53 protein-coding genes (2 of these 53 running past the window's edge) are annotated in these 57,059 nt (G+C 71.8%); 31 read left to right on the top strand and 22 right to left on the bottom strand.

Translation table 11 applies throughout. From position 1 onward, the window contains the following. The 6 genes from D7147_RS14720 to D7147_RS14695 form a co-directional block, all read left to right on the top strand. A protein-coding gene (locus D7147_RS14720; protein WP_120677766.1) for an ABC transporter ATP-binding protein crosses the window boundary here: on the top strand, window positions 1-575 show its 3' portion. 97 nt of this gene lie to the left of the window's left edge; only the last 575 of its 672 coding nucleotides appear in the window; its start codon lies beyond the left edge, outside the window; it ends in the stop codon at window positions 573-575. Further along, window positions 572-2,770, top strand: a complete 2,199-nt coding sequence (locus D7147_RS14715; protein ID WP_120677764.1) for an FtsX-like permease family protein — start codon at window positions 572-574, stop codon at window positions 2,768-2,770. Before D7147_RS14720 ends, D7147_RS14715 begins: the two co-directional genes overlap by 4 nt. 190 nt (window positions 2,771-2,960) lie before the next feature. Next, window positions 2,961-3,770 (top strand): hypothetical protein, encoded by an 810-nt coding sequence (locus D7147_RS14710; RefSeq protein ID WP_147437398.1) that lies wholly within the window; start codon window positions 2,961-2,963, stop codon window positions 3,768-3,770. Further along, window positions 3,767-7,972 (top strand): LamG-like jellyroll fold domain-containing protein, encoded by a 4,206-nt coding sequence (locus tag D7147_RS14705; protein WP_147437397.1) that lies wholly within the window; start codon window positions 3,767-3,769, stop codon window positions 7,970-7,972. The genes D7147_RS14710 and D7147_RS14705 overlap by 4 nt, the downstream gene beginning before the upstream one ends. 169 nt (window positions 7,973-8,141) lie before the next feature. Next, window positions 8,142-8,495 carry a type II toxin-antitoxin system RelE/ParE family toxin gene (locus D7147_RS14700; protein ID WP_120677758.1) on the top strand — a complete coding sequence of 118 codons (354 nt, stop codon included), beginning with the start codon at window positions 8,142-8,144 and terminating at the stop codon, window positions 8,493-8,495. Further along, the gene (locus D7147_RS14695; RefSeq protein ID WP_120677757.1) at window positions 8,492-8,791 is read left to right on the top strand and encodes a helix-turn-helix domain-containing protein; all 300 of its coding nucleotides are present in this window, start codon (window positions 8,492-8,494) and stop codon (window positions 8,789-8,791) included. The genes D7147_RS14700 and D7147_RS14695 overlap by 4 nt, the downstream gene beginning before the upstream one ends. A gap of 201 nt (window positions 8,792-8,992) precedes the next feature. Here D7147_RS14695 and D7147_RS14690 read toward each other — a convergent pair whose 3' ends face one another. Continuing rightward, entirely contained in the window at window positions 8,993-9,439 is a 447-nt protein-coding gene (locus D7147_RS14690; RefSeq protein WP_120677755.1) for a macro domain-containing protein, read from the bottom strand. A 193-nt stretch (window positions 9,440-9,632) separates the two neighbouring features. On the opposite strand from D7147_RS14690, the gene D7147_RS14685 reads away from it, so the two are divergent. Further along, on the top strand, window positions 9,633-10,439 hold the full coding sequence (locus D7147_RS14685; protein ID WP_233563140.1) for an SAM-dependent methyltransferase: 807 nt from the start codon (window positions 9,633-9,635) through the stop codon (window positions 10,437-10,439). A gap of 29 nt (window positions 10,440-10,468) precedes the next feature. On the opposite strand, the gene D7147_RS14680 is transcribed toward D7147_RS14685, so the two are convergent. From D7147_RS14680 to D7147_RS14670, 3 genes are all read right to left on the bottom strand, one after another. Then, window positions 10,469-13,543: a DUF3427 domain-containing protein gene (locus D7147_RS14680; protein WP_120677751.1), complete on the bottom strand. Its 3,075-nt coding sequence runs from the start codon at window positions 13,541-13,543 to the stop codon at window positions 10,469-10,471. Window positions 13,544-14,009: 466 nt separating this feature from the next. Next, window positions 14,010-14,522 carry a flavoprotein gene (locus D7147_RS14675; protein WP_233563139.1) on the bottom strand — a complete coding sequence of 171 codons (513 nt, stop codon included), beginning with the start codon at window positions 14,520-14,522 and terminating at the stop codon, window positions 14,010-14,012. 14 nt (window positions 14,523-14,536) lie between these two features. Then, window positions 14,537-15,787: a helix-turn-helix transcriptional regulator gene (locus D7147_RS14670; RefSeq protein WP_120677747.1), complete on the bottom strand. Its 1,251-nt coding sequence runs from the start codon at window positions 15,785-15,787 to the stop codon at window positions 14,537-14,539. Window positions 15,788-16,041: 254 nt separating this feature from the next. On the opposite strand from D7147_RS14670, the gene D7147_RS14665 reads away from it, so the two are divergent. From D7147_RS14665 to D7147_RS14655, 3 genes are read left to right on the top strand one after another with little or no spacing between them, the layout of a single operon-like run. Continuing rightward, window positions 16,042-16,296, top strand: a complete 255-nt coding sequence (locus D7147_RS14665; protein WP_120677745.1) for a hypothetical protein — start codon at window positions 16,042-16,044, stop codon at window positions 16,294-16,296. Continuing rightward, on the top strand, window positions 16,293-16,544 hold the full coding sequence (locus D7147_RS14660; RefSeq protein ID WP_120677743.1) for a DivIVA domain-containing protein: 252 nt from the start codon (window positions 16,293-16,295) through the stop codon (window positions 16,542-16,544). The genes D7147_RS14665 and D7147_RS14660 overlap by 4 nt, the downstream gene beginning before the upstream one ends. Then, on the top strand, window positions 16,541-16,846 hold the full coding sequence (locus D7147_RS14655; protein WP_120677887.1) for a hypothetical protein: 306 nt from the start codon (window positions 16,541-16,543) through the stop codon (window positions 16,844-16,846). Before D7147_RS14660 ends, D7147_RS14655 begins: the two co-directional genes overlap by 4 nt. A gap of 9 nt (window positions 16,847-16,855) precedes the next feature. Here the strand turns inward: D7147_RS14655 and D7147_RS14650 are convergent, their stop codons facing one another. Next, window positions 16,856-18,859 (bottom strand): FG-GAP-like repeat-containing protein, encoded by a 2,004-nt coding sequence (locus D7147_RS14650; RefSeq protein WP_120677741.1) that lies wholly within the window; start codon window positions 18,857-18,859, stop codon window positions 16,856-16,858. A gap of 171 nt (window positions 18,860-19,030) precedes the next feature. Here D7147_RS14650 and D7147_RS14645 point away from each other — a divergent pair, with 171 nt between their 5' ends. Next, on the top strand, window positions 19,031-19,426 hold the full coding sequence (locus D7147_RS14645; protein ID WP_120677739.1) for a GIY-YIG nuclease family protein: 396 nt from the start codon (window positions 19,031-19,033) through the stop codon (window positions 19,424-19,426). Between the two features lie 134 nt (window positions 19,427-19,560). Here the strand turns inward: D7147_RS14645 and D7147_RS14640 are convergent, their stop codons facing one another. Further along, window positions 19,561-20,391 carry an SDR family NAD(P)-dependent oxidoreductase gene (locus tag D7147_RS14640; RefSeq protein WP_120677737.1) on the bottom strand — a complete coding sequence of 277 codons (831 nt, stop codon included), beginning with the start codon at window positions 20,389-20,391 and terminating at the stop codon, window positions 19,561-19,563. 162 nt (window positions 20,392-20,553) lie between these two features. Beyond that, on the bottom strand, window positions 20,554-22,773 hold the full coding sequence (locus D7147_RS14635; RefSeq protein ID WP_120677735.1) for a M6 family metallopeptidase: 2,220 nt from the start codon (window positions 22,771-22,773) through the stop codon (window positions 20,554-20,556). Between the two features lie 242 nt (window positions 22,774-23,015). On the opposite strand from D7147_RS14635, the gene D7147_RS14630 reads away from it, so the two are divergent. The 4 genes from D7147_RS14630 to D7147_RS14615 all read left to right on the top strand — a co-directional run bounded on the left by D7147_RS14630 (window position 23,016) and on the right by D7147_RS14615 (window position 25,929). Then, entirely contained in the window at window positions 23,016-24,311 is a 1,296-nt protein-coding gene (locus D7147_RS14630; protein WP_120677733.1) for a phosphodiester glycosidase family protein, read from the top strand. Window positions 24,312-24,604: 293 nt separating this feature from the next. Continuing rightward, entirely contained in the window at window positions 24,605-25,252 is a 648-nt protein-coding gene (locus D7147_RS14625) for a hypothetical protein (protein ID WP_120677730.1), read from the top strand. An 18-nt stretch (window positions 25,253-25,270) separates the two neighbouring features. Next, window positions 25,271-25,531, top strand: a complete 261-nt coding sequence (locus D7147_RS14620; protein ID WP_120677728.1) for a hypothetical protein — start codon at window positions 25,271-25,273, stop codon at window positions 25,529-25,531. Next, entirely contained in the window at window positions 25,528-25,929 is a 402-nt protein-coding gene (locus D7147_RS14615; RefSeq protein ID WP_233563138.1) for a hypothetical protein, read from the top strand. Before D7147_RS14620 ends, D7147_RS14615 begins: the two co-directional genes overlap by 4 nt. 181 nt (window positions 25,930-26,110) lie before the next feature. On the opposite strand, the gene D7147_RS14610 is transcribed toward D7147_RS14615, so the two are convergent. After that, a complete protein-coding gene (locus D7147_RS14610) occupies window positions 26,111-26,431 on the bottom strand; it encodes a GYD domain-containing protein (RefSeq protein WP_120677726.1) in 321 nt (106 codons plus the stop codon). A gap of 86 nt (window positions 26,432-26,517) precedes the next feature. Beyond that, window positions 26,518-26,736: a hypothetical protein gene (locus D7147_RS14605; protein WP_120677724.1), complete on the bottom strand. Its 219-nt coding sequence runs from the start codon at window positions 26,734-26,736 to the stop codon at window positions 26,518-26,520. A gap of 141 nt (window positions 26,737-26,877) precedes the next feature. On the opposite strand from D7147_RS14605, the gene D7147_RS14600 reads away from it, so the two are divergent. Further along, window positions 26,878-28,203 carry an AAA domain-containing protein gene (locus tag D7147_RS14600; protein ID WP_233563137.1) on the top strand — a complete coding sequence of 442 codons (1,326 nt, stop codon included), beginning with the start codon at window positions 26,878-26,880 and terminating at the stop codon, window positions 28,201-28,203. A gap of 52 nt (window positions 28,204-28,255) precedes the next feature. Here D7147_RS14600 and D7147_RS14595 read toward each other — a convergent pair whose 3' ends face one another. Together D7147_RS14595 and D7147_RS14590 are read right to left on the bottom strand one after the other, a co-directional pair. After that, window positions 28,256-28,558: a hypothetical protein gene (locus D7147_RS14595; RefSeq protein ID WP_120677720.1), complete on the bottom strand. Its 303-nt coding sequence runs from the start codon at window positions 28,556-28,558 to the stop codon at window positions 28,256-28,258. A gap of 25 nt (window positions 28,559-28,583) precedes the next feature. Further along, on the bottom strand, window positions 28,584-29,318 hold the full coding sequence (locus D7147_RS14590; RefSeq protein WP_120677718.1) for an SDR family oxidoreductase: 735 nt from the start codon (window positions 29,316-29,318) through the stop codon (window positions 28,584-28,586). Between the two features lie 144 nt (window positions 29,319-29,462). Between D7147_RS14590 and D7147_RS14585 the strand changes: the two genes are divergently transcribed. Then, on the top strand, window positions 29,463-30,290 hold the full coding sequence (locus tag D7147_RS14585; RefSeq protein WP_120677716.1) for a helix-turn-helix domain-containing protein: 828 nt from the start codon (window positions 29,463-29,465) through the stop codon (window positions 30,288-30,290). A gap of 141 nt (window positions 30,291-30,431) precedes the next feature. Here D7147_RS14585 and D7147_RS14580 read toward each other — a convergent pair whose 3' ends face one another. Both D7147_RS14580 and D7147_RS14575 read right to left on the bottom strand, forming a co-directional pair. Then, window positions 30,432-31,691, bottom strand: coding sequence for a phosphodiester glycosidase family protein (locus D7147_RS14580; RefSeq protein ID WP_120677714.1), 1,260 nt, complete (start codon window positions 31,689-31,691; stop codon window positions 30,432-30,434). Between the two features lie 197 nt (window positions 31,692-31,888). After that, window positions 31,889-32,389, bottom strand: coding sequence for a DUF6194 family protein (locus tag D7147_RS14575; protein ID WP_233563136.1), 501 nt, complete (start codon window positions 32,387-32,389; stop codon window positions 31,889-31,891). Between the two features lie 101 nt (window positions 32,390-32,490). On the opposite strand from D7147_RS14575, the gene D7147_RS14570 reads away from it, so the two are divergent. Further along, on the top strand, window positions 32,491-33,213 hold the full coding sequence (locus D7147_RS14570; protein WP_325050653.1) for a TioE family transcriptional regulator: 723 nt from the start codon (window positions 32,491-32,493) through the stop codon (window positions 33,211-33,213). 45 nt (window positions 33,214-33,258) lie between these two features. On the opposite strand, the gene D7147_RS14565 is transcribed toward D7147_RS14570, so the two are convergent. After that, window positions 33,259-33,462, bottom strand: a complete 204-nt coding sequence (locus tag D7147_RS14565) for a hypothetical protein (RefSeq protein WP_120677710.1) — start codon at window positions 33,460-33,462, stop codon at window positions 33,259-33,261. Window positions 33,463-33,736: 274 nt separating this feature from the next. Here D7147_RS14565 and D7147_RS14560 point away from each other — a divergent pair, with 274 nt between their 5' ends. Next, complete coding sequence (locus D7147_RS14560) at window positions 33,737-37,399, top strand: ATP-binding protein (RefSeq protein ID WP_120677881.1); 3,663 nt, start codon at window positions 33,737-33,739, stop codon at window positions 37,397-37,399. A 351-nt stretch (window positions 37,400-37,750) separates the two neighbouring features. On the opposite strand, the gene D7147_RS14555 is transcribed toward D7147_RS14560, so the two are convergent. From D7147_RS14555 to D7147_RS14545, 3 genes are read right to left on the bottom strand one after another with little or no spacing between them, the layout of a single operon-like run. Next, window positions 37,751-38,605, bottom strand: a complete 855-nt coding sequence (locus D7147_RS14555; RefSeq protein ID WP_120677708.1) for an ABC transporter permease — start codon at window positions 38,603-38,605, stop codon at window positions 37,751-37,753. Continuing rightward, on the bottom strand, window positions 38,602-39,615 hold the full coding sequence (locus D7147_RS14550) for an ATP-binding cassette domain-containing protein (protein WP_120677706.1): 1,014 nt from the start codon (window positions 39,613-39,615) through the stop codon (window positions 38,602-38,604). The genes D7147_RS14555 and D7147_RS14550 overlap by 4 nt, the downstream gene beginning before the upstream one ends. Window positions 39,616-39,638: 23 nt before the next feature. Continuing rightward, window positions 39,639-40,193, bottom strand: a complete 555-nt coding sequence (locus tag D7147_RS14545) for an NADPH-dependent FMN reductase (protein ID WP_120677705.1) — start codon at window positions 40,191-40,193, stop codon at window positions 39,639-39,641. 165 nt (window positions 40,194-40,358) lie between these two features. Here D7147_RS14545 and D7147_RS14540 point away from each other — a divergent pair, with 165 nt between their 5' ends. The 4 genes from D7147_RS14540 (at window position 40,359) to D7147_RS14525 (ending at window position 44,071) form a co-directional block, all read left to right on the top strand. After that, entirely contained in the window at window positions 40,359-40,880 is a 522-nt protein-coding gene (locus tag D7147_RS14540) for a GNAT family N-acetyltransferase (protein WP_120677703.1), read from the top strand. 82 nt (window positions 40,881-40,962) lie between these two features. Then, the gene (locus tag D7147_RS14535; RefSeq protein ID WP_120677701.1) at window positions 40,963-41,703 is read left to right on the top strand and encodes a hypothetical protein; all 741 of its coding nucleotides are present in this window, start codon (window positions 40,963-40,965) and stop codon (window positions 41,701-41,703) included. Between the two features lie 141 nt (window positions 41,704-41,844). Then, a complete protein-coding gene (locus tag D7147_RS14530) occupies window positions 41,845-42,534 on the top strand; it encodes an ABC transporter ATP-binding protein (protein ID WP_120677699.1) in 690 nt (229 codons plus the stop codon). Between the two features lie 4 nt (window positions 42,535-42,538). Further along, entirely contained in the window at window positions 42,539-44,071 is a 1,533-nt protein-coding gene (locus D7147_RS14525; protein WP_120677697.1) for a DUF6297 family protein, read from the top strand. Window positions 44,072-44,178: 107 nt separating this feature from the next. On the opposite strand, the gene D7147_RS14520 is transcribed toward D7147_RS14525, so the two are convergent. Together D7147_RS14520 and D7147_RS14515 are read right to left on the bottom strand one after the other, a co-directional pair. Then, complete coding sequence (locus D7147_RS14520; RefSeq protein WP_120677695.1) at window positions 44,179-44,868, bottom strand: hypothetical protein; 690 nt, start codon at window positions 44,866-44,868, stop codon at window positions 44,179-44,181. Window positions 44,869-44,944: 76 nt separating this feature from the next. After that, entirely contained in the window at window positions 44,945-45,796 is an 852-nt protein-coding gene (locus D7147_RS14515) for an aldo/keto reductase (protein WP_120677693.1), read from the bottom strand. Window positions 45,797-46,114: 318 nt separating this feature from the next. Between D7147_RS14515 and D7147_RS14510 the strand changes: the two genes are divergently transcribed. Both D7147_RS14510 and D7147_RS14505 read left to right on the top strand, forming a co-directional pair. Then, window positions 46,115-47,050, top strand: a complete 936-nt coding sequence (locus D7147_RS14510) for a L,D-transpeptidase family protein (RefSeq protein ID WP_147434699.1) — start codon at window positions 46,115-46,117, stop codon at window positions 47,048-47,050. Between the two features lie 113 nt (window positions 47,051-47,163). Continuing rightward, window positions 47,164-47,640, top strand: a complete 477-nt coding sequence (locus D7147_RS14505) for a YkgB family protein (RefSeq protein WP_120677689.1) — start codon at window positions 47,164-47,166, stop codon at window positions 47,638-47,640. Between the two features lie 10 nt (window positions 47,641-47,650). Here the strand turns inward: D7147_RS14505 and D7147_RS14500 are convergent, their stop codons facing one another. After that, entirely contained in the window at window positions 47,651-48,610 is a 960-nt protein-coding gene (locus D7147_RS14500) for a LysR family transcriptional regulator (protein WP_120677880.1), read from the bottom strand. Window positions 48,611-48,698: 88 nt separating this feature from the next. Between D7147_RS14500 and D7147_RS14495 the strand changes: the two genes are divergently transcribed. The 4 genes from D7147_RS14495 (at window position 48,699) to D7147_RS14480 (ending at window position 52,872) form a co-directional block, all read left to right on the top strand. After that, window positions 48,699-49,604: a serine hydrolase gene (locus D7147_RS14495; protein ID WP_120677687.1), complete on the top strand. Its 906-nt coding sequence runs from the start codon at window positions 48,699-48,701 to the stop codon at window positions 49,602-49,604. 155 nt (window positions 49,605-49,759) lie between these two features. Then, a complete protein-coding gene (locus D7147_RS14490; protein ID WP_120677685.1) occupies window positions 49,760-50,743 on the top strand; it encodes an MBL fold metallo-hydrolase in 984 nt (327 codons plus the stop codon). Window positions 50,744-50,828: 85 nt separating this feature from the next. Continuing rightward, entirely contained in the window at window positions 50,829-51,338 is a 510-nt protein-coding gene (locus tag D7147_RS14485; RefSeq protein WP_120677683.1) for an ArsR/SmtB family transcription factor, read from the top strand. A 64-nt stretch (window positions 51,339-51,402) separates the two neighbouring features. Then, entirely contained in the window at window positions 51,403-52,872 is a 1,470-nt protein-coding gene (locus D7147_RS14480) for a serine hydrolase domain-containing protein (protein WP_120677681.1), read from the top strand. Window positions 52,873-52,882: 10 nt separating this feature from the next. Here the strand turns inward: D7147_RS14480 and D7147_RS14475 are convergent, their stop codons facing one another. Then, on the bottom strand, window positions 52,883-53,581 hold the full coding sequence (locus D7147_RS14475; protein ID WP_120677679.1) for a response regulator: 699 nt from the start codon (window positions 53,579-53,581) through the stop codon (window positions 52,883-52,885). After that, entirely contained in the window at window positions 53,578-54,738 is a 1,161-nt protein-coding gene (locus D7147_RS14470; protein WP_120677676.1) for a sensor histidine kinase, read from the bottom strand. Before D7147_RS14470 ends, D7147_RS14475 begins: the two co-directional genes overlap by 4 nt. Before the next feature lie 168 nt (window positions 54,739-54,906). On the opposite strand from D7147_RS14470, the gene D7147_RS14465 reads away from it, so the two are divergent. Then, window positions 54,907-55,650 carry an ABC transporter ATP-binding protein gene (locus D7147_RS14465; RefSeq protein ID WP_120677674.1) on the top strand — a complete coding sequence of 248 codons (744 nt, stop codon included), beginning with the start codon at window positions 54,907-54,909 and terminating at the stop codon, window positions 55,648-55,650. Next, window positions 55,644-57,059, top strand: the 5' portion of a protein-coding gene (locus D7147_RS14460; protein WP_120677672.1) for an FtsX-like permease family protein. Its footprint extends 1,011 nt past the window's final position; only the first 1,416 of its 2,427 coding nucleotides appear in the window; the start codon lies at window positions 55,644-55,646; the stop codon falls past the right edge of the window. The genes D7147_RS14465 and D7147_RS14460 overlap by 7 nt, the downstream gene beginning before the upstream one ends.

Genomic DNA, 57,059 nt, shown 5'->3' with positions numbered 1-57,059 from the left:
CCATCATGGGCCCGAGCGGCTCCGGGAAGTCGACCCTGCTGCACTGCCTGGCCGGGATCCTGGCGCCGGACGCCGGTGAGATCCACTTCGACGGCCGCCGGATCGACAACCTCACCGAGAACGAGCGCAGCGTCCTGCGTCGGCAGCAGTTCGGGTTCGTGTTCCAGTTCGGTCAACTCGTGCCGGAGCTGACCGCCGAGGAGAACGTGGCCCTGCCGCTGCTGCTCAACGGCGTGAAGCGGGCCGCCGCGCTCAAGCAGGCCCGACCCTGGTTCGCCCGGCTCGGTCTGGCCGGGCTGGAGCGGCGCCGCTCGGGTGAGCTCTCCGGCGGGCAGGCCCAACGCGTCGCGCTCGCCCGTGGCCTGGTCGCCCGGCCGGGGGCGCTCTTCGCCGACGAGCCGACCGGGGCGCTCGACTCGCTCACCGGCGAGCAGGTCATGGACCTCCTCGTCGCCTCGGCCCGGGAGCAGGGCACCACCGTCGTCCTCGTGACCCACGACGCCCGGGTCGCCGCGTACGCCGACCGGCAGGTCATCGTCCGCGACGGCAAGGTGAACGCGCTGGTGCGCTCGTGATCCGGTTCGCGCTACGACTGTCGCTCTCCGGCGGCCGGGAGGCCGCCGCCCGGCTCGTCGTCATCGCCACCGCGGTCGCGCTCGGCGTCGGCATGCTCCTCACGACCCTCGCCGGCATGAACGCGGTGGGCGCACAGAACCAGCGCTACGCCTGGCTCAACACCGCCGTCGCGTCCCCCTCCTCCGATCCGTCGGTCGATCCGGTGTGGTGGCTGATCCGGGAGGACTACCACCACGGCGACTCCATCGGCCGGGTCGACCTGGCCGCGACGGGCCCGGACGCGCCCGTCCCACCGGGCCTGCCGCGCCTACCCGGGCCGGGCGAGTACTACGTCTCACCCGCCCTCGACGAGCTGTTGCGGGCCACCCCCGCCGCGGAGCTCGCGGACCGCTTCCCCGGCCACGGCATCGGCACGATCGGCCAGGCGGCGCTGCCCTCCCCGGACTCGCTGCTGGTCGTCGTCGGCCGCACCCCGGCCGAGCTGGAGCAACTCGGCGGCCAGCAGGTCACCCAGATCATGGCGACCTCGCCGAGCAACTGCCCCAACGGCTGCTACCTCGGCTACAACCGCGATGCCATGACGCTCGTACTCTCCGTCGTCGCCGCCGCGCTGCTCTTCCCGGTGCTCATCTTCATCGGCACCGCCACCCGGCTGGCCGCGACCCGCCGCGAGCAGCGCTTCGCCGCGATGCGGCTGGTCGGCGCCACGCCACGGCAGATCTCCGTCATTTCGGCCGTGGAGTCCACCATCGCGGCCGCCGTGGGCACGGCCGTCGGGTTCGGCCTGTTCCTCGCCCTTCGGCCGGCCGTCGCGACGATCCCATTCACCGGCGATCGGTTCTTCGCCGCCGACCTGTCCCTCACCGCCGTCGACGTGCTGCTGGTCGCGCTCGGCATTCCACTCGGCGCGGTCGTGGCGTCCTGGCTGGCGCTGCGTCGGGTGCAGATCTCGCCGCTGGGCGTGAGCCGTCGCGTCACGCCGAAGCCGCCCCGCGCCTGGCGGCTCATCCCGCTGGTCGTCGGGCTCGCCGAGCTGGCGTACTTCATCGGTCGTCGCCCCGCCTCCACCAATGGCCAGCTCACCGCGTACCTCTCCGGGTTCCTGCTGATCCTGGTCGGCCTGGTGCTCGCCGGGCCGTGGCTGACCATGATGGGCGCCCGGGTGATGGCCGGGCGGGCGAGCCGGCCCGCAACGCTCATCGCGGGGCGGCGGCTCGCGGACAACCCGAAGGCCGGCTTCCGTTCGGTCAGCGGGCTGATCGTGGCGCTCTTCGTGACCAGTGTGGCCACCGGCACCATCACCACGTACGTCGCCAACCGCACCGCACCGAGCACCACCGAGGTGGCCGCCACGTCACTGTCGAAGGTGTTCTGGCCCGAGGACGGACCGGCGCCGACCGCCGACCAGGTCCCGGCCGGGCTCGCCACGATCTCCGGCGTGCGCAGTGTGACGTTGGTGCGGTACAATCCGGAACCGGACTGGTGGCAGGGGTTGGTCACCTGCGCCGAACTCGACCATCTGGCGGTGTTCGGCAGGTGCCCCGCCGGCGCCCAGGTCGCCGAGGTGCCCGTCGACCTGATCGGGCTCAGCGCCGATGACCTCGCCGACGGCGGCTACGTCTGGGACGCCGCCGACATCGCGCCGGGCGAGGTCGACCGGCAGCCGATCCTGTCGGTGGTCGTCAACACCACCAGCCCATCGGCGTTCGAGCAGGCCCGCACGATCCTGGGCAACGCGTTCCCGCTGGGGGGCTTCCCGGCCAGCGGCGCCGAATGGGAGGCGAACGGCGCCCGGCAACTCGTGCAGTTCCAGCAGCTGGCCAACGTGGTCATGCTCGCCAGCCTGCCCATCGCGGGGTGCAGCCTGGCGGTGAGTGTCGCCGGTGGGTTGAGCGACCGGAGACGGCCGTTCAGCATGCTGCGCCTCACCGGCGTACGGCTGCGCACCCTGCGTCGGGTGGTGGCGTTGGAGACGGTCGTGCCGCTGCTGGTCGTCTCCGTGGTGGCGATCGGGATGGGATTCCTGGCCGCGCACCTGTTCCTGCGGGCGCAGCTGGACTACCCGCTGCTGGCGCCGAAGCCGTCGTTCTGGCTGCTGGTGGCCGGCGGGCTGGTGGTGTCGCTGGGCATCGTCGCGTCGACGCTGCCGCTGCTGGGCCGCATCACCGGCCCGGAGACCGCCCGCAACGAGTGAGCCCGAACGGGGGAGGGGCTCGGCGGTCTCGCCGAGCCCCTCAGCCGTCGTGGCCATGACGTACGGCCCGCAGTCTTCGTGGTCCGGCAATCTCCGCGTCAACCCTCGCTCAGTTCTCCCGACCTCGCTCGTCACCTGCGGCCGGAACCATCACTGCGGTTTTGGCCGATCTCCGAGCGAATGAGGGTCCGTGGTGTCTGCCCTGGACGGTGCCGCGCGCCGTACCCGGCGATGGTCCTGGATGGTCCTGCCCCTCGCACTCGTCGGGGTGCTCGTCCCCGAACCCGCCTCCGCGCACCCGTTCGGTGCTCCACAACGGATCGACGTCGCCGGCGACGGCGACCACGGCGTACGGGTCCGCTGGATCGTCGGCGGAACCGACGACCTGACCATGCTCGGCATCGCCCTCGGCGTGCTCGGCGAGGACCGGGTGCTGCTCGACGGCGCCGTCACCTACGAGCCCGCCGACGCCCGGGCCCTCGGCGAGGCCCCCGAGTTCGCCACGTACCTGACCGACCGCATCGCGGTGACCCAGGACGGGCAACCCTGCACCGGCGCGGTCGACGTCGCCGACGACCTCGCGGCCGACGGGGCCGAGGTGCTCTTCACCTGCCCGGCGCCGGTGAGCACGGTGATCGTGACGTCCCGGATGCTCACCGACCTGCACGAGGCGTACCGGACCTTCGCCAGCGGCCCCGACGGGCAGAAGGCGGTCTACGACGGCGCGCACGAGTCGGCGCAGTGGCACCTGCCCGCGGGCACCGCCACCGGCCCCCGCGCCCCGTCGGCCCGGACCACCCCCGCCACGGCCACGGACCGCAGCGCCCGACAGCTCCTGCTCATCGGGGCCGTCCTGCTCGCCGCGGCCGCCGCCGTCACCGGCGCCTTCTGGTACCGCCGCCGCCGGCGGCTGCGCCGCGCCGCCGGCGACCGCACCTCAGCCACCACCAGTGCCGACCCGGCACAACGAGAAAACCCCCAACCGAAGGAGATGTCGTGACGACACGACTGGATCCGATAGCCCGGGGGTGGCGCCGCTTCGGCGTGACCGCCCTCGGGCTCGTACTCGCGGGCAGCACCCTGCTGCTGCCCGCCCGGGACGCGCTGACCGCACCCGTCAGCGTGGCGACCAACGCCGTCACGGTGCCCGCCGCCGACGTGCTCGACGTCGCCTTCACCGGCGGCGCCGCCACCGACCGCGCGCAGGGCCTCGCCGCCACCACCTGGGGCGCGCCCAGCTACACCACCGACGCGACCGTCGGTCACGACACCCTGAAGGTGGACGGCGTCGACGACGCGGTCTCCTTCGACCTCACCGACCAGTGGGGCAAGTTCTCCACCGGCTTCGCCATCGAGTGCGTCTTCCGGGTCGACACCACGATGCCGGTCAGCGGCGAGAAGGACCTCTGCTCCGACAAGGAGGGCGGCGGCTTCTCGATTTACGTGAACGCCGGCAACCTCGGCACGATGGCCCACATCGGCGGCGGCTACAAGTCGGTGCTGACCCCGATCACCGGTAACCGCTGGTACCACAGCGTCTCCGTCTGGGACGGTCAGACGCTGCGCCTCTACCTCAACGGCCAGCTCGCCGGCTCCACCGCCGCCACCGGCGCCCTCACCCTGCCGGCCGCGACCGCCCGCCGCTTCGTCATCGGCGCCGACGCCGCCCCCACCGGCATCGGCCAGGTCGCCCCGCCGTCCTCCTTCGCCGGCAGCAAGGTCTGGAGCCGGGCGCTGGACGCCGCCCAGGCCGCCGAGCTGGCCTCCGCGTACGGCCTGAAGCCGCCGGTGCCGGTCGCCGACGTCCTCGACGTCGACTTCGCCGACGGCACCCCGAAGGACGACGCGCAGAACCTCGCCGTCACCACCGTCGGCGAGCCGGTCATCGCCCAGGACCCGGCAGTGAAGGTGCCCGTCGCCTCCTTCGACGGCGCCAACGACGCCTACGCCTACGCGATGGGCGACACGCAGTGGTCGAAGATCCGCGACAAGGTCACCATCGAGTGCACCTTCAAGGACAACGGCACCCTGCCCAACTCCGGTGAGCACTCGGTCTGCTCCGAGAAGGAGACCGGCGGGTACTCGATCGTCGTGTACGGCGACAAGCTGACCTTCGCCGTCTACGCCAACGGCGCCTACCGCAACGCCCAGGTGCAGATCTCCTCCGGCCGCTGGTACCACGCCGTCGGCACCTGGGACGGCGCGACCGCCCGCCTGTACGTCGACGGCGCGCTCGCCGCCTCCGTCGCCGCGCCGGCCCCGCTCGGCCTGCCCGGCGGCGCCGCCCGCAACTCCTTCTACGTCGGCGCCGATTCGGTCAACCAGTTCTGGGCGCCCGTGACGGTGCGCAACGCCCGCATCTTCGCCCGAGTGCTCACCCTGGACGACGTGCAGGCCCTCAACGCCGCGGCGCTCGGCGACGTCCGGGACGCCGGCGTGGAGGTCACCTCGACCGTCCCCGCCGAGGGCGCCCACCTCAGCCGCCCGACCGAGCTGCAGGTGACCGTCAAGAACCAGGGCAACGCCACCGGCTGGAGCTACCTGCTCGACGGCGCGCCCGTCCAGGTCGGCCAGGAGATCGGCGCCGGCCTGAAGTCCGGCAACCACACCCTGACGATCTCGGCGACCGACGTCTTCGGCAAGGCCGTCACCAAGACCGTCCGGTTCACCTCCGACGCCATCCCCACCGGCGGCGGCACCGACGTCGGCCAGGGCAAGGGCCGGGTCACCCTCTCGGCGATCGCCAACAACCCCGACGGCGGGGAGGTGACCACCACCTTCAAGCAGGCCACCCCGAGCGTCCCGGCCGGCGGCTTCCAGGGCGTCGTCCCGGTCATGCCCGCCACGCTGGACTTCTCGTACACCGAGGGCGGCCAGATCGGCGCGGCCCCGCGCCCCGACGGCAACCTGGCGAAGAGCCCGTCAACCGGCAACATCCCGTTCCAGCGGTACGACGTGCAGGTGCCGGCCTCCGGCGCGGCGCGCCAGATCCTGTGGAGCGGCGTCGTCGACCCCGAGCGGGCCGTCACCCTCTTCGCGTGGAACCCGACCGCTCAGGCGTGGACCGAGCTGGCCACCGCGCGCGGCCAGGCCGAAGGCGACACCGCGCTGAAGGCCGCCGTCCGGCCCGAGCTGGTCGACAACGGCAATGTGCACGTCCTGGTGGTCGGTGAGGACCCGTTCGCCGACGACCTCGCCCCGCGCGACGGCTCCGCCAACGACCCGGCGAACCGGGACCACTTCGACGACCCGAAGTCGTACGACTTCTCGCTGGCCCACTTCACCGACACCCAGTACCTGGCCGAGGGTGCGGCCGGCGGCACGTACGACGACTTCGACGGCGTCGACGAGCCCACGGACAAGATGACCATGGAGGAGCGGGCGCTCTGGCAGAAGTCCTACCAGGACACCACGAAGTGGCTCGCCGACAACGCCGCCGGCAAGAAGATCGCGTACACCGCGCACACCGGTGACGTCATCGAGAACGACTACTCCGACCCGCTCGCCAAGGACTCCAGCGGCAACCTGCTCTACCCGGGCCTCGACGAGCAGGTGACCCGCGAGTTCGAGTTCACCTCCGAGGCGCAGCGGACCCTCGACGAGGCCGGCGTCGTCAACCAGGTGATCGCCGGTAACCACGACAACCAGGGCGGCAACGAGACCGGCCCGACGTCCCGCTTCAACAAGTACTACGGCCCCGAGCGGTACTACGAGGGCGCGAAGAAGTGGCCGACCGTGTCGAAGGCGTCGTACCACGCGTGGGACGAGACCGCCGACGCCGCGGGTAACACGGTCACCCCGGGCAAGGACAACCAGAACAACTACGTCCTCTTCTCCTCCGGCGGGCTCGACTTCGTGGCCGTGGGCCTCTCCTACGGCGTCACCCAGGCCGAGGCCGACTGGGCCAGCTCGATCTTCCAGCGGTACAGCGACCGCAACGGCATCCTGCTGACCCACGCCTACCTGGCGCCGTCGACGACGCCGGACGGCCGTGGGGCGAACTTCTCCACCGACGGCTCCCGGGCCTTCTCGACCATCGTCCAGTCCAACCCGAACGTGTTCCTGGTCCTCGCCGGCCACGAGCACGGCGTCGGCACCAACCTGAAGACCGGCGTCGGCGTGACCGTGTCGCACGACGTGGTCGAGCTGCTCGCGGACTACCAGTTCTACAAGATGACCGCGGGCGAGCTGTGGCCGGAGAAGGTCGACGCCAACGGCAACCTCGACCTCAACGGCGACGGCACCGTCGACCACAAGTCGACCGACCTGCTGCAGTTCGGCGCCAGCTTCCTGCGGCTGCTGCAGATCGACGTGGACCGGGCCGAGATGAGCATCGACACGTACTCGCCGATGCTCAACAACTTCGGCGCCACCGAGTACGACGACCGCAAGCGCTACAACGGCGCCGAGGACAACATGGTGCTGCCGATCGACCTGTCCAGCCGGACCACCAGCTTCGGCACGGACAGCCTGGTCGTGGTCACCCCGACCGACACGATCATCGGTTCGGCCACCGCCAAGTCGGGCTGGCCGGCCAGTGTCGAGTGGAAGGGCCTCACCGAGGGCGAGCTCTACGCCTGGACCAGCACCAGCCACACCGGCGACGGTGACCAGGTCGGCTCCGCCGACCAGTTCGGCGGGGTCTTCCTCGCCACCGCGGCCGGCACCGACGTCACAGCGCCGGTGCTCACCGTCCCCGCCTCGACCTCCGTCGAGCAGGACACGACCTTCGACCCGCTCGCCGGCGTCAAGGCCGTCGACAACACCGACGGCGACGTCACCGACCGGATCCAGGTCGTCGGCACCGTCGACACCAAGACCCCGGGCAGCTACCCGCTGACCTACCTGGTCGCCGACACCAACGGCAACCAGGCGGTCGCCAACCGCGTGGTCACCGTGACGAAGGCCCCGGTCGACACCCGGATCAAGACGACGGTACGCGCCGACGACGTGACGGCCACCTGGCGCAAGGACGTCAAGCTGACCGCCACCGTCAAGCCCAACTCGGCGACCGGCCCCGTGCAGTTCCTCATCGGTGAGGACGTGCTCTGCGAGGCCAAGCTGAAGAAGGGCGTCGCCACGTGTGAGGTCGACCGGCTGCCTCGGCCCGGCAAGCACACCGTCCGGGTGGTGTACGGCGGCGACAAGCAGCATGCCCCGTCGTACACCGAGTTCACCCTGAAGGTGGTCGAGCGCCGGTAACTGACCGAGCGTTCTAACCGCTGAGCGGGGCCGGTCCGAGAGGGCCGGCCCCGCTTCTCCTTCCCTCGTCAGATCGGCGGATACCGGGTGTTGTGGCCGCGCTGCCGATCCGACACGACACGCCGTGGATAGCGCGCATACTGATCGCGAAACTCATAGCATCGATGCTATGGGCTGGGGTAGGGTTGAGCTGGAACCTGAGGTCCGAGATTGGTTGGAGGGGTTGCCGGGCGAGCACTTCGCGCGGGCCGCCTTCTACATCGATCTGCTTGCCGGCCGCGGCGTCTTGCTCGACGAGCCGTACACCAAGCAGCTCGATGGGAAGCTGCGAGAACTGCGGTTCTACCTGGAGCGCGACCAGGTGCGTGTGACGTACTGGATAGCCTCCGACCGGAGGATCATCTTGCTGACGGTGTTCCGGGAAACCGGGGCTCGGGAGGACCGCGAGATCGAACGGGCTCGCCGGGCGTTGGAGCGGTGCATCGCCGAGCGGCATACCGTGATCGAGGGGGCAGAGCGATGAGTGACCGCGTTGACTGGAACGACCTGCGGGAACGTCGGATGGCCGAGCCGGGCGTCGCCGAGGCGTGCGAAGCGACACGCATCGCCTTTGAGCTCGGTCAGGAGGTGCGCCACCTGCGGGAGCACAACGGATGGAGTCAGAGCCAGTTGGCGCATGCCGCGGGCATGACACAGTCTGCGGTCGCCCGGTTCGAGGCCGGCGGCACCGTTCCCACCTTGGCTGTTCTCGAACGACTGGCTCGAGCGCTGGACCGGAAGTTGGATGTGCGGTTCTCGCCTCGCCCCGAGGCTGCCTGATCCGAGGGTAGGCGTCGCTGTTGGGTCGCGCCGGGGCGACGGACGGGATGTTGGCCGCCGAACAGCGGACCTATGTACGACACAGGTACCGAGCCACTGTCGAACGACACCGGGCTCCCGCTCCGCCTCGCCACGCCCTGAGCCACAGCACCGGTCACGAGCGACAAAAGCCTGTCGCGGTGGGTGCCGAGGACGAGCCGATCAGGTCGGCGGATACAGGTGTACTCGCACCTCGGGCAGGTCGGCGAGCGCGGCCTCGATGAGAGGTCGGACGTCGGCCCAGTCGAGGCTGCCGTTGCCGCAGCCCAGCGCCGGCACCGCCACCGAGGTGATGCGGTGCTCGCGGAGGACGCGTACCAGGTCGGCAAGGCCCGCGGTGACGTCGGCCAGCTGCGACCGTGAGCGCCAGTGGCGCTTCGTCGGGAAGTTGATGACGTATCGGTGCCGGCCGGGAACACCCGAGTCGTACACGAACACCTGCCCGAGGCGGACGGTGCCGGCGGCGCACGCGGCGCGGTAGACAGCGTAGTTCGCGGGATACGCCCGCTTGAACGCCAGCGCGATGCCCTTGCCCATCACACCGACGGTGTTGACAGCATTGACGAGAGCCTCAGCGTCCGCGTCGAGCAGGTTGCCATGGCGGATCATGATCACGGTCTCGTGGTATCAGCCGGGTCCGACATGCTCTTGCCTGCTCGGCACCGACGACGAACCGGTTCGCGGCAGCCGGGCCTCAGCTGGGCATCGCGGCGGATTGGGGACCACGGCGAGTACGTGGGTTGTGGGAGCATGGTCCGTCCGTCCGTTGTGCACGGTTTCGATCCCGCTGGGAGACAGTCTCGTGGCAGACACCGCCCCGCCCGCCGTCACCGACCAGATCTCGACGATCGACACCAGCGTGCCGCACTCCGCGCGCATCTGGAACTACTGGCTGGGCGGCAAGGACAACTTCGAAGCCGACCGGATGGCCGGCGACCAGGTCCGCGCCATCTTCCCGGCGATGGTCGAGACCGCCCGGCAGTCGCGGGCGTTCCTGACCCGCGCCGTACGCTTCCTCGCCGGCGAGGCCGGCATCCGGCAGTTCCTCGACCTCGGCACGGGCCTGCCCACCGCGGACAACACCCACCAGGTGGCCCAGCGGGTCCGACCGGACAGCCGCGTCGTCTACGTCGACAACGATCCGATGGTGCTCGCCCACGCCCGCGCGCTGCTCGTCGGCGCCCCCGAGGGCCTGACGAAGTACCTGCACGCCGACCTGCGCGACCCTGACGCGGTGCTGCGCCAGGCCGCCGAGCACCTCGACTTCACGCAGCCCGTCGCCGTGCTGCTGTTCGGGGTCATGGGCCACATCGGTGACGACGACCAGGTCGTCTCCATCATCCGTACGCTGCTCGCCGCGGTTCCCTCCGGCAGCTACCTCGCCCTGTCCGACGGCACCGACACCAGCGAGGCGGTCGTCGAGTCACACCGGCAGTACAACGAGAGCGGCGCGATGCCCTACCACCTGCGCAGCCCCGACCGGATCTCGCGATTCTTTGCGGGCCTGGAACTGGTAGAGCCCGGCCTGGTGCCGTTCACGCAGTGGCGGTCCGACGGTGAAGGCGCGCCCGCCGTGGACGGGTACGGAGCGGTCGCCCGCAAGCCTTAGGCGGCCGACCCTGCTCACAGCATGACGGCTCAGGCGGCGATCGCTCGGGCAGCGGCGTACATGTCGGCAGGTAGCGCGTGCTGCATCCGCCACAGAATGCGCATCGGGCGGTCGCCGATGTGCGACTCGTACGTCATCGGGCCGGCATACAGATATGGCGGCGCGCCCAGGTCACGGTCGGCGACTTTGGTCTCGCGCACGAACAGATGCACCGTCGATCCCAGCTTCTTGTGGTTGATGTACCGCTGGCCGGTCACCGAGTTGGTCGAGGTCGTGCTCTGCGACTCCCACTGAAAGAGCGTCTCGGTGATAGCTCGGTCGGCATACATGGTCGTGGGGGAGTAGTGCCCCTCGGACTTGACCAGGGTGACAAAGAAGAGATCGACCTGGGCGTCCGGCAGCCACTTCACCCCCTCACGCAGCGACCCCGGGTTCGGCATCCCGAACGCCGCGCACGCCTCGTTCCGGCTGTACCGGGCGTGCACCCGCAACGGCACCTCCTTGAGGCCCGCCGGCTCGGTGACCCGGTGGATTCGGTCCCGCAGCACCTCTGCCACTTGCTGCAGCTCGACGCAGCGCGCGGGGTCGGCCCAGAGCCGCGCTAGCCGGTCGTCCCGCGAGGTCAGCGGCGCGTTCGGCCCCCACAGGTCGAAGTGCAACAGATCCCAAAGCCGCCCCGCCTCGGGCCGCTCGCCGCCGGCGACCCGGGTTAGCAGGTCCAGCCGGTCGAGGTCGTCAAGGTGCAGCATCCGCCCAATGGCCCGGCTCAGCTCACGGTCGTCCGGCCCGGGCGTCGAGGTGTCCAGGCCAGCGAGCCGCCGCAGCCCGGTCCACCCGCCGACAGTCGCCGAACGGTAGACGTCCTCGATTTCCAGACCGCTCTCCCGTAGGTACGCGGCCAAGTTCACGTCGCCGAGTTGCCGTAGCTCCGCCACCAGGCCCGGCTTCGACGTAGGCATCGCCGATCGCAGGTTGGCGAGCACGATCTCCCTCGCCACCCGGTCCAGCTCGACGTGGCACCCGCTTGGCAGCGACGGGAAATCCTGCTCGACCGACTCCCGGATCGCCCGCCGGCTCACCCCGGTCAACGCGCGCCACCGTAGGTCGAAGCGGAAGTTCGCGTGCTGCCCGCCGATGAAGTCGAGCACGGTCAGGCAGGGCTTGTCGTCGTCCAGGCGCAGCCCGCGGCCGAGCTGCTGAAGAAAGATCGTCGCGCTTTCAGTAGGCCGCAACATCAGGATCGTGTCGACCATCGGTAGATCGACACCCTCGTTGAACAGGTCGACCGTGAAGAGGACGCTTAGCGCACCGGCCCTGAAGTCTCTGAGCAGGGTTTGTCGGCCGGCGAGGTCGACCCGCGAGGTCACCGCCGCCGACGGTACGCCGTGCCTGGTGAACCAGTCCGCCATGAATTCGGCGTGCCCGATGCTGACGCAGAAGCCCAACGCCCGCATCCGCGACACGTCGACCAAGTCCCGAGCCGCCCGCAGCACGGCCCGCGCCCGCGCGTCGTTACCGGTGTAGAGGTTGTCCAGCTCCGTCGGGTCGTACCCCTGCCCGCGCTTCCACCGCAGCTGCGAGAGGTCCACGTCGTCGTGCAGCCCGAAGTACTGGAACGGTGCCAGCAACTGCCGTTCGAGGGCTTCCCACAGATGCAGCTCCACAGAGGCGCGACCGTCGAACCACCGGCGCACGTCGCCCCCGTCAGCCCTGTCGGGGGTTGCAGTGAGTCCCAGCAGTACCCGCGGTCGCAACCGCTCCAACAACCGGGCGTACGTCGGCGCCTCGGCGTGGTGGAACTCGTCCACGATCACCATGTCGTACGCCTCGGGGTCCACCGCCCGCCGATGCAGCGACTGGATTGAGGCGAAGACGTGCTTCCACTGCTGCGGCTCCCGACCACCGATCAGCGTCTCGCCGAAGCTGCCGTCACCCATCACCTGCCGGAACGTCGACAGGCTCTGCCGAAGGATCTGCTCCTGATGTGCGACGAAGAGCAGCGAGTCGACCGAGCCCGCGCGGCGTAGCCGCCGGTAGTCCAGCGCCGCGACCACGGTCTTTCCGGTGCCGGTAGCCATGACGACGAGGTTCCGATGCCGGCCGTGGACCTGCCGCTCGGCATCTAGGTCGGCCAGAATCTCCGCCTGATAGCCGTACGGGCGGACGTCCAGGTTCGCAATCTCCGTTGGTGCCTCGGCGGGGCGTTCCCCGCTGAGGGCGTGCCGGAGCCGGTCAGCGTCTCTGGTCGGGTCGTACGCCTCGAACGCCGGGTCGTTCCAGTAATCCTCGAAGGTCGCCGCGAACGTGTCGATGACGTACGGCTGCTCCAGATTCGAAATGCGGACGTTCCACTCCACGCCGTCAACTAGAGCGGTCTTCGAAAGGTTCGACGAGCCGACGTACGCGGTGCTGGTGCCGTTGTTGCGGCGGAAAAGCCACGCCTTCGCGTGCAGCCGCGTCGTCCGGGTCTCGTAGGACACCTTGATGTCGGCGCCCAACTCGGCGAGCCGGTCGAGCGCCCGCTGATCGGTCGCGCCCATGTACGTCGTGGTGATGACACGCAGCCTTCCTCCGCGGGCGATCAGGTCGCGGATGGCCGGCTCGACGATTCGTAGACCGTGCCACTTGATGAACGCGCAGAGCAGGTCGACCTGGTCGGCGGAGGCCATTTCGTGGGTGACCTCGTGGCCGATGCGCGGCTGGTGACGGCCGTTGACCAGGAGCGCCCCGGTGGAGAGCGGGGTGGTGGGGCGTGGCGGAAAAGCGGGCTGGGCGGGTGGGATTGGCGGTGCTGCGATCGCGTGCAGGAGGTGGTTGGCGTCGGCAATCTGATCCTGAGGGGTGGCCGCTTGCGGGCCGAGCGCACTGATGGCCTCGGCGATTCGGTTGGCCAAATCGACCTGGCGGTTGAGCTTATCGTCGCCACCGGGAACGGCTTGCAGGACTCGGCGGGCCAGGGTGGTGATGTGGCGGGCCAGGGCCTCGTGGGCGTCGGCGGAATCGAGCTTGTCCCGCTGAACGAGGTCGGGGTCGACTCGCTCAAGCCGGTCGGCAACCTCACGGGTGATCAGGTGCTGATAGATGCCCTGTTCAAGATCCGTCACCAACGCAACCTAGCTGGCCTGGGCGTTCCGGCGCTGTCCCTCCGCAAGTGCCTATATCAGCTGTCGGCCTCGCGACAGAGAGCGCTCTTCATGGTTGCAGGGGCTTGCTCAGCTCAACCTCTTCGGAGTCCGGGCGCTGAATGCTGTGCCCCACCAGGGTCGGCGGTTGAACTGGAATGCTGTCCGATGTTCAGCGGGTTAGTTTGAAACCGGCACCAAATACGCGGTCTGGTGCTTCGCACTGCTTGGGTTCCCACTGGGCGCACCGGTGGGTGGAGTAGGACCCCGGCCAGGTGCGGATAGCCAGGCCGGCGGTTGGGCAGGGGCGGTGTTGCTGGACGGCCAACGGCGGGCCACCTTCCGCTTAGGGATGGTCCGGGCCAGCGCTGGACGCGCCTCGCCTCGGCGTGGTTTGCCATTCTTACCGCCAGCTCAACCTGCGCCAGGGACGGACCGTGTGAGCAAGCTAAGAGGCTTGAGCTCTCAAGGTGTTGATCGCCTGGGTAACACCGAGCCAAGGCAGGAGGCTGGTTGGGGTTGTTCGCCCGGCCTCCTCGCTCCGAAAGAGGCTCACGCCATTGGCATGGAGCAGTTCAGCACTCTCGGCGTGGGCAGGGTGGGCGGTTAGAGCTGGCTTCGCGTACGGCACTGCGAGGATGGGGAGACGTAGGCCGAGCGCCTCGTTGAGGATGCCGAGGGCGAGGTTGTCGCTGATACCGAGTGCCCACTTGTTGATTGTGTTGAAGGTGGCTGGGGCCACCACTACGGCGTCCGCCTCGGGTAGCACGTCCGGCTCGCCCGGCCGCCGCCACTCAGAGCGAACCGGGTAACCGGTCTGCTCGGCTAAGGCTTCTCGGTCGATCCAGGTCGCCGCCGTCGGCGTCGCGATCACGCAGACGGTCCAGCCGTCCGCCATCAGCAAGTCGATGAGTTCGCTGATCTGGAGTGCCGGTGGCGCGGCGCAGACGACGAGGTACACGACCCTTTGGTCGGTCATGTGAGAAGCCCGGCTCGTACCGCCATCGGTCGCAGGCCAGGTGTCGCGGATCGGCGTTCCTTGGACAGCAGGTCGAGCAGCAGCGATCGTGCTTGGACGTTGGCGCCGAGCACTTCAGGCGCTACGCGTTCCGCCTCCAGGAGGTGGAGAACGGCGAGTGAGCTGCCGTCGTTGCCGATCGCGGTTGCCTGCGCCAGGTCGAGGTGAACCTGTGCCCGTCGCCCGACCAGGGCAATCGGCAGCCGCGACGTGTCCAACCTGGCTCCGGTCTCGATGGCGCGTTCGGCGTTGCCGGCCGCAACTGCCGTAGACACCGTATGAATGGCGACGTTGGTCGGCCCGAACCCGGTCCATAGCCGGTTCTGGTCCGATCCGAGGTCCGCGGCGACCGTCTGCGCCTGTGCGAGGTGACGCGCGGCCTGCTTCACGTCACCTCGACGCGCCGTGATGATGGCGGCGAGGAGCAGGAGCGCGCCCCGCGCGGAGATCAGTTCTGGATGGGGCGATGGGCGCAGCCGTGTCAGGTGGTCGATGCTCGCTTCGGTAACGGCCTCGGCTTCGGCAAGGCGATCTGGTAGCCGGAGTAGCGCGCACGAGGCCTGGTATGCGGCGACCGCCGCCAACGACTGGTCGCCGGCGAGCAGCGCTGACGTCGCGGCCCGGTCGGCAGTGAGCAATGCCGTCTCGCCGTCACCGACTTTGCAGGCGATCTTCGACGCCGCGACGTATCCGGCGGCGAGCAGCTTGAAAGCGGTCGCCCGGTGGATGCCGGACCCGGACTGGGTCAGCTCGGTCGCGGCTCGGAGGACGTCAGGGATGTGACGGGAGGCGGGGACATAGCTGGCGCGCTGGTACAGCGTGTGTACCCGGGCAACGGCCCGCCGTACCTCCGGCAGGGAGGCGCGGACGCTTCCGGCGTTGTCGCTCGGCAGGTAGCGCGTGAGGAAGGCGCGCAGGCCGGCGAGTAGGTCGGTGCGGACTGCAGGCTGACTATTGCTGGCGTTGTCTCCCATGGTGCTTCCTCGGGGCGTCGCGACGGAGACATCATCAAGGATCTCCTGGAGCTGGTCCAGAGGTACCCGAAGGGTCTCGGCGATCCGGACCCGATGCCACGGCTGCGGGTCGTTCTCGGCCCGTTCCCACCGCACGACCGTGGAGCGTTCCACGCCAAGGATCTCGGCCAGTCGCTCCTGGCTGAACCCGAGCATCTTGCGCCGCTGCACCAGCCGGTACCGCTTGAGAGCCACGCATTTCTCCTCCCGGGATGACGCCACTCTAGTGACTCTGCGTCGCTCGCTGCATGACAGCCGGTGCCTCAGTTTTGCCTCACTTGAGCGCCACGAGCGCTGTGGTTCCCGCTCGCCGTCGGTCTCAAAGTGGGGACACAGGCCCGGGGCGGGTGCTGGGCTCCGCCCGGTACGGACGCGCGGTCGGATCGGACGACCCCGCCCGCCTCGGCGCCCTAAGCAGTGACGGAAGCCGTCGCCCGAGAAGGAGGGACATGGACTCGATCGAGGAGATCCTCGGAGAGCTACCCCTACCGCCCTACGTGACCGCCGAAGACGTCGGCTTCGCGATCAAAGCGGTCACCGTTCACGCCGCCGAGCAGTGGCCCGACGGCCAGCGATGTCGCAACGACCGCGCGGTACATCCGTGCCGGCTGTACCGCTGGGGCCGTCGAGTGTTGGACCAGCGTGGCCTCACCGACCGGCAGGTCCAGGTGCTGATCGCCGAGCAGGAGGCGCCACAGCCATGATTTACGTGACCAGGGAGCGTCTCCAGCCGCCGCACGTCAGGTTGGCGTCGTTCGACCGCCGCTGGCGAGGGCTCGACCCGGGCCAGGTGCATGACTACCTCGATCGGGTCGCCGACGAGCTGGAACGCCTGCACCGTGAGCTGACCACGGCGAACACCGAGGCCGAACGCATCCGCCAGGGGCTGCGCCAGTGGCAGTCGCGTCACGGAAGCTGCCACCACGCGCTCAACGGCAGGTGGCCACGATGACCGCGCCCCGCTGGGTCATTCACCTGCCGACCGCGCTGACCAGCCTCGACGGCGCGGCCATCCTTGCGACGGCTCTGCGCGACTCGCTCGGTCACGTCACGGCCATCGACTTCGGCGAAACCACGCTCAGCGAGGAGGACAGCCAGTTCCTGCGTACCCGAGTGTGGTGTGACGCCCGGCTCGACGGTGCCGGCCGCTGCCGGCGGCGCGACGGGCATGCCGGGCCGTGCCGCCCCGCCGACGACGAGCTGCCGGAGATAACAGCGACGGGTGGTGCCGAGGAGGCACCACCCGTCGTCTGACGGCTTCCGTTACGCGCCGGGGATCACCACGAGGCCGTTGTTGTAGTCGGCCAGCAGCACGTCCTTGTGGCCGTCGCCGTTGATGTCACCGACCGCGAGACCGCGGTGCTCGTAGTGGGAGGCGTAGTAGGCGTTGTAGCCCTGCTGCTCGCGGCCCAGGCGGCCGTCGGGGCGCTGCAGCAGGACGCCGACCTGGTACCAGCCGCCGTGGGCGACCACCACGTCCAGCCGCGAGTCGCCGTTCATGTCTTCGAGGGCGACCGGTTCGGGCATGTCGTACGCGACGTAGACCTGCCACTTGCTGAGCGCGCCGGTGGCGTCGTGCGTCAGCACGGAGATGCGCGGGTCGGGCATGTTGCCGGTGACGGTGACGACCACGTCGGCGCGGCCGTCGCCGGTGACGTCGCCGGCCGCGAGCGAGTGCGCGTCGATCTCCTGCCCCTCCGGCACGGGAACGCCGGCCGGTGCGGCGAACGTGCGGGCCGAGGTCTGCTCGACGACGATGACCTTCCGGCCGTCGAGGCGTACCAGGTCCAGGCCGGGACCGCCGGTCACGTCGGCGACTCCCAGGATCGGGCCGGAGAGCGGGGTGGTCACGGCGACCGGCGCGGCGAACTCGCCCGGGCCGGTGCCGTAGCGCACGAGCACCGACTCGTTGGTGGTCGTCACCAGGTCCAGCGTGTCGTCCTGGTCGAGGTCGATGACGCGTACGTCGCCGAGGGGCGCGCCGAACGGCAGGGCCACCGGCGCGGCGAGCCCGCCCGTGGACTGCCGGTACAGCTCCAGCCCGTCACCGGAGGCGACCAGCAGCTCGTTGCGGCCGTCGCCGTCGACGTCGGCGATGACCGGGACCATGCTGCCGCCGGTCGGCGCCGAGGTGCCGTAGCGGACGGGCGCGGCGAGCCGGTGCTCCGGCAGCTGCACGAAGAGGTAAGCGGAGTGGTTGAGGTCCCCGGCGTCGGCCTCGGTGCCGGTGGTGAGCACCACGTCGGTGAGCCCGTCGCCGGTGAGGTCACCGGCGGCGATCGCCGTCTCGGTCGAGCCCACCCGGGCCGCCTCGGACGGGCCGAAGGACACCTCGCCGTACGCCGGGTCGACCTCCAACGGCAGGTCAGCCGAGGAGCTGCCACCGTTGTTCGGGTTGCTGCCGTACCCCTCGAAGCGGGCGTAGTAGGTCACCGAGCCGGCCTTCGGGGTGATCACCGTCGCGGCGTACCCGTGCCAGAGGCTGGCCTGGCCGACGACCTCGCCGCCGGCGATGAAGAGCATCTTGCCCCACGGCTCGGACCCGTCGGCGGTGCGGACGCGCGCGGAGAGCGCCACCCACTGGCCCTGCTCGGAGCGGGTCGGGTCGACGGCGATCGTGGTGGTGGTCGCCAGGCCGGTGTACGCGGCGGCGGAGGCGAATGGGCCGGCCGCGCCGTTCGCGGCCAGGGCGCGCACCTTGTACTGGTAGTAGTAGCCGTCCGAGCGGCCGGTCTCCCGGAACGACGGCTCGGTGGTCGTGGTGATCAGGCTGTCCCCGTCGATCGGGTGGTGCCGGTACACCTCGTAGCGGGCCGCCCCGGGCACCGCCGCCCAGGTCAGCTCCATCGTCGACGGGGTGCCGGTGAGCCGCAGGCCGCTCGGCGCGGAGAGCACCGGCAGCGTGCTGGCGCTGGCCTGGAGCGACTGGCCGGAGAGCTTGTTCCGGTATTCGGCCTGCACCACGTAGTAGTAGGTGGTGGCCGGGGTGAGCCCGGAGTCGAGGAGCTCCAGGCTGGTGCTGCTGCCGACCTGGGTGTAGGGGCCGCTCGACCCGGTCGAGCGGGAGACCCGGTACGACGACGCCTGCGGGGCCGCCTGCCAGGTCACCCGGATCTGGGTGGACGAGACCGCCGTCGCGCTGGTCGCCGGCGGCGGTGTGACCGCCGGCCCGGCCTGGGCGGGTGTCGCGGTCAGTTGGGATACGGCGACGAGCGCCGCCACCAGGGCGATGCCGAGCGGTCGTAAGCGGGTGGGTGTGTGCGCCATCGGGCGTCCTCCGGTCCCCGTGTTGATCATTCCGTGAGTACGGCGCTTCGCCGTCGTGCCGCGTCACATAGCTCCGCCGTGCGGATCGAACTTTCGGGGTGACGTCCGGGTCGGCGGCGGCGCGACCAGCACGATGGCCCGTGCGGGGTCGCGGGGTAGTAGCCTCCGAGGGTGCCCGCCGCCTTGATCGATGACCTGCTGGCCGGTTTCACGCCCGCCGAGCCGTACACCGCCGACTCCGCTGCCAGCGCCCCGCCGGCGCGCGGCGTGCACGTGGTGCTGGACGGGGGCACAGTCGTCTACGTCGGCTGGACCGGCAACCTGCGTCGGCGGCTGCGGCAGCACCTGACCGGCAGTCGTGACTCGTCGGTGCTGCACGAGCAGGTCGGCCAGCTCCTCGACACCCCGACCCGGGCGGCGACCGCCGAGGACATCGCCGACTGGCTGGGTCGGCGTGAGGTCCGCTGGCAGGAGACCGAGAATCCGGAGGGTACGAAGGACGCGCTGGTCCTGGCCCTCATGCCGGTCTTCAACCGGCAGGTGCCCAAGCCTCGCCGAACCACCTGACGGGTCGAGCGGCCGCCGAACCGACCCGCACGTAAAACGGCCCGCCGGGAAGCGGCCGCCGGGACTGCCATACGCAGTCGGCCCACCCGGACGCGAAAGCCGAACCACCGTGGCGCGCCGCCGGCCCGACCTCGTTACGGCGCCCGGAGGCCGAGCAGCTCGGCTGTGCGGTCCCAGAGGCCGGCCGCGAGCTGGTCGTCCTTGGCCTGCGGGTGCACCGGCCCGTTGGGTTTCAGGCAGTGGTAGTAGTCGCCGTTGGCCGTCTCCGGCTCAGCCATGGTGGCGAGGTGCACCAACGGGGCGGCCCCCTCCGCGACGGTGGCCGGCCGGCCCAGCAGGCGGTACCGGGACAGCGCCCCGATCAGTGGGCTGTCCCGGTTGATCTCGGTGCCGGGAACCACGCCGGGGTGGAACGCCGTCGCGGTTAGTCCGGTGCCTTGCGTACGGCGGGCCAGCTCGCGGGTGAAGAGGATGTTCTGCAGCTTCGTCATCCCGTACCGGAGCATCTCGGATCGCGTGCGCGCGCCGTCGAGGTCGTCGAGGTCGACCCGGGCGGAGCGGTTGGCCTTGCTGGAGGTGGAGATGACCCGGGCCGGGCCAGCGGTGGTGAGCCGGTCGAGCAGCAGGTTGGTGAGCAGGAACGGGGCCAGGTAGTTGACCTGGAACATCGTGTCGTGGCCGTCTTCGGTGCGGCTGCGCCTGGTCAGCACGACCCCGGCGTTGTTGGCGAGGACGTCAATGCGCGGGTAGCGGTCCAGCAGGGCGTCGGCGAGCGCGCGTACGTCGGTCAGCCGGGCGAAGTCGGCGACCAGGGGTTCGGCGCCGACCTCGCGGGCGACGGCGGCGGTCTTCTCCGGTGACCGGCCGACCACCGCCACGGTCGCGCCCAGCTGGGCGAGGCGGCGGGCCGCCTCGGCGCCGAGGCCCGTGCTGGCCCCGGTGATCACGACGGTTCTACCTGCCATGGGCCGATCGTTCACGGTATCCATCCTCGCGAATGAGAAGACGGCTCATGGTAGGAGATCAACCGGGGTGCCGGCCATCGACGTGACGGGCACTTGAGATTCACAGAAACGAGAGGGCGCCTGCCACCGGATCGGTGACAGGCGCCCTGGGAACAGCTCAGGTCAGTTGGTGCCGCCCGGCTGGACGACCCCGTTGACCTTCAGGGTGTACGGCGCGTACTGGGTGACCTGCTCGGTCGGCTCGTCGTAGGCGACCACGGCGACGACCTTCGGGAAGATGCTCAGCAGGGCCAGCTGCAGCCGGTTGAGGGTGAGGCTGGACTTGCCGTCGAACTCGAACTGCCAGGCGAGCGAGTGCTTCTCGTCGAGGCCGATCAGGCGCAGGTTCCAGTTGTCGACGGCGACCGGCTTGATCTCCGTGGGGGAGTCGAACGGGGTGAGGCTGCTGCCGTCACTGACGGTGCTGCCGCCGACGGTGATGTCGTCGATCAGCCAGCCGCCCTCGTTGACGCCACCGTCGCTGAGGTAGCGGAAGCCGAGCAGGACGGACTTGCCCGCGTACGCGGAGAGGTCGTAGCTGTGCGCCTCGAACCCGTTGGTGGTGCCGTTGACGCCCGGGCCGAGCGGACCGTCGACAGTCTTGTCACCGGGGATGACGGTGTAGGTGGCGCCGCCGTCGGTGGAGACGGTCACGTAGCCGTAGTCGAAGCCGAACTCCGCGCCGTACTTGGCGACGAAGCGCAGCGTCGGGTCGGCCGTCGGCACGGTGACCTTGGTGACGGCATTCGCGTCGGTGTTGTTGCCGTTGCCGGAGAAGAGCACCGGGTTGCCCGCGCGGTCCGGGTCGTTGTTCACCACGGTCCAGGCCAGCGGCTGCGCGGGCAGGGTCTTGGCGCCCTGGAACGACAGCGACCGCAGGTCGATACCGCGGAGCAGCTGACCGTTGGCCTTCTGCAGCGGCACGTAGTCGGCGCCGTTCGGTGCCGCGCCCGGGGTGGCGTTCGCGGTCGGGTTCGCCAGGTTGACCGTGGAGCGCAGGCTCTTCGTGGTCACCCGGCTCTTCGACACACCCAGCATGACCCCGAGGCGGGAATCCCCGACGATCTTGTCGACCAGCGTCATCGTCTGGTAGTCGTGGATCACCTGGTACATGTCCTTGGCGCCCTCGGCCTGCAGCGCCGCCTGCAGGCTCGCCAGACCCTGCAGGTCACCGTCGTTGTGCAGGCGGTGGACGATGTCGTTGCCGTACCGGTCGTAGAGGAACTGGATGAACGCGTAGGCGTTGCCGTAGTCGGCCAGCACCGCGTTCGCGTTGGGGCTCTCGTCCCACAGGTTCAGCGAGTTCTCCGGGCCGCCGCAGTCACGCGGGTTCGCGTTGTACGGCGTCTGCACGGTGCCGAAGCCCTGCTGGCAGAAGAGGTGACTGTCGGCGCCCGCGTCGAAGACGGTCGCCTTGGTGTCGACGTACCCGGTGAGCGTCTGGGCGAAGTCGGAGAGCCCCTCGTTGAGCCAGACGCCCTCGAACGGGTCGGTGTAGTACTGCGCCAGGTGCTGCCACTCGTGGGCGAAGGTGCCCTCGTAGCTGAACGGGCGGGCCGGGCGGCTGGTGCACAGGTCGTCGGTCGGCTCGTTCGGCGGGTTCGCGCCGGTGCGGTGCAGCCAGTCGAACGCGTCGATGGTCATCACGTTGCGGTCGAAGAGCTCGTTGAGCTGCGCCGAGAAGAAGCCGGCGACGTAGGTCGGCGCGGCCGGGAACTGGTAGTAGTTGTCGTCCCGGACGTTGTCGACCAGGGTGACGGTCTTGTTGCCCGCCCCGGTGTAGACGCCGCCGTTGCCGTCGGCGTCCGGCCCGACCTGGGCGTTCGCGCCGTCGCGGTCCGGCGGCCGGCTGAACGCCACCGTCTCCTTCGGGTACATGTTGGTGTCGAACTCGTGGACGAAGTTCTGCACCTGCTCGTCGCTGATCTGCGTCGACGAGGCGACCTGGTTCCGGCAGTCGTTCGCCGGGAACGCGATGTCGTTGGCGACCCACACCTCGACGTTGTCGCCGACTCCCCGCAGCGTGTAGTCCTTGCGGTAGTAGGTGCCGTCGATGTCGTCGAGCCCGAGCCACTGCCGGACGGTGCCGACCGCCGGCGTCTGTGCTGCGGCCTTCGCCCCCGAGCGCGCCTGGGCGCGCGGCTGGTAGCGGGTCGGGGTCTTGACCTCGTGGCCGTCGACCTTGAAGTTTTTGCGCGCGAGTTCGCGGGTGTCGTCGCTGGGCCGGTCGTTCTTCGCCGCCGGCTGGGCGGGCGCGGCCGACGCGGCAGAGGCGGGAAGGACGCTCAGAAACGGTACGACGAGTGCGATGGCTGCGGCACCGGCTATCCGGCTGCGTGCCATGAGCCCCCCTTGGGTGTGCTGAGTCCGGTGGACGACGCTCCGTTGCAGGCCACCGGGATGTCATCCACGTTCGTACGCCGCTTGGTTGCCCTTGGCAATGATTTCCGCCCATGATCCACAGCACCGTCCACAGAGGTGAAACGAATTCACGAGCTGCCGGGTAAGCCCGCCTTACTCCATAGTTCGCCGAAGTGTCAGATGCTGTCGGGTAGATCGTTCCGTCTTGTCGGGAGGGTCAGGGCATGACTGCTTCCACTTCTGGGCTGACCGGCCTGCGCCGGGCCGGCGCGCTCGCCGCCGCCGCGCTCGCCGCGATCAGCCTCGGCGTCGCGCCGGGCGCCCGCGCCGAGGCCGCCACCGGCACGCTCCCGCTCGGCGACGCGGACCTGACCGAGGTCACCTCCAGCAGCACCCTGGCCAAGGGCGTCACCCTGACCCGCATCGTGCGCGGCACCGACCCGGCGCCCGCCGACCAGATCAACACCACCACGCGCGGCCCGTGGGTCGTCAACGTCCTCACCATCGACCCGCGCAAGGCGCGCGGCCACCTGAAGGCCACCTACGGCCCGGACCTCGCCAAGGTCGAGAAGACCACCGACCTGGTACGCACCTCGGGCGCGCTGGCCGGCGTCAACGCCTCCTTCTTCACCTTCACCGCCAGCCAGCTCTACCCGGGCGACCCGGTGGGGCTGGGGCTCTTCGGCGGGAAGCTGCTCAGCGAGCCGGTCACCGACCCGGCCGAGGCCAACTTCATCGTCGACGCGAACAACAACAAGGCGATCACCGGCAAGCTGAGCTGGTCGGGCAGCGTCCGGAACAAGAAGACCGGTGCCAACCTGCCGCTGGAGTTCATCAACCACCCGCCGGTGGTTCCCGCCGGCTGCGCCACCCTCGTCGACCAGACGCAGTGCGCCCTGCCCGGTGACGTCGTGCAGTTCACCCCCGAGTTCGCCGCCGCCACCCCGGCCGGCGCCGGCGTGGAGGTCGTGCTCGACAAGCGCGGCTGCGTGGTGCGTACCGCCACCACCCGGGGCACCGCCCTCGCCGCCGGCCAGACGTCGCTGCAGGCGACCGGTCAGGAGAGCGCCGCCCTGCTCGCCCTCGCGGTGAAGGGCTGCGTCGAGCAGAAGTCGACGCTGACCGACCAGAACGGCAAGAAGCTCGCGCTGCGGCCCGGGCTCTTCGGCGTCACCGGGCGTTACCAGCTGACGAAGGGCGGCCAGATCGTCGTGCCCGACGGCGCCCCCGGTGACAGCTTCTTCGGCCGCAACCCCCGCACCATCGCCGGCACCACCCAGGACGGAAAGATCGTGCTCGCCACCATCGACGGCCGGCAGACCACCAGCGTCGGCACCACCATGGACGAGACGGCGGCCGTCGCCCAGGCGCTCGGCCTGACCGACGCGATCAACCTCGACGGCGGCGGCTCCACCTCGATGGCCGTCGCCGGCTCCCTGGTCAACCACCCGGGCGGCTCCGAGCGGGCCGTCGGTGACGCGCTCGTCTACGTGGACGGCCGGTACCACAGCGGAAGCTGACACCTCGGCACCAGCGTGCGGGTGCGGCCGGCCATCGCGCCGGCCGCGCCCGCCGTTGCGGGACGTGACCGTCGGAGACGAGGCCGAGGCGCAGGCGACCGGCCCGCGGCGGTGCGGCGGGTCTGACGGGAACACGATGCGCGTCGGACGCGAACGCGACAGGCAGCAGAATGAGGAGATTCACGCCGCCGTTGATCCCTGACATTCATGTCGGGCTGCCGATAGAACGGCGATTTCTTCGATCACTCTCCGTCGATAGCGTGGCGCGCAAAGGCCGTCACGAAAGGCGGACGATGAACTACCGAATCCCTGCACTGTCCCGGCGACGCGTCCTCGTGGGCGCCGCCGCGGCCTCGGCGGCAACGGCCGCCGGGGCGAGCACGGCACACGCCGCGCCACCCACCACCCGCCCAGCACAACCCCAGGTCAGCCGGGGTCGCATCGCGGGCGCTCGGCTCACCGGCGGACCCGTCCGCGTCGAGGCGGACTTCGCCGACCGGCTCGACGACTGGCTGGCGTTCTGGTCGGCAAACTCACCCCGCCGGTGGAGCAGCCCGGTCGAGGTGGACGGCGAGGCCGGCGCCACCGGCGCGGCGTTCACGCTGCGCGCCATCCGGGTCGTCCGCGATGACCAACCGATCGAGGTGTTCACGGCGGGCCGGGTGGACGCCGCGCACCTGGCCACCCTCGCCAGCCTCCACCACCACTTCCCGCTGGTCGGCGTCGTGGCCGGCGGCGGGCTGCGGGTGACCGACGGGCCGGCCGGCTTCACCGACAGCCCAGAGCAGGTGGCGTTCGCGGTCACCGCCTGCCGCGAACTGTGGGGTCTGCGTACGGCCGGTCCCACCGCCTGGCGCGACCAGGTCGGCGGACGGCGAGCCGACGCGTGGGCGGCGTTCACCAGGGAGAGTCTGCGGCGCGGGCTGCGGACCGAAGCGTAACGACCATCGGAGGTAGACATGGCACGCAGCGAGTTCCGGTTCGTGGTCGACGGCGTCGAGCTGACCACCGAACAGCAGAGCCTCATCGCCGGTGAGATCCAGAAGGCGGGGCTGAAAGCCCTCGCAGTCGCCGGCACGAAACTGACCAACCCGCTCTCCGTCGGGCACGCCAACCTGAAGCTGCGCCCCGAGTGGTACGGGCTCTGGGTCCTCGACGGCCCGTTCGCCGACGAGCTCGGCAAGAAGATCAACGACATCGGGTTCTGGGTGCAGCGGTGACCGACCCGGTCCACCGGCCGGACCCGCCGGAGCGGATGTGCCCGAGTACGCCCGCGGCCAACGCCACGGTCTTCCTCGGCATGATCACTCCGGCGGGTCAGGTCGCCTACGTCACGCCACAGCTGCCCGCCGACGTCGCCCTCGCCACGGCCGACCCGGACCGGCCGGTGGAGTCCCAACTCCGCCTCGCCGGCCCCTGCGTCACCACCTCGTGCGGCTTCTGGACCGGCGCCCACTGCGGTCTCGGCGAACGCCTCGCCGCCTCGTACCAGGAGACCACCGGCGAGACCGAGGCCGAGCTGCCGCGCTGCGCCATCCGGCGCAGTTGCCGCTGGTACGCCGAGCAGGGCCGCTCCGCCTGCGCCGCCTGCTCCTACGTCGTCACCGACGCCCGCTGACCTGCCCGTCCTGCTTCGGAGCGAGGGTTAGCACCCGAATCCTTTCGAGCTGAATCGTTTACGACATCGGTGTCGGACGCTGGTGAACACGGCCCTGATGCGTTCGCGACATCAGCTCTGAAGGCGACGAGGTGCACGTCCCAGTCGCGGCGACCGGAACCGCCGATAGGCGATCAGCGGCTCACGCGCCCGGCGACTGATACTTGAGCTGCTGGCGGGTGGCCTCGTCGACCTCCTCCGGCGTCAGCAGTGGTGTGACGCGGGTGTCGACGCCACCGGCCGCCCGGATGGCGATGGCCAGCGCCGCCGCCGTCTTGTGGTCGGGCAGTTCGCACACCACGTACGTGTCGTGCTCCCCGAGACCGAAGCTGAGCGACTCCACCCGCCCGCCGAGCCCTTCGATCGCCTTCGTGGCGGCCGCGGCCCGTTTGCTGCCGCCGTCCTTCATCAGGCCCTTGATCCCGTCAAGGGTGTAGGTCGACTTGAGCAGGAACTTCGCCATCTCGACGTCACCTCTCACGCATCGGGCCGCCACGCGCGGGCGCGACTGCCGGCTCCGGACCGCCGTGCGCCGTACCACGATCGTGGTCAGCTGCCCTGGCGCTGCACCCGTCCGCTGCCCTCGACCTTGGCCCGCCCCTGATTCCGTTCGGAGCCGGAGGTGCCGGTCGCGGCCCGCAGGTGCCGCCGCTCCGGCGAACGCTCCACCTCCGAGCCCTGCCGGCCCCGGGCACCGCTGCCCGAATGTCGCCGGCCGCGCGCCGACTCGCCGCCAGGATCATGCTTGTTCGGCTTCTGGCTACCCATGGCCGGCGCGTACCCGGTCCGTCGTCGGCTACTCCTGCGCGCCGGGGCGGTCGAACGCTGTCAACGTCGATGTGCCGCTCGGCTGGCCGTCGCCGTCCGACCGGTAGGGTTCCGGCCAGCGGTGAGTGGGAGGTGAGGGTCGTGCTGGCTGGGCTGGAGCTGCCGCCCGCGGTGGAGGCGGAACGGGTCATCGGGGCGGTCCTGGCCGACCTGCGCTCCGGTGACCACCGCGGCGTGGTCGTCGACTCGCCGCCCGGCGCCGGCAAGTCGACACTGGTCGTCCGGGCCGCCGCCGAACTGGCCGAGGCCGGTGAGCCGCTGATCATCGTGGCGCAGACCAACGAGCAGGTCGACGACCTCATCGACCGCCTCGCCCGCAAGGCCCCCGAGCTGCGCATCGGCCGCCTCTCCGCCGCCGACTACCAGCCCTCCGAGCGGGTGCGGGACCAGGCGACGGTGCGGGTGGCCGCGAAGGTCGCGGACCTCGGCGGCCCGGCCGTCATCATCGGTACGGCCGCCAAGTGGGCCACCGTCACCGAGGGCTGCTGGCCGTGGGCGATCGTCGACGAGGCATACCAGATGCGCTCGGATGCGCTGCTGCGGGTGGCCGGCAGGTTCGAGCGGGCGCTCTTCGTGGGCGACCCCGGGCAGCTCGACCCCTTCTCCACTGTGGACACCGCACGCTGGACGGGCCTGAGCTGGGATCCGATGCAGTCGGCGGTGGCCGTGCTGCTGCGGCACAACCCGGAGCTGCCCGTGCACCGACTGCCGGTGTCGTGGCGGCTGCCCTCGTCGGCCGCCCCGGTGGTCGCCCGCGCTTTCTACCCCTTCACCGGCTTCCGGGCCGGCACCGGCCCCGACGACCGGGCGTTGTCGTTGACCGAGGGCGGGCCGGGGGACGCGGTCGACGGCGCGATCGAGGTGGCCGTCGCCTCCGGCTGGGGGCTCTACGAGCTGCCCGAGCGGCAGACTCTGCGTACCGATGAGGAGGCCGCCGCGGCCTGCGCGGCGCTCGCGGTGCGGCTGCTGGAGCGCGGCGCGGTCGCCGTCTCCGAGCACCACCCGGCCGGCGCACCGGTGACCGCCGACCGGATCGCCGTCGGAGCGGCCCACCGCGATCAGGCGGCGGCGATCCGCGCGCAGCTCGGCGCGGCCGGCGAGGGCATCACCGTCGACACCGCCAACCGGCTCCAGGGCCGGGAGTACGACGTGACGATCGTGCTGCACCCGCTCTCCGGTCGGCGCGACGCCACGGCGTTCCACCTGGAGTCGGGGCGGCTCTGCGTGCTGGCGTCCCGGCACCGGCACGCCTGCATCGTGGTGGCCCGCGACGGGATCGCCGACCTGCTCGACGCCCACCCGTCGACCGAGCCGATGCACCTCGACGTTCCGGTCAAGTTCCCGGACGGCTGGGAGGCGAACCACTCGATGATCAATTACCTCAAGGCGTACGGCCTGCGCCGTTGAGCCCCACCCGCCGCTCCGGCCGGTGACGGGAGACCGGAGGGCGGGCGGGAGGTCAGGTCGTTTGTTGCAGGACCGGGGCGATGCGGAACTCGACCGTGTCCTGGTCGATCGTGTCGTGCACCGGTGAGTCGGCCATCTCTGTCAGGATGCCGGAGGCGCTGCGCCGGCCGTCGGCGGCGGATTCCCACGCGATGACATCGATGATCGTGCCGTCGCTGGTCATGGTGATACGTCGCCAGCGGAAGCCGCGCTGGCGGAGCAGGTAGGCGTTGATGTCCTCGTTCGCCGCCACGAAGTCCGCGCCGGTGAGGCCGGGTGCGAGGCGGAACGTGGTGACTTCGAGCGCTTCGCTCATCGTCGTACTCCTGTCTTCCCGGTGGTCAGTTCTGCGCGGTGGGGCGGACGACGAGCTCGTTGACGTCGACGTTGCGGGGCTGCGCGATCGCGTAGCCGATGCCGTCGGCCACCGCGGCGGCCGGAATCGCGAGCTGCTCGGCGGCGGCTCGGACGGCGGCCCGCACCTGCGGGTCCCCGCCGTGGTCGGCGAGTTCGGACTGGGTGTAGCCGGGGCTGACGACGGTGATCCGGACGTCCTGGTTCTCCTGCCGCAGCCCTTCGGAGAGAGCCCGGACGGCGTACTTGGTGGCGCAGTAGACCGCCGCAGTCGGGTCGACCCGGTACGCAGCCGTCGAGGCGATGTTGACGATGTGGCCCTCGCGCCGGGCCCGCATCAGGGGCAGCACGGCGGCGACGCCGTGCAGCGTGCCGCGCAGGTTCACGTCGATCATCTGGTTCCACTCGTCGATCCGCAGCGCGTCGACCGTCGACAGGGGCATCACGCCCGCGTTGTTGACGAGTACGTCCACCCGGCCGTGGCGGGCGTGGGCGGCCTCGACGAAGCCCCGCACGCTGTCGACGTCGGTCACGTCGAGTTCCTGGTACTCGGCCGAATGGCCGGCGGCCTGAAGCTCGGCCACCAGGGCGGCGAGCCGGTCGACGCGGCGGGCGCCGAGGACGACGTGGTGGCCGTCGGCGGCGAGCCGGCGGGCGGTCGCCTGGCCGATACCACTACTCGCCCCGGTGATCAGGACGATCTTGGAAAAACTGCTGTTCATGGCAACTCCTGGCGGAAGAATGTGATCACGGCCGTCGGGCCGGTCGGTCCAGATTCCGCCGGTCCTGCCGGCCGGAGAAGGCTGCGACTTCCTGGGTGCACGGCACCCTGGCAGCCCACCTGGCCTCGAAATACGCTGGTAGACGTGTCCAAGGCCGCCACCAGCAAGCTCGGGGAGTTCCTGCGCGCTCACCGCGCCCGCGTCGATCCGACCGACGTCGGGTTGCGCGGCGGCGGGGACCGGCGGGTCGCCGGACTGCGGCGGGAAGAGGTCGCCGTGCTGGCCGGAGTGAGCGTCGACTACTACGCCCGGCTGGAACAGGGCCGCGAACGCAGCCCGTCCCCGCAGGTCCTCGACGCGATCGGCCGGGCCCTCCGGCTCGACCTCGACGCGCGCGGGCACGCCTTCCGGCTCGCCGGGCTGAACCCCGCGCTCGCCCCCGACCACGCTCGGGACCGCGTCCACCCGGCGCTGCTGCGGCTGCTGGACGCGTTCCCCACCTCGGCGGCCTACGTGCTCAGCCCCGCCTTCGACGTGCTGGCCACCAACGGCGTCGCCGCGGCGCTGCTCGCCCCCTTCGACGGCATGACCAACATGGCGCGGGTGCTGTTCCTGCACCCGCAGGCACGCGAGATCTTCGTGGAGTGGCCGACGCTCAGCGGCAACGTCGTGCACGCGCTGCGCCTCAACGCCGGCCAGCACCCGGACGATCCGCGGATCCGGTCACTCGTGGCCGAACTACGTGACGCGTCACCCGAGTTCCGGTCCCTCTGGGCCGATCAGACCGTTCGTGGCCTCACCCGCCAGTTCAAGATCTTCGACCACCCGGTGGTGGGCCGGATCGAACTGACCTATCAGACGTTCGACGTCCGGGACGCGCCCGGCCAGCAGCTGCTCGTCGGCACCCCGGACGCCGGTAGCCGGAGCGCGGAAGCCCTCGCCTATCTGGGGGCCATGCACGCTCCGGCCTGATCGGCGGCATCGACGGGAAGATCCGTGTCGACGGCCGGTGTACGCCGTCCCGGGGCGGAACGGTGCCTCGACCGGCGCTGACCGGCCGAGGCACCTCCCGATATTGATCGGCCCGGTCAGTTCCGAGCGCGATCCGTTCCCTCAGTGGCGGCCGATGAAGATGCCGATGCCGTTGGCGACCGCCCGCTCCGTACCGTCGGAGGGGTTGTTGCGGGCGGTGGCCGCCGACTGGCCCGGCTCCTTCACGGCGACCGTGGTGGAGCCGCCGCCGTCGAGGTTCACGGCCGCGTCCGCGCCGAGCGTGCGCATCAGGTCGGCCAGCTCGGCGATGGTGAAGCCGGCGCTGGCGGGCGCGCGGCCGGCCAGCGCGACCAGGTACACCGTCCGGCCGTCGGCGCTGACCCCCGCCGAGCTGCGCACGGCGGCGGTCTTGACGTCCAGGCCGGCGAGGGGCTGCCCGTCGCGCAGGATCGGGGCGCCGCCGACCGCGAAGGTCAGCTTCGGCTTGCCGGCGGAGACGAGCTTCTCGTCCACCTTCACCCGGTCGCCGACGACCAGGTCGTCGAGCGCGTCCGCGCCGGCCTCGCGGCCCACCAGCACCTGGGTGTCCTCGGCGATCGGGCCCGTGCCGGGCGTGCTGCTCACCGAGGTCACCACCCCGTCGCGGACGACCACCTCGTAGGTGTGGGTGCTGCACGGGTCGAGGCGGCTGGTGTCGCTGCCGCAGGTCGACCGGACCCGGTTGGCGCTGCCCCAGTCGGAGGTGAAGACACCGACACCGCCGACCGGGAGCGCGTACTGGTTGAGGCCGGCGAGGGTGATGGTGCCCTTCTTGCTGCGTACCTCACCGGCGAGGCTCAGGGTGTCGACGCGCGCCTTGCCGTTCACGCCGACGCCGAAGACGTCGCGGGTCGAGGTGCCGGGGGCGAGCCCCGGGCCGAAGCGCTGCGCATTCGGTACGGCGAACTTCAGGTCCTCGCCGTCGGCGATCTCCGGACCGGACGCCGAACCGGTCGGCGCGACCCCGGCGTGCGTCTCGCTGATGTTGAAGAAGTCGCCGTTCACTCCGGCGACGGCGCCCTGGTTGTTGGTCATCGCCGAGACGACCTGGCGCTGCGCCACGGCGTCGGGGTGCAGCAGGTCCAGGGAGACCTTGTTCTTTCGCAGGTCGGCGGTGAGCAGGTAGCCGACGGTGACGCCGCGCGGCGTGGCCACCTGGAACGAGCCGTACGTGACGCCCGGGGCGAGCTCCTCGGTCGAGGTGAAGGTGATCGGGGCGTCCACCGGGGACGTGGTCGCGGGCGCGGCCTCGGCCTGGGCGGCGCCGGGCGCCACGAGCGTGCTCAGCCCTGCGGCGAGCAGCAGCGCCAGACCGGGGCGTACGAGGGTCGATGACCTCATCGCCGCTCCTCTCTTTCTCGGGATCCGGGTCGGTGCCCGGCGGGTCGAGCCGGCCCGGCCGAGGGCCGGACCAGCGGAGACGTCCCGATGAGCCGATCACGTACGGGTGAACGGGCGAGATGATCAAGCTGAACCGCGGGTGCCGTCTGGTGCGGCGACGGTGCCGACCGAGGCCGGGCCTGCGGCGACGACCCCGGTCAGGGCGTGTGAGCCGTCCGGCGGTGGCGTTCGTGTGCCCGGCCGTGCGCGTACCCGATCAACCGTTCGACCTCGGCCAGGCTGCGCGGGCCCGGGTTGAGCACGCACCCCCATGCGGCCGTGCCGTAGACCGGGTGGGGCAGCACCTCGTCGAGGGCGCTGACGTCGACCGAGGCTTTGCGCTCGTCCGCCTCCGCCGGCGGGTAGCCGAAGAGGCGGTGGAACTCGCGCCGGCCGAGCTCCAGGTTGAGCCGGAAGACGCCCGGCCGGTCGAGCCGGGACTCCTCGTCGAAGCCCGCCATGTCGCGTTCGCCGATGGTGGCGAACGGCCGGCGGCGGTCCGGGCCCACGTAGAAGAAGCGCCAGCCCCACGCCACCTCGGGGGCGCCCGACTCCTCGGTGGCCACGAGCAGTTCGACGTCGGGCAGGGCGAGGATCCGCGCGGTGATCTCGTCGGCGGTGATCCCGTCGGTTTCGGGGGAGTGCGGTTCGGCAGCCATGACCTAAACCGTATCGTTGAACTAGCGTATGAGACTTTCGTCGAGCATCGAGCAGGAGACCTGCGTTGAACCCTCGAACCGCAGGACCCAGCTACCGGCCAGTGGATCTCGCCCGCGAGCACGGCATCTCCACCCAGGCCGTCCGCAACTACGAGCGCGACGGCGTCCTGCCCGCCGCCCGGCGCACCCCCAGCGGCTACCGCACCTACACCCCGCTGCACGCCGCCGCACTCCGCGCCTACCTGGCGCTGGTCCCCGCGTACGGCTACGGGGTCGGCGTCGAGATCATGCGGGCCGCGACCCGCGGCGACGTCGACGCCGCGCTGCGCGCCGTGGACCACGGTCACGCCCAGCTGCTGCGCGACCGGGAGACCCTCGACGCCGTAGAGGTGACCGTGGGCGTGCTCACCGCCGCGCCGGCCGGGGACCGGCCCGATCGGCCGCTGACCGTCGGCGCGCTCGCCCACCGGCTCGGCGTGACCCCGGCGACGCTGCGCAAGTGGGAGCGGGCCGGCATCCTGACCCCGGTCCGTGACCGCGCCACCCGGCAGCGCCTCTACGGGCCGGACGACGTACGCGACGCCGAGCTGGCCCACCTGCTGCGCCGCGGCGGCTACCTGCTCGACCACATCGCGACAGTCATCCGGCAGGTACGCGCGGCCGACGGACCCGGGCCGCTCGCCGCGTCCCTCGACGGGTGGCGGCAGCGACTCGCCACCCGGGGCCGGGCGATGCTGGTCGCCGCCGCCCGCCTCGACGACTACCTCGCGGCGGTCGAGCAGCGTGCCGACGCAGAGCCGGAGCGGACCCCGCAACGCAGGTGAGCCGGGCCGGGGTGAACCGTGCCGGGTCTGGCCGAGCCGCACCCCTCAGGGCTGTGCCAGGATCCGACGGGCCACGGCCTCGTCGGTCGCGGCCACCAGCACATGGACACCCTGCAGCTGGAGCTGAGGCTCCTGCCCACCGGCATCGTCCGCGGACACCCCCACCTTCAACCCGTGACTGCGCAGCAGACCGGCGATCAGGTCCGCTTCGGTGCGGCTGTTGACCACCGCCACGGAGACCACGTCCATTCCCGCCACCCCTCTCCGTCCGGCAACCGCCAGCTGGCCGGTGCCACCATGAGCGTCGCACTCCGGCCGGCACCATCGCCCCAGTCGAACACCCTGGCCACCACACCCTGGCCGACTACCCCGACGCTCCCCGACCGGCCGCCCGCCTCCGCCGGTGATCATGAAGTTATCGCCCAGCCGACGACCGATATGTCGGCAATAACTTCATGATCACCAGCGGGCGGGAGCTCCGAGGTGCCGGCGGTGTCGGAGGTTTCCGCTACGGTCGGTGGTCATGGACGCGCGGCACGGCGAAGCCCTCATCGGGCGCGACCACCCGGCCGGCGTGCTGCGCGCCGAAATGGACCGGGCGATCACCAGCCACGGCGGCCTCGTCCTGGTCACCGGCGAGCCGGGCATCGGCAAGACGACGCTGGTCACGGCGGCGGCCCGGGAGGCCCGCGGGCGCGGCGCGCTCGTGCTCGGCGCAGCCTGCTGGGATTCGGAGAGCGCCCCCGGCTACTGGCCATGGGTGCAGGTGCTGCGTGGCCTGCGCCGCCACACCGACGACTGGGCGGTCGCACGGCCCAGCGCCGAGCCGGCGCTCACCACCCTGCTCGGCGAGGCCGCCGGCGAGCCCCACGGCGTCGGGACGACCGCCGGCCGGGGCGACGGCCCTACCCGGTTGAGTCCGTCCGGCCCGGCGGCCGGCGGCGGGGGCGACGACGCGGACCGGGAAACCTTCGCGCTCTACGACGCGGTGACCGCCGCGCTGGTCGCGGTCTCGCAGCGTCGGCCCGTCGTACTGATCCTCGACGACCTGCACTGGGCCGACCCGGCCTCGCTGCGGCTGCTCGGGTTCGCCGCCCAGCACACCTGGTTCGAACGGCTGCTGCTGGTCGGCACCTACCGCGACGCCGAGGTCGAGTCCGGTGAACACCCGCTGCGCCCGCTGCTCATGCCGCTACTGGCGAAGGCGACCACGCTCACCCTCACCGGGCTCTCCCGCGACGAGGTCGGCGCGCTGATGACGCGCACCGCCGGGCGGGAGGCCGAGCCGCAACTCGTCGACGAGGTGCACCGGCGCACCGGCGGCAACCCGTTCTTCGTCGAGCAGACCGCCCGGCTGTGGCGGGCCGGCGGCGCGACCGGCACCATCGCCCCCGGCGTACGCGAGGCGGTCCGCCGCCGCCTCGGCCAGCTTCCCGGCCCGGTGGTCGAGGCGCTCACCGTCGCCGCCGTGCTGGGACGCGGATTCCACCGGCAGGTCCTCGCCGCCTGCGCCGGGAGCCCGGTGGCGCAGGTCGACCGGCTCCTCGACCACGCGTCGACGGCCCGTCTCGTGGTGGCCCGAGGCGGCGGCCGGTTCTCGTTCGCGCACGACCTCGTCCGGGAGACCCTCTACGACAGCCTCGCCGACGACGAGCGGCGAGCCCGGCACGCCACCGTCGTGCGGGCCGTGGACGTCTCGCGTGAGCTCGCCGAACGGCTGGTCCCCGCCGACCTGGCCCGGCACGCCTACCTGGCCGGGCCGGAGCTCGAGCCGTCCCGGAGCACCGAGCTGCTGCTCGCCGCCGCCCGCGACGCCGCCGGCCGGCTCGCCGTGGACGAGTCGCTGACCCACTTCCGCCGCGCGCTGGAGGTCGTCCGGGACGAGGCGCAACGCGTCCGGATCCTGATCGAGTTCGGTGAACTGCTCTACCACTGCGGCACCAGCGTGGAGGCCGACCGGCACCTCACCGAGGCCGCCACGCTGGCGCGCTCGCTGGACGATCCGGCGTTGCTCACCCGGGCCGTGCTCACCGTCCACCGGCATCGGGAGAACAGCACCGCCGGCCGCTCCGGCTCCACGGAGGAGCTGCTCCGGGAGGCGTACCGGCGGTTGATCGGCGAGCCGGACGACGGCCTCCCGGTCGCCATGCTCGTCACCGACCTGATCACGGCGACCGAGACGCTGGCCCGCCGTGGCCGCGACGACGAGGCGCTCACCTTCAGCCTCTGGGCCCGCCACGACACCACCTGGGGCCTCGGCACCGCGGCCGACCGGGCGGCGATCACCGCGGAGATCCGGGAGGTGGCCCGCCGCACCGGCGACCGGGACACCGAGCTCTGGGCGACGTCGCTGCGGTGGGTGGCGCTGCTCGAGCTCGGTGACCCGGGCTACCTCGACGAGCTGACCGCCTTCGTGGACGGGGCCGGCACCAGCGAGGTGGCCCGACACCGGATGTCGGCGGCGGTCGACGGGGGCATCATCGCCGGCTTCCGGGGTGACTTCGCCGAGGCGGACCGGCACTTCGCCGCCCTGGACGAACTCGGCGAGCAGGCCCCCACCGACTTCGCGTTCATGGTCCACCACCTGCGCTGGGCGCGGCTGCTGCCGCAGGGCCGGTACGACGAGATCGACGCGCTCCTCGACGGGCTCGACCCGACCGACTACCCCTACCTCCAGCTCGCCCGCGCCATCACGGCCGTCGAGCGTGGCGACCACGAGACGGCCGTACGGATCACCGCCGGCATCGAGGCCGCCGGTGCCACGTACGCCCGACCGGTGTCACCGCTGTGGCTGCGAGCGCAGGCGCAGGTCGCGGCGGCGGCGCGCGATCCGCAGCGCTGCGACGAGGCGCGGGCGGTCCTGACCCCGTACCGGGGACAGTGGACGGTGGCCCTCTTCGGCTGTGACGTGGGCGGTCCGGTCGACCACTGGCTGGCGCTGCTCGACGCCGCCCAGGAACGCTGGGACGAGGCGACAACCGGGTTCCGGGCGGCCGCTGCCGCCGCCGATCGGATGGCGGCCCGGCCCTGGTCGGTGCTGGCCCGCGCCGCCCTCGCCGAGACGCTGGCCCGGCGCGGCCGCCCCGACGACGTCGCCGAGGCGGCCGCGCTGCGCGCCGACGCCGAGCGGGAGGCGGCCGCCCTGGGTATGCGGCAGGTGCTCGACCGGTTCGCCGCCGAACGCCCGCCGGGCGACGCAGCCGCCACGCTCCCCGGCGCTACCGAGCTCGGCCCGGCACTCGACCCCGGCCCGGCATCCGACCTCGGCCCGGGATCCGACCTCGGCCCGGCATCCGACCTCGGCCCGGCATCCGACCTCGGCCCGGCATCCGACCCCGGCCCGGCGCTCGCGAGCAGTGGGCTCGATGGCGCGGGCGCCGCCGCGGTCGTCGTCACCGGTGGGCCGGGTGCGGCAGCCGCTCGCCGGGTCGGGTCCGGCGGCGTGCCCGGCGCTGCCGGTGGCGCTCGGATCTCCTCGACCGTCGGACCGCAGCCGGTCGGCGTCGCCGAGAAGGTCGGCGTCGGCGTCGACCCCGCAGGTGGGCCGCCCCTGGCCGGGACCATCGGGCGCTCCACCGGATCCGCCGGGGCCGGGCTGGGGAAGCGACCGGACGACCTGAACGTCGCGCCGTCGACGACCGGCTACGAGTTCCGCCGAGACGGCGTGGTCTGGCGGCTCGCCTACAAAGGCGCTGTCGTCCACCTGCCCGACGCCAAGGGGCTGCACGACCTGCATCTGCTGCTCCGCCGGCCGGGGGTCGACGTACCGGCCGTCGAGCTGCTCGACCCGGCCGCCGGGCCGGAGCTCGTGGCCGCCCGGCGCCTCGGTGGGGATCCGGTGCTGGACGACGAGGCGAAGGCCCGCTACCGACGTCACCTGGAGCGCCTCGACGAGGAGATCGATCGGGCCGCCGTCCGCGACGACACGGGGAAGGTGGCGGCGCTGGAGGCGGAGCGGGAAGCGCTCCTCGACGAGTTGCGCACGGCGGCCGGGCTGGCCGGGCGCACCCGCCGCCTCGGTGACGAGGCCGAACGCGCCCGCAAGGCGGTGACCGCCCGGATCCGGGACACCCTGCGCAAGCTCGACGCCCGCCATCCGGCGCTCGCTGCCCACCTGCGCGACACCGTCGCCACGGGCGGCACCTGCCGTTACCTGCCGCCCGAGCCGCTGCCCTGGCGGCTCTGACCGGGTCCCCAACCACGGGATCGCGCCTGGCCTACCGCGCCCGGCCCGCCGCGCCTGGCCTACCGCGCCCGGCCCGCCGCGCCTGGCCCGCCGCGCGTCTGCGGCGGTGCTTGATCCACTCGGGATCATTGAAGTCGGGGCATAAGAACGGGTCGGACCCCGCGACATCAATGAAGCCGAGTCGATCAAGCCGCAGCGCGTCGCCCGGCCCACGGGCATGTCAGGCGAGACGGCGCGCTGCCCGGATGGGAGCGGCGGACGGTCGGGAGCGGCGGACGGTCGGGAGCGACGGATGGGAACAGCGACGGGCGGGCGCCGCGACCGTGGTCGCGGCGCCCGCCCGGTACCGGGTCAACGGCGGTTGTAGCGGTACATGGTGAGCGTGCCGAAGACCACCACGAAGCCGGCGCTCCACAGCAGCAGCCACATCGTGTTCGTGGCATCCGACTCGCCGGCCATCGCCGCGCGGACCGCCGCCACCAGGTGCGTTATCGGGTTGGCCTTCACGAACGCCTGCAGCCAGCCCGGCATGGTGCTCGGCTCGACGAAGACGTTGCTGAGGAAGGTCAGCGGGAAGAGCACCATCATGCTCACCCCCATCACCGACTTCTCGCTGCGCAGGACCAGCCCGAAGAAGGTCCAGACCCAGGAGAAGGCGAACGAGAAGATCACCAGCAGGCCGATCCCGGCGGCCACACCCATCAACCCGCCGTCGGGGCGGAAGCCGAGCACCAGCCCGACGCCGAGGATCACCACGGCCGCCAGTACGTACCGCAGCACGTCGCCGAAGATCATGCCGACCAGCGCGGCCGGCCGCCAGACCGGCAGCGTACGGAAGCGGTCGAAGATGCCCTTCTCGATGTCGGTGTTGAGCCCGATCCCGGTGTACATCGTGATCATGACGACGCTGGTCACCATGATGCCGGGCAGGAAGAACTGGAGGTAGTCACGCGGGCTGTCGGCGAGCGCCCCGCCGAACAGGTACGTGAACATCAGCACCATGATGATCGGGAACGCCGTCACGTCGAAGAGCTGCTCCGGCACGTGCTTGATCTTCAGCAGCGCGCGCCAGCCGAAGGTCAGCGACGCGCCGAGCGCGCTCGGTCTCGCCGGCCGCTCCCCGGGGGCGAGGACTGTCGCCAGCGCCTCGGCGGACGGTACGTAGACGGACGGCGCGCGGCCGGTCGTGGTCGCGGCGTTACTCATCGTGCTGCCTCCAGCTCTTCGTCCCGCTCGTCGGCCGGGACGGCGGGGTGGTCGGTCAGGGCCAGGAAGACCTCGTCCAGGCTGGGCTGGCCGAGGGAGAAGTCGTCGACGACGATGCCGGCGCGACTCAGGTCCGCCAGCGCGCGGGCGGCCTGCTCAGTGGCGGCCAGGTCGTTGCCCTCGCCACCCACTCGGGCGGTGAGCGCGAGCGGGTCGGCTTCGAGCTGCACCGGTACGCCGAGCGCCGCCTGGAGCACCTTCTCGGCGTCGGATCGCTGCGCCGCGTCCCGCAGTCGCAGGTGGACGGTGCCGGAGCCGACCGACGACTTCAGCTCGCCCGGGGTGCCCTCCGCGATCACCCGGCCGTGGTCCACCACTGCGATCCGCCCGGCCAGCTGGTCGGCCTCGTCCAGGTACTGCGTGGTCAGCAGCACGGTCGTGCCGTGCGACACCACCGCCCGGACGATCTCCCACACCTGGTTGCGGCTGCGCGGGTCCAGGCCCGTCGTCGGCTCGTCGAGGAAGAGCAGGTCCGGGGTGTTCAGGATGCTCGCCGCGATGTCGATGCGCCGCCGCATGCCGCCGGAGTACTTCTTCACCTGCCGGTCGCCCGCCTCGGTCAGCCCGAACGCGGCGAGCAACTGCTCGGCCCGCTCCCGGGCGGCGGGTTTGCGCAGCCCGAGCAGCCGGGCGAGCAGCACCAGGTTCTCGACGCCGGTCAGGTCCTCGTCGATCGAGGCGTACTGGCCGGTCAGGCTGACCCGGGCCCGGACCTTGTCGGCCTCGGCGACCACGTCGTGCCCGAACACCCGGGCCCGACCACCGTCCGGGCGCAGCAACGTGGCCAGCACCCGTACCGCCGTGGTCTTGCCGGCCCCGTTCGGGCCGAGCAGGCCGTAGACGGTGCCGGCGGGCACCTGGAGATCCATCCCGGCCAGCGCCCGGGTCTTCCCGAACGAGCGGGTCAGGCCCTCGGCCTCGATGGCCGGGCCGGTTGTGCGCTTGTTCATCGTCCGTACCTTCCTCTGTGCTTTCACGAGACGTAGGGCCGCGCCGCGCGGGCGTCGCGCAACGCGAGACCCCACCAGGTGAGCTGGTCGAGCAGGACGCGGGCGTCCTGGCAGAGCTGGTCGGCGCACTCCGGCGACGGCTCGCCGCGGAGCAGGTCGACGCCGACGACGTCGCGCACCGTCGTCGCGTGCAGCGCGGTGAAGACCGTGCGGAGCTGGTCCACCGCGTGCAGACCTGTCGAACGGCAGCCGTACGCCACGAAGCCGACCGGCTTGGCCTGCCACTCGTCGTACGCGTAGTCGATCGCCTGTTTCAACGAGGCCGGGAAGCTGTGGTTGTACTCGGGGGTGACCACCGCGAACGCGTCCGCCAGCCCGACCTCCCGCACGAACGACCGGATCGCGTCGGTCGGCTCCGCGGTGTAACGGGCGGGCAGGTCGTAGTCGGCGAGGTCGACCAGGTTCACGGTCATGTCGTCCCGGCCGGCGGCCTGCGCGACGAACCAGCGGGCGATCTCCTCGCCCGCCCGTCCCTCGCGGGTGCTGCCGATGATCACGGCGAGCCGCACGGGTCCCATACGCGCACCCCTTCCGGTCTCTCGAGTGCCACACCCTTCTGGCGCGAGACGGCGTCCAGCGGCCGCCAGACGCGATCTAGCGGAAGTCCGACCGAATCGTCGAACCGTGCCGTGGCGTTGTCGGTGGCGTCGGGTTGACTGCCGGACGACGACGAGGGGGATGGGATGGCGCAGGTGCGGATCGCGCCGTGGAGCGAGGACGACCTGGCTCTGCTGCGACGGCTCAACGCGCCGGAGGTTCGGGCGCACACGGGTGGCTCGGAGACCGACGAGCAGGTCGTGTCCCGGCATGAGAGGTATGCGCGCTTCTCCGGGACGGGCAAGGGGTGCATGTTCACGGTGGTGCTGCCGGACGGGGAGAAGGTCGGCAGCGTCGGCTACTGGGAGCGGCAGTGGCGGGGTGAGCCGGTCTACGAGATGGGTTGGGCGGTGCTGCCCGAACACCAGGGGAGGGGGCTGGCGACCGCGGCGGTGCGGGCGGTCGTGGCCGCGGCACGTGATCGCCGTACCCGCCGCTGGGCGCACGCCTACCCGTCGGTCGGCAATCCGGCCTCGAACGCGGTCTGCCGCAAGGCCGGGTTCACGCTGCTCGGAGAGATCGACTTCGAGTATCCGCCGGGGGAGTACATGCGCTCCAACGACTGGCGGCTCGACCTGACCGCACCGGCCGAGCGGGTAGGAGTGTGATCCGGGCGGCGCCCCCGTCGTGAACCGACTGACCGGGTCATCCGTGCCGGTGGTGAACTCGTTCAGTCAACTGGAGTAACCGATGTCGCAGCCGGTCGATCCGCAGCAGAGCCCGTACCCGAACTACCCGCCCGCACCGACGGCGTACGGCCCGCCGTCGCGGCCGCCGTCGAGGACCACCTTCCTCCAGAAGGTGCTGATCGCGGTCGGCGCGGTCGTCGTGCTGCTCGGGGCGGTCTTCGTGGGCGTGGTCATCGCCAGCCCCGCCGAGAACGACAAGACCCCCGGCGGCGCGGCGGGGGCTCCCGCCACCGGCAGCCCGGCGCCGTCGCAGTCCGCCGGAGCGGACCCCGACGTGCCCGGCCGGGTGATCACCGTCGCCGCGCCGCAGACGCTCGGCGGCCGCCCGAAGATCGACCTCGGGGCCGACGACGGCGGGGTGTCCGAGGCGGGGCTTCCGGCGGATTCGGATGTGCCGGAGGTGACCGCCACTGCGCAGGGCCTCTACGGCGACATCGCGAAGCAGGACATCGTCATCGTCAACGCGGTGGCGTCGACCGGCGCCACCCGGGAGAGCCGCCTCTCGCTCTTCATCTCCGGGGTGAGCAAGGCCCTCAACGTCGGCAACTTCACCGAGGCCGACCCGGGCCCGCTCGGTGGGCAGGCCTTCTGCGGAGACGGCAACATCAACGGTGTGCCGGGCGCCGTCTGCGTCTGGTCCGACAGCGGCAGCACCGGCGCGCTGATCCACTCGCTGCAGAGCCAGGAGAAGCTCCGGTCGGAGTTCCCCGCGCTCCGCGCCGAGATCGAGCAGGCGTCCTGACGGTCTGGACCCTCCCGGGACACGATCGGAGGGGGCCCCGCCGGACCCCCTCCGCGATCGACAGGCAGGCGATTCCTCCCCGACCGGCCGGGTCGGCCGCTGAGGAATCGGGGAGCGGTCGAGCGCCGCTAGAGTTGGCGGATGCCGGACGGGAAGATCAGCGCCACGCGCGACCGCGAATCGAGCGGTGCGGTGGCGGGCGGGTACGCGGTCGAGGTCACCGACCTGACCGTCACGTACGGGTCGACGACCGTGATCGACGGGCTGGACCTCCAGGTGCCCACCGGCGCCGTGGTCGCTCTCACCGGCGAGAACGGGGTCGGCAAGTCGACCCTGCTGCGCTGCGTCACCGGCCTTCAGCAGGCCTCCGGCGGGGCGGTCACCGTCTTCGGTGAGCCGCCCGAGAGCGGCCCCGTGTTCTGGCGGCAGGTGGCGACCACCGTCGAGTCGCCGACCTGGTACCACGGCCTGACCGTGCGCGAACATCTCGACCTGGTGCGGGTCGCCAACGGAGAAGATCCGGCCGACGGGCGCATCGACGAGGTCTGCGCGTTGCTCGGCATCACCGGCCTGGCCGACAGCCTGCCGATCACCCTCTCCTCCGGCCAGCGCCAACGGTTCCTGCTCGCCGCGACGTTCGTACGCCCGAGCCGGCTGCTGGTGCTCGACGAACCGGAACAGCGCCTCGACACCGCGGCGAAGCGGGCGCTCGCCGCGCACCTGCGCGACTACCTGGCCGGCGGCGGAACGCTGCTGATGGCCAGCCACGACGAGCGGTTCTGGCACGACGTCGGCGCGGACGAGGTCGGTCTGCGCCGGGCGGAGGACTGAGCCGGTGACCACCACCCACGCGCCGGCCCACACCCCGGCGGCCCCGGCCGACGTGCGACGCCGCCTCCGACGGATGAGGGTCGCCGCCGTCGGTCGGGTGGACCCGAGCAGCGTCTACTGCGTGCTGCTCGCGATCGTGATGGCTGTCGTCCTGTTCGGGCGGCCGCTCGGCGTCGTCGTCTGGCCGGCCGACGCCGCCGGGCTGTCGGTGCCGGTGCTGGTCGGCGCGGGCCTGGTGCTGCTGGCCTTCCTCGGTGTGCTCCGGCGGCTCGGCCCGGTGGTCGTCAGCCGTGCGGACGCCACCTGGCTGCTGCCCGCGCCCGTGCCCCGGCGAACGTTGCTGACCCCCGCGCTGCTGCTCACCGCGCTCTCGGCGACCGTGGTGGGTGGTCTGGTCGGGCTGGCCGTCGCCGGCCGCGCCGCCGAACGTCCGGTGACGTCGGCCGTCGTCGTCGCGGCGGTCGCCGGGGGTGCCACCATCGGCCTCCTCCTGGCGCTGCTCGCCGTGCACGCCCAGACCCGGCCGAGAAGCGGCCGGGCCGTCGACCTGATCGCCGGCATCGCCGCCGCGGCACTCGTCGCGGTCGCGGTCCACGAGCGCCTGACCGGCGGGTACGCCCCACCGGGGGACGTCCTGCCCCCGGCTTCGGTGATACTCGTCGCGGCGGGCGTGGCGCTCCCGCTCGTCCTCGCCGCCGTCGTCTCGGTGTGGTGGCGGCTGGACAGCTGGCCCACCCACCGGATCGCCGAGACGTCGGCAGCGACCGGTTCGTACGCCGACGCGGTCTTCGCGATCGAGCCATCGTTCATCTCCGCGCAGAGCAGCCGCCGGTACTGGCGCAACCGCACGGGCATCCGAACCTCCCGACTGCTTCGTGATCGTCGGGTGCCGCCGCTGGTGGCGCAGGACCTGCTCCAGGTCCGGCGCAAGCCAGGACGGCTGCTCTGGCTGGTCGGCACCGCCACGGCCCCCGCCGTCGTCGCCGACGGGCCGGTCTGGCTGCTGATCGGTATCGTCCTGGTGGGTGCGCTCGCCGCCGCCAGCGTCACCGGCGAGGCGACCCACTCCGACGCGTCGAATCCCGCCGCGCTGCGGCTGCTCGGTCTCACGTTCCGGCAGGTCTACGCGCAGCGGCTGGTGGTGCCCGCCGGCATCGCCGCCCTCTGGGGTGCGATCGCGCTGGGCGCGGCGCAGGCGACGGACGCGCTCTCCGGCCCCTGGTGGGCGCTCGGCCTCGCGGCCGGTCCAGCGGCCGCCGTCGCCGCCCTCTACCGCGCGAAGATCAGCGCCAACAGCCTCGGCCACATCTTCATCGACACCCCGGCGGGGGCGTTCCCCAGCGGCCTGCTGCTCTGGCTGGTCAACGGGGTGGACGTGGTGGCCGTGCTGGGGCTGCCGATGGTGATCGCCCTGGTGACCGAGCGCGCCCCGGAACACCTCAGCTGGTCGTCCGTGCTCGTGCAGGCGATGCTGTCGGTCGCCGGCTGCCTCGTGCTGCTGCTGCGCCGTAAGACCGCCCGTATCGTCGGCGTGTAGGACGCCGCGCAGTCGGCTGATCACGTACGTCCCCGAGCCCGGCTCGCCCACCCAGGCGGCCTTCCGGAAGCGCGCCGCCGGGCGGGGTTCGCCCGCCCGGCGATGGCTCAGGCGATCTTCTCCAGCGCGGTCGTGGCGAGTGGGGCGATCTTCTTGAGCAGCGCGGTGGCGGCGGCCAGGTCGCCGTTCTCACCCGACACGTCCAGCTCCATCACGAAGTTGCCGCGGGTCACGAAGAGCGTGCACTGGTGCCGCGTCGAGTTGCCCTTCAGCCGCTCACAGAAGGTGATCACGTCCGGCCCGTTCGGGACCGGGGGCGGCGAAGGCCGAACGATCGTCGAGGTACGGCCGTCGTTCGGCACCTCGTACTGCGTGCAGTTCTTCAGCACCGATCGCAGTTCGTCGGCGAGTTTGCGTCCGGGCACCTTCAGGTAGCCGACCACGTACTGGCGGATCCACACCGTGTCGCCGTCCCAGACCCGCTCCCGGTAGGCCGTCCGCTTGCGGTCCGACGGGAGGCTCTCCTTGCAGAGGGAGATCAGCTTCCAGGCGTCGCTGTTCTCCTCGGTGAACGCGGCCGTCTCCGGGTGGAACTTCGCGTCCAGGTCCAGCATCGCGGTCTTCACCCGGGTACCCACCTCTGCCGTGGAGGTCGGTGCCGGCGGGGGCGGCGGCGGTGCCGGGGATTCCGGTGCGGACCAGCGGGGGGCCTCGGCGGCGGCGCTCGGGCCGCAGGCGGTGGTACCGATCAGGAGGAGCAACGACAGCAGGGGGAGCGTGGCACGGCGGAGCGACATCGCGGCCTTTCGTACATGAGGAGGGGGCCTGACCCGGCCCCCTCCTCTGTGCGCTGCCGCCCTGCCGGGTGTTACGTCAGGCCGGTACCCAGTCGAACGTGTCGGGGTGGCTGCCCTGCCGCCCGGCGGCACCGCGATCGAGGGCGGTGATCCGCTCCATCGCGGCGTCGTCCAGTTCGAAGTCGAAGATGCGGAAGTTCTCCTCGATCCGGGCCGGGGTCGTCGACTTCGGGAAGATGATGTCGCCGCGCTGCACGTGCCAGCGGAGCACCACCTGCGCCGGCGTACGGCCCACCAGCTCGGCGAGGTCGGCGATCGTCGGATCGTCCAGCACCTTGCCCTGCGCGATCGGTGACCAGCCCTCGGTGAGGATGTTGTGCTTGCTGCCGTACTCGCGCACCTCGTCGTTGGTGAAGTACGGGTGCACCTCGATCTGGTTGACGGCGGGCACCACCTGCGTCTCGGCGGCCAGCCGCTCCAGGTGCGGCACCTGGAAGTTCGACACACCGATCGACCGGGCGCGCCCGTCCCGCTGGAACTCCTCCAGCGTCTTCCAGGTCGACACGAAGTCACCGTCGTAGAGCGTGGGCAGCGGCCAGTGGATGAGGAACAGGTCGACGTACTCCATCCCCAGCGCCGCGAGCGTCGCGTCGAACGCGCGGCGGGCGTCGTCCGGCCGGTGGGCCGCGTTGCTCAGCTTGCTGGTCACGAAGACGTCGCGCCGGTCCAGCCCGGAGGCGTGGATCGCCTGACCGACCTCGGCCTCGTTGCCGTACATCTCCGCGGTGTCGATGTGCCGGTAGCCGACCTCCAGCGCCTTCGCGACCGCCGCCGCGGTCTCCCTCGGCTTGACCTGGAAGACCCCGAAGCCGAGCTGCGGAATGGTGTTGCCGTCGTTGAGGCTGATGGCGGGAATCGTGTTCGCCACTGCGGCTCCTTCACACGTCGTCCGAAACGTCCGGCCCGGTGCACACCCCCGACGGGACCGGACCTACCAATCTGCTCCCATACCCGGTCGAGTCGCCGTTTCACACGATCAACCGAAATCAGGAGGAGCCCGTCGAAGGCGCACGGGATGGCCGGGATTTTCCCACAGCTTCACCGAGCCGACGAGTCGTGGTTGAGCGCCGTCGATCGGCACGTGGACCGAGCGGCAGCAGCAAGACCCTGCCCTCGACCTGAGTATCGGCAACGCTAGGCTCCCCGGCGGCGTGGCGGAGATCAAGAGCCAGTGGAGGAGTAGCAAATGCGAACACCGTTGAGGCGGGCCGTGTTCAGTGCCATCGCGGGGGTGGTACTGGTCGGCACGCTCGGACTGACATCCTGCGCAGATCCGGACCGGGATGGCGCGGTGGACGCCGGGTCGGCTCCGGCCGATACCTCGGTGATCGACGCTCCCGGACCGGCTGACTCCGCGAGTCCCTCCGCTTCGACTTCGGCGAGCCGGTCCCCGTCGCCTTCAGTGAGCCTGTCCTTCCCACCTCCGGCGAGCCGGTCCACGAAGCCGTCTCTCAGCCGGTCGCCGTCGCGTGTTCCGACCAGCGAAGCCGCGACGCCGGCCGCATCGAGCAACATCGCCTCCCGGCTGCACACGATTCCGGCCGGCACTCGTCAGCTCATCGTCGTCCACACCAACGGCTACGGTACGAGCGTCGCCTCCCTCGAGACATTCGAGAAGGTCAACGGCGTGTGGCGGCCGAAGTTCGGGGTGATGAGCGCGCGGATCGGCGCCAAGGGATTCAGCGACAGCCATCAGGAGGGCATTTCCACGACGCCCACGGGCGTCTATGGCATTGGATCCACCATGTACGGCGTGCTCGGCAATCCGGGCGTCAAGTACAGCTACCACCATCTCGTGGCGAACGACTACTGGGACGAGAATCCCAGCTCGCCCACGTACAACAGTTTTGTGCACGGCACGAACCCGGGCGGGTACAGCGAGGCGCTGTGGCAGACCGTGCCGCAGTACAACTACTTCGCGGTCATCAACTACAACATCCCGGTGAGGTCGGCCACCCCGGCCCGTGGCAGCGGCATCTTCCTTCATGTCTCGGGGAGCGGCGCCACCGCCGGCTGTGTCTCGTTGGCACAGTCGAACCTGCTTCGGGTACTGGAGTGGCTGGATCCAGCCGCCTCTCCGCGCATCGTCATGGCACCCAGCCAGAATCTCGGCCGCTACTGACCGCCCGGAGCTGATAACAACCCAGGTCGGCGCTCGCCCTCGGTGTGTGGCTGGTCGTAGCGGGTAATGGTCCCCAGCACGCCGGCCGTCGACACAGCGACTAGGAGCGAGCGATGGGCATACGACAGGCATCCGCCGATGACCTCGCCTCCGTAGGCATCTCGGTCCTGCGCGGTGCACTGGCCACGAACATCTTGTGGATCGGTTCGCTCAAGTTCAAGCAGTACGAGGTCGAGAACGACGAGCCCTTGGTCGTTCCGAGTCCGCTCTTCTCGCGGCTCCGCAAGAAGCTGGGCGCACAGAAGCTCAACCGACTCATCGGGGTCACGGAGATCACCCTGGGCTCTCTGATCGCCGCGAAGCCGCTTGCCCCGAGAGCATCGGCGATCGGTAGCTTCGGGGCGATCGGGATGTTCCTCACCACACTCAGTTTCCTGGCCACGACGCCCGAGGCTCGGCAGCAAGGGCAGGGGAGATTGAGCCTTTCTCAGCTGGGGCAATTCCTGCTGAAAGACACAGTGCTTCTCGGTGCCGCTCTGCTGACAGCTGCCGAGTCGCTGGGCGCGGCCCGCCCCGCCGGCAATCCATAGTTTCGGGCGGTCAGCCGGGGGCGTCGAAGAGCACCGGCCATGGACGCTGCGTCGGCTCCTGCGGCGGTGTGCCGGCTGCCGGTTCGGCGTCGGTCGACACCTCCGCGGAGACCTGGGCGAACATGGGCGCGGCCGGGTGCGCGGAGCGCTCCGGCCAGACCGCCGAGGTGCGCTTGAGCAGGGGCGTCCCGGTGATCGGTCGCCACGCGATCCGCGGCTCCCGACGCGCGGTCGTGGCGGGTTCGATCGCCACCGCGCCGCCGGCCAGCACCAGCCCGAAGAGGAACTCGGGGTTGTGGGCCGGGCGGACCCGGGTGGCTGGGAAGCCCTGCCGCCGGCACACCTCCAGCAGGTGGTCGTGCCAGCCGGGCGCGGTGGCGCGGGGCGCCGTCACCAGATCCAACCCGGCCAGCGCCGCCAGCTCCACCTCCCGCTGTCGGGCCAGTGGTGAGGTACGCGGCAGCAGCACCCCCAGCGGTACGTCGACCGGGGCGCCGAAGCGCAGCCCCTCCGCCTCGACCGGGTGGTGCACCAGCCCCACGTCGAGCCGCCGCTCGGCGAGCATGCGCAACTGCTCGCCGCTGGTCAGCTCGTGCAGCTCCACGTCCAGCCCCGGCGCCCGTTCGGCGAGCCGATCCAGCAACGCGTGCAGTCGTACGGCCGGCGTGTCCGGCGGGACCCCGGCCCGCAGTACGCCGAGCACGCCCGCGCGCACCTGGCGCATCAGGTTGCGCAGCCGCCCCTCCCCGGCGAGGAGCTCCTCCGCCTCGCCGAGCAGCAGCTCACCGGCGGTGGTGAGGCGGATCTGGCGGCGGGACCTGTCGAAGAGCTCCACCTCCAACTCCCGCTCCAGCCGCTGGATGGACTGGCTCAGCGGCGGCTGGGCCATGCCGAGCAGTTCGGCGGCCCGCCCGAAGTGCAGCTCGCGGGCGACCAGCACGAAGTGCCGCAGGTGTCGGAGCAGGTCCACGGGCCGGACCATACGCCAGCGCGGCGGGCGGGCCCGCTGGTCGTCGTCCCGGCCGCGGACCGCCATCGGAGGTGGATACCGTTCGGGGGTGGCGGTGGTCGAGCGGGTCGAGGACGTCTTCAACCGGGCCGGGGTGATCGGCAATCTGCACGTGGTGGACCTCGACGACCCCGGTGCGGGGACGGTCGCCGGTGGCCGGGAGGTCGCCGTCGGGGCGGACGAGCAGGTGGTGATCGCCTCGATCTTCAAGATCCTGCTGGTGCTGGAGTTCGCCCGGCAGGTCACCGCCGGACAGCTCGACCCCACCGAACGGGTCCTGGTCACCGGCGCCGACCGGCTCGGCGGCTGGGGGTTGGCCGGCTGCGACGACGACGCCGAGGTGTCGCTGCGCGATCTCGCCTACTTCGCCATGTCGGTCAGCGACAACACCGCCGCCGACCTGCTGTTGCGCCGGGTCGGCCCGGACCTGCTGCCGATGCTCGCCGCCGAGCTGGGCCTCGCCCGGACCCGCATCGTCGGTGGGCCACGGCAGCTCGTCGAGGTGATGCTCGCCGACGTGGGGGCGCGCAACGAGGCGGAGTTCGCGCGGATCTTCCCCACGTTGAGCGCCGAACAGGTCCACGCCATGCGGGTCTTCGACCCGGAGCGGACCACCTCCAGCACGGCGCGGGACATCACCGGGCTGCTCGGCCTGATCTGGCGGGACGAGGCGGGGCCCGCCGCGGCCTGCGCCATGGTCCGCAACTGGATGGCCCGTCAGCTCTTCTGGACCCGGCTGGCCACCGGCTTCCCGCCCGGCGTGCGGGTGGCCGGCAAGACCGGCACCCTGCCGGGGCTGCACATGGAGGCCGGTGTCGCCGAGTACCCCGACGGCGGCCGGTACGCGATCGCCGTCTTCGCCCGCACCGCTCAACTCGCCACCCGGCGGATCGACGTGGACCTGGCGATGGGGGAGGCCGCCCGTACGGCGGTCGAGGCGCTGCGCGGGGAGTGAGTTTCCGGCCGCGAAGGCGCCGGGGCGGCCGACGTGACCAGGTCCGATACCCGATGGCATATCGACCGGACGCCTCGCTGATCTTGGACGTGCGTCCGTCGGCGCTGGTTGGCTCTGCGTCGACCGATCGCCCAGTTCCAAGGGAGCGCACCCGTATGCCCAGTCTCGACCGCCGCCGATTCCTCCGCGACGCCGCCGCCTCGACCGCCCTGGTCACCGCCGGTGGCCTCGCCTCGACCTCGTTCGGCGCTCCGGCGCAGGCCGCTCCGGCCGCCGCGGCGATGCCCGCTAGCGCGACCCGCCGTCCCGCTCCGGTCAGCTTCCGCTGGTGGGGCACCGCCGGTTGGCGGGTCGACATCGGCGCCCGGACCGTCCTGGTCGACCCGTTCCTGAGCCGGATCGACACCGGCCTGTTCAAGGCCGCCTTCAAGGAGACCACCCCGCTCGAGGTGAACACCGCAGTGGTCGACAGCTACGTCGACCGCGCCGAGACGGTGCTCGTGACGCACACCCACTGGGACCACTTCATGGACGTGCCGTACATCGCGGGGCGCACCGGCGCCCGGGTCTTCGGGACGCTTACCGCGTACCACCTCGGGCTCGCGTACGGGGTGCCGTCCGGGCAGCTCAGCGCGGTGAAGGGTGGCGAGGTCATGGACTTCGGCGACTACACCGTCGAGGTCGTCGCCTCGCTGCACAGCCGCAACGTGTCGTACTCCGTGGCGTTCCCCGGGGTGCGGGTGAACCCGCCGGCGAAGCCGGAGACCATCGCCGACCTGCCGGAGGGCGACACGCTGAACTACGTGCTGCGGGTGGCCGGCGGGCCCACCGTCTTCTTCATGGGCGCCAGCGACTTCGTGGCACGCAACCTGGCCGGTATCGCGCCGGACGTGGCCATGGTGGCGTTGAACAGCAGCACGGTGACCGCCGACTACGTGGCCCGGCTGATGGCGGCGCTGGACCATCCGAAGGTCGTCGTGCCGGTGCACTTCGACAACTTCGAGACGGAGCTGCGCAACCCGCTCACCGTGGCGCCGAGCGACCGTACGCGTCTCGACCAGCTGATCGCCGCCGTACGTGAGTCGTCTCCGCGCAGCCGGGTGCTCGTGCCCGAGTACGGCACCGCGTACCACTTCTGATCGGGGGTGGCGGGTGGTCGCGAGGTACGCGACCACCCGCCGGATCTCAGTTGCACGGAATTACGTAACTTCGTAGTATCGATGTGTGGCGGATGTCGAGCGGCGGTTGGCCGCATTGGAGGCGCAGGTCGCCGAGCTCCTCGACCGGTCCCGAGGTCGACCGGAACCGGCTGCGGCGGAGGTTCCCGGTGACACCTTCTGGGCACTCGACGGGCTCAAGCAGCGCCTGCCCGAAGGCAGCGGCGGAGCGGTGCTCTACACCGGTGCCGTCCGCCTCGGCGACGAGCACTACGACTGGCAGTACGGCCGCACCGTCGACGCCGTCCTCGACGCCGACTGGACGGAGCTGGCCGGCACGCTGACCGCGCTGGCCCACCCCGTCCGGCTCCGCCTGCTGCGCGAGATCCTCGGCGGGCGGCGCGGCACCGCCGAGCTGGCCGAGATCGAGGGGCTGGGCACCAGCGGCCAACTGCACCACCACCTGCGTCAACTCACCGCCGCCGGCTGGCTGCGCAGCGCCGGCCGCGGCCGGTACGCCGTACCTGCCGAACGGGTCGTCCCGCTGCTCGCCATCCTCACCGCCGCTCGCCGCTGAGCGACCCCACCGCCCGACCCGACCCCGGGCGGCACCCCGCCGCCCGAACGACGGAAGGAGCATCATGCGCAAGCCGACCGCACTCACGCTCGCCGTCGGGCTCACCGCCGCCGTGGCGGCGATCCCCCTCGCGCCCGGCGCACCCACCCTCGGCGGACGGCACACCGGAGACGCCGCACTGGCCGCCGCCACCCGGGCCGCCCTCGACGACGGCCGCGGCTACCGTGGCCTCGCCGTCGCCCTGATCGAGCCGCACCGGGTGCGCACCGCCGGGCTCGGCGACCGGGCCCCCGGCGGCCCGCCCGTCGAGCCCGGCACCCCGTTCGAGATCGGTTCCATCGGCAAGGCACTGACCGGGATGCTGCTCGCCCAGCGCGCCGCCGACGGCGAGGTGCGGCCGGACGACCCGCTCGCCGCCGCGCTGCCGCAGGTCACCGGGGCTACCCGCGAGGTCACCCTCGCCGAGCTGGCCAGCCACCGCTCCGGCCTGCCCCGACTCGCCACCTCCCCGGCCGACCTGCTCACGACGGTCTGGACCAACTTCACCGCCGGCAACCCGTACGCCCGCTGGGACACCGAGCGCCTCATCGACGCCGCCAGCGAGAAGCAACCCGGCGACGGGCGCGGCGAGGTGCACTACTCGAATTTCGGGGTGTCGCTGCTCGGGCAGGCGCTCGCCGCCCAGGCCGGCGCCGGCTACCCCGAGCTGCTCGACCGTGAACTGCTCCGCCCGCTGGGCATGACGCACACCGTGGTCGCCACCGAAGCCGACCGGCTGCCGGGCGGTCGGGCCACCGGGGCGAAGCTCGGCGGCCGCACCGCCGACCCCTGGTCGGGCAGCGGGTACGCCCCCGCCGGCATCGGGGTCTGGTCGACAGCCGAGGACCTGTCCCGGCTGCTCGTCGGGCTGCTCGCCGGCACCGCCCCCGGAGCCGACGCCGCCACCGCCCGCTTCACCGAGAACGCCCGCGACCGGATCGGCTACGGCTGGTTCACCAGCCGGCACGGTGACCGCGAGGTCATCTGGCACAACGGCGGAACCGGTGGGTTCCGGTCGTACGCGGCGATCGAGCGGGCCACCGGCCGGGGCGTGGTGGTGCTCGGCAACACCGAGCACGACGTCGACCAGCTCGGGCTGCGCCTGCTCGGCGTGCCCGCCGACCCGGACGACGACGGTCCGCAGGTGCCGCTCGCTGGTTGGATCGGTGCCGCCCTCGCCCTCGGCTTCTCGCTCCTGGGCGGGGCGAGCCTACTGCGCACGGCGCGCCGGATGCCCGACCGGCTCAGCCTCGCCAGCACCGCCGGCTGGGCTCTGCTCTACCTCGGACTCGGGCACCGGCTCGGCAACTGGTCACTGGTGCCCGGTTGGCTCTGGCCGCTCGGCGTCGGCCTGTCCGCCGCCGGGCTGCTGGTGGCCGTACGCCACTGGCGGGCGTTGCCGACGATCGCCGGAGCGCCGGCCCGGCGGCGGCTGGCCTCCCTCGCCGGCTCCCTGCTCGTCGCCGTGCCCCTGCTCGTCGCCATCGCCGCCTGACGGCACCGCCTCAGCCGGCGGCGCGAGTCGGGCGCCCGGCGCCGGGATCGCGGCCCGGACCGACCAGTCCCGTCTCGTAGGCGACGATGACCAGCTGCGCCCGGTCCCGCACCGCCAGCTTGGTGAGCAGCCGCCCGACGTGCGTCTTCACCGTCGCCAGGCTGAGCTGGAGGTGCGCGGCCAGCTCCGCGTTGGAGAGCCCCCGGGCGATCAGGGTGAGCACCTCCCGCTCCCGCTCGGTCACCCCGTCCAGCCGGCGTGGCAGCGGCCGATCCGGCTCCGGTCGCCGGGCGAACTCGTCGATCAGGCGTCGGGTGACCGTCGGCGCCAGCAACGCCTCACCCGCCGCCACGACCCGGACCGCGGCCAGCAGCTCGGCCGGCGGGGTGTCCTTGAGCAGGAACCCGCTGGCTCCGGCGCGCAGCGCGCCGTACACGTACTCGTCCAGGTCGAACGTGGTCAGGATGAGCACCCGGCAGCCCGCCGTCGCCACGTCGGCGCAGATGCGCCGGGTCGCCTCGATGCCGTCCATCTCGGGCATCCGGACGTCCATCAGCACCACGTCCGGGCGGTGCCGAGCGGCCAGCTCGACGGCCTCGACGCCGGTCCCCGCCTCGGCCACCGTGGCGCAGTCACCGGCCAGGTCGATCAGCACCCGGAAACTGCCGCGCAGCAGCGCCTGGTCATCGGCGATGAGCACCCGGATCATGCGACGACCCGGTACGGCAGGCGAGCGGTGACCGCGAAGCCACCACCCGGACGCGGGCCGGCCGAGAACTCCCCGCCGTGCAACGCCACCCGCTCGCGCATGCCGGTCAACCCGTGGCCGTACCCGCTCATCCGAACCGGCCGCCGGCCGTCGTCGACGACCTCCACCCGCACCTCGGCGGGCCCCACCACCACACTGGCGTGGCAGGCCGCCGGGGCCGCGTGCTTCACCACGTTGGTCACCGCCTCCTGCACGATCCGGTACGCCGCCAGGCCCACCGACTCCGGCACCGCGCTCACCTCCGCCACGTCCTGCCGCACGTCCAGCCGTACCTCCACGCCACCGATCGCCGCCCGGTCGGCGAGCTCCGGCAACTCCCCGATGCCGGGCGCCGGAGCGTGCTCGGCGCCCTCACGAAGCGCACCGAGCACCCGGCGGATGTCGGTCAATGCGGTGCGGCCGGTCCGCTCGATGACCCGCAGGGCGTCCCGCGCCTCACCCGGGTCGACGTCGGCGACGTGGTTGGCGACCGCCGCCTTCACCACGATCAGGCTCATCGTGTGGGCCACCACGTCGTGCAGCTCGCGGGCGACCCGCAGCCGCTCCTCGGTCGCCGCCTGCCGCACCAGCTGCTCGCTCTGCCGGGCGGCGAGCGCGCGTCGTTCCCGGATCGACCAGCCGACCAGCCAGGCCGGCGCGATCATGACGGCGGCGTAACCGACCGCGCCGCCGCGGGTCCACAGGTCACCGGCGGTCGTCGCCAACCCGACGCTCACCACGGCCAGGCAGATCGCGGCGTACGTCAACGACCGGCGGACGGGCTCGGCGACGGCCAGCGTGTAGAAGGCCAGCCCGATCGCGACCGCCGGGGCGGCGGCGGCGAAGTTCGGAATGATCCCGGTCACCAGCGCCACGGCCGTCGACGCGCTCACCCCGGCGGCCACCGCCACCGGCCAGCGTCGCCGGAGCGCCACCGGCAGACCGATGACCGCTCCGGTGAGCACCGACACCCAGACCGGCTCGCGCACCCCGCCGTGCAGCGGGGCCTCCAACGCCGCGTACGCGCAGAGCGCCGCACCGAGCACGACGGCCAGCACAGCATCCACAAGGTACAGATCGAACGGTCGCGGTGGCCGGGTAAGCAGGTGGGCGCTCACCTGGGCAACGGTAACCGGAGGCCGGGTCCGGCGCGTCCACCCGAGGCCTGTCGTTCTCCGGGATGACGCCACCTCGCGGGACGCCCCCGCTCTCCGCCCTGGGCAGCACGCGCAAGTGCCGTCCCCGGCTCGACGCGCCGGGCACCGCCGAACGGGCACCGTGGCGGCATGACGACACAGACAGTCATGCTGACCGGGCTCCGGGCCGTCTACGGCTCGGGCGACCGGCGGGTGACGGCGCTCGACGGCGTGACGACGAGCTTCGCCGGTGGCACGTTCACGGCGGTGATGGGGCCCTCCGGCTCCGGCAAGTCCACTCTGCTGCACTGCGCGGCGGGGCTGGACCGGCCGGTGGAGGGGACCGTCACCGTCGACGGGATCCAGCTCGACCGGCTCTCCGAGGACGACCTGACCCGGCTGCGCCGCGACCGGATCGGCTTCGTCTTCCAGTCCTTCAACCTGATCTCGTCGTTGACCGCGGCGCAGAACGTCGAACTGCCGCTGCGGCTCGCCGGGCGTCGACCGCCCGCCCGGGACGTCGCCGCCGCCCTCGCCGCCGTCGGGCTCGCCGACCGCGCCGGGCACCGTCCGGCCGAGCTCTCCGGCGGGGAGCAGCAGCGGGTCGCCGTCGCCCGGGCGCTGATCACCCGGCCGGCGGTGGTCTTCGCCGACGAGCCGACCGGCGCGCTGGACAGCAGCACGTCCCATCAGGTGCTGCGGTTGCTGCGGGAGCTCGTCGACGAGCACGGGCAGACCGTGGTGATGGTGACCCACGACCCGGCCGCCGCCGCGTACGCCGACCGGATCCTCCTGCTCGCCGACGGTCGCGTCGCCGACGAACTCACCGGTTCGCTCACCGCATCGTCCGTCGCCGCCCGGATCGCGGCCACCACTGCGCAGCCGTCATGCTGAGCGTCCGACGCTCCGTCGGCGCCTTCGTCGCCGTCGCCATCGGAGTGGCGTTGGTCGCCGCGAGCCTGCTGCTGCTCGCCTCGGGCCGCCCGCAGACACCGCAGCGGCTGGCACAGGCGGCCGTCGTGGTGGCGGGTCCCGACGCGAGCAGCCCCGCCGACCCCTTTCCGCCCGACCGTCCGTGGTCCGCGACCAGGACGCAGGAGCTGGTCGCCCGGCTCGCCGCCCTGCCCGGCGTCGCGGCCGCGATCCCGGACCGGACCTTCTACGCCCAGCCCCTCGTGGACGGCCGCCCACCACGCGTGCACGGCCAGCGGCAGGACGCCCACGAGGGGCACGGCTGGTCCAGTGCCCGGCTCGGTGGGCTGACGTTGACGGCCGGCGCGCCGCCCCGCCGCCAGGGCGAGGTGGTCGTCGACGCCGCGCTCGGGCTGCACCCCGGCGCTCCGGTCGCTCTGCTGACCGCCGCCGGCGCCCAGTCGTACACCGTCACCGGTCTGCTCGACGGGCCCGGGGTGCACGTCGCCGACGAGGTCGCCACCGCTCTCGCCCCCGGCGTCCGCGCCATCGGCCTGATGCTCGCCCCGGACGCCGACCCCGAACGGGTCGCGGCCGACGCCCGCGGCCTGCTCGACGGCGACGGCCGGGTCGTCACCGGCGAGGGGCGGGGAGTACTGGAACCCCGCGCGGACGCCCGGACCCGCTGGATCGGCATGCAGGTGCTCACCGCCACCGCGGCTCTCGCCGGCTTCGTCACGATCTTCGTGGTCGCCGCGACCTTCGCGTACGCCGTCGCGCAGCGCCGCCGGGAGCTGGCTCTGCTGCGCGCCGTCGGCGCCACCCCTCGGCAGGTCCGGCGCCTGCTGTACCGGCACGCGCTCGTCGTCGGCGCCGGTGCCGCGCTCGCCGGGCTGCTGGTCGGTGCCGCGCTCGCCCCCCTCCTCGGCCGGGTGCTGGTCGACGTCGGGTTCGAGCCGTCGACGTTCCGGGTCGGGTACACCCTCTGGCCGATCGTCGGCTCGTTGGCGACCGGGCCGGTGGTGGCGTTGCTGGCCGTCTGGACGGCGGCCCGGCGGGCGGCCCGGGTACGACCGCTGGAGGCGCTGCGTGCGGCGGCGGCCGAGCGACGGCCGCTCGGACCGCTGCGCGCCACGGTCGGCGGGCTCCTCGTCGCGGCCGGGGTGGCCTTCGGGCTCGCGACCGCGGTGGCCGGCGACCCGCAGGAAGGGGCCGACCGCGCCCTGCCCATGGTGATGGCCCTGGTCACCGGTGCCGCCGTGCTGGCCCCGGTCTTCGTCGGTCCGGTGACGGCAGTGCTCACCCCGACGGTACGGCGAGGAGGCGGCGCGATCGCGCTGCTGCTGCGCGCCGGCGCGCGGACCGCCGCCCGGCGCTCCGGGGCGACCGCC

It is taken from the genome of Micromonospora musae, assembly GCF_003626545.1.
In the GTDB taxonomy this organism is placed as follows: domain Bacteria; phylum Actinomycetota; class Actinomycetes; order Mycobacteriales; family Micromonosporaceae; genus Micromonospora; species Micromonospora musae.
Note: the sequence above shows the minus strand (reverse complement) of the source record. Positions and strands in the feature narration are given on the sequence as shown.

Coding starts and splice junctions, on each gene's coding strand:
- D7147_RS14650 (WP_120677741.1), bottom strand. CDS start 18,859: ATGGCGCACACACCCACCCGCTTACGACCGCTCGGCATCGCCCTGGTG.
- D7147_RS14505 (WP_120677689.1), top strand. CDS start 47,164: ATGGGCATACGACAGGCATCCGCCGATGACCTCGCCTCCGTAGGCATC.
- D7147_RS14695 (WP_120677757.1), top strand. CDS start 8,492: ATGAGTGACCGCGTTGACTGGAACGACCTGCGGGAACGTCGGATGGCC.
- D7147_RS14655 (WP_120677887.1), top strand. CDS start 16,541: ATGACCGCGCCCCGCTGGGTCATTCACCTGCCGACCGCGCTGACCAGC.
- D7147_RS14625 (WP_120677730.1), top strand. CDS start 24,605: ATGAACTACCGAATCCCTGCACTGTCCCGGCGACGCGTCCTCGTGGGC.
- D7147_RS14595 (WP_120677720.1), bottom strand. CDS start 28,558: ATGAGCGAAGCGCTCGAAGTCACCACGTTCCGCCTCGCACCCGGCCTC.
- D7147_RS14635 (WP_120677735.1), bottom strand. CDS start 22,773: ATGGCACGCAGCCGGATAGCCGGTGCCGCAGCCATCGCACTCGTCGTA.
- D7147_RS14640 (WP_120677737.1), bottom strand. CDS start 20,391: ATGGCAGGTAGAACCGTCGTGATCACCGGGGCCAGCACGGGCCTCGGC.
- D7147_RS14665 (WP_120677745.1), top strand. CDS start 16,042: ATGGACTCGATCGAGGAGATCCTCGGAGAGCTACCCCTACCGCCCTAC.
- D7147_RS14605 (WP_120677724.1), bottom strand. CDS start 26,736: ATGGGTAGCCAGAAGCCGAACAAGCATGATCCTGGCGGCGAGTCGGCG.
- D7147_RS14545 (WP_120677705.1), bottom strand. CDS start 40,193: ATGGGACCCGTGCGGCTCGCCGTGATCATCGGCAGCACCCGCGAGGGA.
- D7147_RS14575 (WP_233563136.1), bottom strand. CDS start 32,389: ATGGCTGCCGAACCGCACTCCCCCGAAACCGACGGGATCACCGCCGAC.
- D7147_RS14465 (WP_120677674.1), top strand. CDS start 54,907: ATGACGACACAGACAGTCATGCTGACCGGGCTCCGGGCCGTCTACGGC.
- D7147_RS14510 (WP_147434699.1), top strand. CDS start 46,115: ATGCGAACACCGTTGAGGCGGGCCGTGTTCAGTGCCATCGCGGGGGTG.
- D7147_RS14555 (WP_120677708.1), bottom strand. CDS start 38,605: ATGAGTAACGCCGCGACCACGACCGGCCGCGCGCCGTCCGTCTACGTA.
- D7147_RS14580 (WP_120677714.1), bottom strand. CDS start 31,691: ATGAGGTCATCGACCCTCGTACGCCCCGGTCTGGCGCTGCTGCTCGCC.
- D7147_RS14540 (WP_120677703.1), top strand. CDS start 40,359: ATGGCGCAGGTGCGGATCGCGCCGTGGAGCGAGGACGACCTGGCTCTG.
- D7147_RS14530 (WP_120677699.1), top strand. CDS start 41,845: ATGCCGGACGGGAAGATCAGCGCCACGCGCGACCGCGAATCGAGCGGT.
- D7147_RS14610 (WP_120677726.1), bottom strand. CDS start 26,431: ATGGCGAAGTTCCTGCTCAAGTCGACCTACACCCTTGACGGGATCAAG.
- D7147_RS14700 (WP_120677758.1), top strand. CDS start 8,142: ATGGGCTGGGGTAGGGTTGAGCTGGAACCTGAGGTCCGAGATTGGTTG.
- D7147_RS14565 (WP_120677710.1), bottom strand. CDS start 33,462: ATGGACGTGGTCTCCGTGGCGGTGGTCAACAGCCGCACCGAAGCGGAC.
- D7147_RS14490 (WP_120677685.1), top strand. CDS start 49,760: ATGCCCAGTCTCGACCGCCGCCGATTCCTCCGCGACGCCGCCGCCTCG.
- D7147_RS14480 (WP_120677681.1), top strand. CDS start 51,403: ATGCGCAAGCCGACCGCACTCACGCTCGCCGTCGGGCTCACCGCCGCC.
- D7147_RS14690 (WP_120677755.1), bottom strand. CDS start 9,439: ATGATCCGCCATGGCAACCTGCTCGACGCGGACGCTGAGGCTCTCGTC.
- D7147_RS14550 (WP_120677706.1), bottom strand. CDS start 39,615: ATGAACAAGCGCACAACCGGCCCGGCCATCGAGGCCGAGGGCCTGACC.
- D7147_RS14590 (WP_120677718.1), bottom strand. CDS start 29,318: ATGAACAGCAGTTTTTCCAAGATCGTCCTGATCACCGGGGCGAGTAGT.
- D7147_RS14520 (WP_120677695.1), bottom strand. CDS start 44,868: ATGTCGCTCCGCCGTGCCACGCTCCCCCTGCTGTCGTTGCTCCTCCTG.
- D7147_RS14535 (WP_120677701.1), top strand. CDS start 40,963: ATGTCGCAGCCGGTCGATCCGCAGCAGAGCCCGTACCCGAACTACCCG.
- D7147_RS14475 (WP_120677679.1), bottom strand. CDS start 53,581: ATGATCCGGGTGCTCATCGCCGATGACCAGGCGCTGCTGCGCGGCAGT.
- D7147_RS14660 (WP_120677743.1), top strand. CDS start 16,293: ATGATTTACGTGACCAGGGAGCGTCTCCAGCCGCCGCACGTCAGGTTG.
- D7147_RS14560 (WP_120677881.1), top strand. CDS start 33,737: ATGGACGCGCGGCACGGCGAAGCCCTCATCGGGCGCGACCACCCGGCC.
- D7147_RS14630 (WP_120677733.1), top strand. CDS start 23,016: ATGACTGCTTCCACTTCTGGGCTGACCGGCCTGCGCCGGGCCGGCGCG.
- D7147_RS14620 (WP_120677728.1), top strand. CDS start 25,271: ATGGCACGCAGCGAGTTCCGGTTCGTGGTCGACGGCGTCGAGCTGACC.